Source organism: Erwinia phyllosphaerae (assembly GCF_019132875.1).
Classification (GTDB): Bacteria; Pseudomonadota; Gammaproteobacteria; order Enterobacterales; family Enterobacteriaceae; genus Erwinia; species Erwinia phyllosphaerae.
The window spans coordinates 1-52385 of sequence record NZ_JAHSPF010000017.1; the positions used below are offsets into that span (position 1 = coordinate 1).

A 52385-nucleotide genomic window follows, 5' to 3' on the forward strand; every position below is an offset into this window, starting at 1 on the left:
GAGTAGCGCAGCTTGGTAGCGCAACTGGTTTGGGACCAGTGGGTCGGAGGTTCGAATCCTCTCTCGCCGACCATATTAAGAAAAGGCCAGCTTTCGAGCTGGCCTTTTTGCGCTCAAAGCTCAAAGAGGATGAGAACCTCCGAAGGAGGTTTGAGCCGAGCGAAGCGAGACAACGTTGCTTTGGCAACGGCCCGCAGGGGAATAATCCTCTCTCGCCGACCATATTAAGAAAAGGCCAGCTTTCGAGCTGGCCTTTTTGCGTCTCTGTCGTTAAAACGCTAAAGCGTGTCGCTAAAAAGAGACATTTAACTCATTGTTATTATTCACCTTTACCTCACTATACATGGCCTGTCGCTAACAAACGACGCCTGGCCCGCTTTCCGTCGCTATATAAAGACAACCGCAGACAGGCCGTTTTAAAAAGGTCGGTGTTATAAGTGACTGTATAAAAAGAATATAAATTATCATTATCGCGTCAGCTGAAGACCTGGCACGTTAACTGCTATAATCCCCCTGTAGATGCTCATTCCACCTCTTATGTTTGCGCACGCTTCATAAACCCGGGAATGATGCAGAGCCCCCTTAGGGTACCTGTTGTCCATCTGCCGCTATCGCCGTAAGGCTTTAACGGGCGTCCAGGACACAACGTTGAGTCAGGTACCAGCCGGTCTTTTCGGCCTGTTTTTACACCCGCCAAACCGGTGGGTGTTTTTTTATGCGCAGGCGAAAAAAAACCGGGCAGGTGCCCGGTTCAGGTTATCGATAACGTGTTGCTATGGCTGGCTTCAGGGATTGTTTTTCAAGGTCAGCAGCAAACCGTCGCGGCGCATCTCTGCGGCTTCTTCCGGCTTGTTCTGGCGGTCCAGCGTATCGGCCAGCCAGGCGTAGTCGAAAGCATCAGGTCGCTGCTTCAGCGCTTCGCGGAAAGCGTCGCTCGCCTTTTCCCATTCACCGTGCTTCATCAGCAGCTGACCCAGCGTGCTGTGCAGCAGTGGCGTAGCGCCATGCTGTTTAATCTGCTGGCGCAGCGCTTTTTCCAGCTGGTCAGGATTGCCGGTTTTCAGACGCGGCATCAGCAGTACCAGGCGCTCATCGTAACCGCGCTTAAGCCCGTCCAGCACGATCGCCTGAGCGGTCTCATGGTCGTCGCAGACGATCAGATGGTCCGCCATCGCCACCTGCAGCGCCGTTTCGTGCCGCGTTTTACGGCTCTGGTCATGCCACCAGCGCTTCAGTCCTTCGCTTCCCTGATCGGCCATCGCCTGACTCATTAAGCCAAGCCATGCCTGCTGCTGTAGCGCCAGCCGGTGCGTTTCATCGGCGACGCCAGCTTTTTCCATTGCGGGCAGGATATCCAGCAACGCGCTCCACGCGCCGGTACGTACGTATGCCTGTTCTGCCAGACGCAAGACTTCAGGATGGCGCGGCGCGACCTCAAGCAGTCTGTCGACGCCGTGTCTTGCCGCATGATCCTCATTGCGCGCCAGCTGCAGGCGTACCCGCGTAATCTCTACCGGCAGCTGGTCGTTACCGGCCAGTTCGGTTGCCCGTTCCAGATGCTGATTAGCGCGCGCTTCGTCGTTGCGTTGCTGAGCCGCTTCCGCTGCCAGCAGATAGTTCACCATTGGCTGTTCGGCATGGTCGGCGTTACGCGACAGCAGCTTCTCAACCTGACGATGATCGCCTTCCGCCAGCTTAAGCAGTGCGGCGTTGGTTTGCTTACGCGCGCGGTTGCGCTTGCGGCCCTTAAACCAGCCGCGAGTACGGGCACCGGTGCGAAACAGACGACGCAATACCCACTCAACAAAAAGAATCACCAGCAGCGCCAGGATCAGAATGATCACCAGGCCGGTAACGCTGGTTTCAATATTCCAGCTATCGGTCTGGATCAGCACATAGCCCTGGTGGCCTGCCAGCATTGGACCAAGCACGACACCTGCCATCAATAACACAAAAACGATCAGTACCTTAAGCATGCTTATTCTCCCTGCTGCTGTTGGGCACCTGGCTGAGCCAGCAGGTTACGCACGCGTGTTTGCATCAGCTTATCCAGCATCGGCTGGCTTTGCAGCGCGTTCGGCACGTCCATTGATACGCTTTGCTGGCTAAGTTCGTCCAGCTGGCTGAGGAAGGCTTTTGTTGCCGCGTCGTTAGTATCAAACCAGGCGCGAACCCAGGCAGAAACCGAGTCGATGGACTGCTTATAGATTTGATCCTGGTGGCGTGGCACAGCCTGAGCAGCAATCAGCAGGCGCGAACGGATGTTCTCGCGCAGATAAACGTCCTGATTAGGCGCCAGCAGCGGTTCGGCTGTGGTGTCACGGCGACGGATGGTAATGAAATCATCCATAAAGTTATGCCAGCTTTTTACCAGATTCTGTCGCCATTCGCGCAGCGAAGAGGAAAGCTCACCGCTATCGGCATCCATTGGCGCGTCGTCGCTGTCATCATCGGCCAGGCGCAGATTATCGACGCCGTTGGAAAGCTGGTTAAGCTTGAGAATAATGCCGTCGTAATCGACCTGGCTAATCGAGGAGAGCGTACTGATATCCTGCGTTAGCGCCCGGCGCACGTCGATCAGGCTGGGATCGTTCATGTCGGCCAGGCTGGCGTCGGCGCTTTTCAGCAGCGCGGCGGCGGTGGTGACGTCCTGATCGCTCCAGAGTTTGCGACCGGCCAGCTTAACCAGATAGTCGGCCTGAGCCAGCAGCCAGGTATGCGCGTCGTTACCCGAAATCGTCGCGACTTTTTCTTTCAACTCGTCCAGCTGCTTACTGGTCGCTGCCTGCTGTGCGCGGGCGGCATCCAGCGCGCTGCCTTGCGCGGCAAGCTGACGAACCAGCGTTTGTTTCTCGCCAGCGGCATCCTGCTGCAGCGCGGCCAGCTGATCTGCCAGCGCTTTATTTGCCGCAGCCTGGTGCTGAGCCTGAGAGTGGGCATTGAAATAGAGGCCGACGCCGGAAGCCAGCGCGATGGCAATCGCCAGTACGGCCAGCGCCGTCGCCCCATTGCGCGGCTTGCGCGGTGGTTTTTGCTCTGGCGTTAAGGTTGCTTCCTCTGGGGTGGTCGCTTCAACCATGGCAGAGGCGTCTTTGTGTTCCGTCATTGTGGCACATCCCATATTTAAGTTTATTGTAACGCGCGCAGCAGCGCGTCGTTATCGGCACCTTCGGCTACCTGAACCGCTCGCCAGCCCAGTTCTCTGGCGCGGGTAGCCAGGCGTTCACTAACGACCACCAGTCGGCAGTGGAGAAGCCATTCCTCACGATCGATCTCCGGGAAGAGCGAATAAAGCTGCTGCAACATTTCGCCGCTGGTTACAACCAGCGTATCAACCTGGCGATCTCGCCAGCGTCGACCTTCCTCGGCACCCTGATAAATTTTCGCACAGCGTTGATAGCATTCAACAAACTGTACATCAGCACCGCGCTGTTGCAAGGTTTCCGCCAGTAATTCACGTCCGCCATTGCCGCGCAGAATCAGCGCGCGCTTTCCGGCAACCTGCTGTAAAGCAGGAAGCTGGATCAATATTTCACTGGTTTCGCGCTCGTGCGGCCAGACCACATCCCGGCCACTGACCGTATGCAAAGCCAGCGCGGTGGTACGGCCTATAGCATAATAGTGCAGAGAGGAAGGCCACGAAACGCCAGCGCGCGCTAAAGCGGGATGGGCGTAATGAATAGCGTGTTGGGAAAGAAGAAAAACCAGATCGCCATCCTGTAATGAAGCCAGCTGCTGCGGTAGCTGGTCCAGGCCGGTGCCCGGCGTAAATTCGATCAGCGGCATAGACCAGGCAACCCGGCCAGCGGTACGTAAACGGCTGACCAGCTCTTCAGCCGCCGGAGCCGGACGGGTTACCAGGATGCTCATTTTGGCGGATTTCCTTTATAGACTTCTGCCAGGATTTCACGTGCGCCGTTGCTCAACAGCTCTTCGGCCAGCGAGATACCCATTTTTTCTGCATCTTCACGCGGCCCACGGCGTTCGCCACGGATCATCTTACTGCCGTCCGGCGAACCAACCAGCCCGCGCAGCCAAAGTTCGTTACCTTCCAGCTCGGCAAAACTGCCGATTGGCACCTGGCAACCGCCCTCCAGCCGGGTATTCATCGCGCGCTCGGCTTTTACGCGTATTGCCGTATCTTCATCATTCAGCGCGGCCAGCAGGGTAATGGTGTCTGCATCGTCCAGGCGGCACTCAATCCCGACCGCGCCCTGGCCTACCGCAGGCAAAGATTCTTCTGCCGGCATGGCGTGGCGAATACGGTCGCCCTGTCCCAGACGCTTCAGACCCGCGACGGCAAGAATGATGGCGTCGTAATCGCCCGCATCCAGCTTGCTTAAACGAGTGCCGACGTTGCCGCGCAGCGAGCGGATAATCAGGTCCGGACGGCGGGCGCTAAGCTGACACTGGCGACGCAGGCTGCTTGTGCCGACAACGGCGCCCTGCGGGAGCGCATCAACAGAATCAAACTTGTGGGAAACGAAAGCGTCGAGCGGATCTTCACGCTCGCAGATAGTCACCAGCCCCAGCCCCTGCGGAAACTCTACCGGCACATCTTTCATCGAGTGAACGGCAATATCGGCGCGGCCGTCCAGTAAAGCCTGTTCAAGCTCTTTGACAAACAGGCCCTTGCCGCCAACCTTCGCCAGCGGCGTATCTAAAATAATGTCACCTTTGGTGACCATAGGCACCAGCTCAACGCGCAGCCCTGGATGGCTGGCCATCAAACGCTGCTGAACATAGTGCGCCTGCCACAGCGCAAGCGGACTCTGGCGGGTAGCTATTCTTAAAATTTTGTCTGACATGCTGGTTACCGTTTTTATCGTTCACTGATTATCCTATCATTGTTACGGGAAGCCTGTCAGTTTCCACGGCCTGAAACGGCGATGGCGGGGCGGGTTGCGGGATTTTGGGTCTGGCTGGTGGTAAAACGTGCTAAACTGTTTGGTAGCGCAACTTTCTTTACGGTCAACCGACCAGGTGTTAGATTGATCACGTTTCCAGCAATAATTTGCACGACTATTTTTAAAGCAAGCGGCAAATTTCGGAAACAGGGTTTTTTGCAGGCACTGGGATAATCAGGCGAGACGTCTTGTACCTCTACATTGAGACACTGAAACAGAGACTGGATGCCATCAACCAGCTGCGCGTCGATCGCGCCCTGGCGGCGATGGGACCTGAGTTCCAACAGGTTTACAGTCTGCTGCCGACCTTATTACATTATCATCATCCGCTGATGCCGGGTTACCTTGCGGGTAACGTTCCACATGGCATCAGCTTCTACACGCCTGATGAAAGCCAAAAAACTTATCTCGATGATTTAGAAGGTAAATCTGGATCTTCCGCCGCGCTGACGCCGCAGGGTGAACTGCCGATTACCGGCGTTTACTCGATGGGCAGCACCTCTTCCGTCGGCCAGAACGCCACTTCTGACCTGGATATCTGGGTTTGCCATCAATCCTGGCTGGATAACGAAGAGCGTCTGGCGCTGCAAAAGAAATGTACGCTGCTGCAAAAATGGTGTGCGGGCATGGGCGTGGATGCCAGCTTCTTCCTGATCGATGAAAACCGCTTCCGCCACAATGAAAGCGGCAGCCTGGGTGGCGAAGACTGTGGTTCCACGCAGCATATTCTACTGCTGGATGAGTTTTACCGTACCGCCGTGCGCATGGCCGGCAAGCGTATTCTGTGGAATATGGTGCCGGGCGAAGAGGAAGAGCATTACGACGACTACGTAATGTCGCTTTATCAAAAAGGCGTGCTGACGCCGAACGAATGGCTCGACCTGGGCGGCCTTGGCACGCTTTCCGCTGAAGAGTACTTCGGCGCGAGCCTGTGGCAGCTCTATAAAAGCATCGACTCTCCTTATAAAGCGGTGTTGAAAACGCTGCTGCTGGAAGCCTATTCCTGGGAATATCCGAGCACGCGCCTGCTGGCAATGGATATCAAACAGCGCCTGCACGACGGCGAAATCGTCTCCTATGGCCTCGATCCCTACTGCATGATGCTGGAACGCGTCACGCACTATCTCACCAGCATCGATGACCATGCGCGTCTCGATCTGGTGCGCCGCTGCTTCTATTTAAAAGTACGTGAAAAATTATCGGTCAGCAGCGAACCGGGCTGGCGGCGGGAAATCCTTGGCCAGCTGGTAAAAGAGTGGGGCTGGGACAAGCAGCGTCTGATCATGCTGGACAGCCGCGCCGAATGGAAAATCGGCCGCGTGCGCGAGGCGCACAATGAGCTGCTGGACGCGATGATGCAGAGCTATCGCAACCTGATCCGCTTTGCGCGCCGCAATAATCTGAGCGTCAGCGCCAGCCCGCAGGATATCGGCGTGTTAACGCGTAAGCTTTACGCCGCTTTTGAAGCGCTGCCGGGAAAAGTCACGCTGGTGAACCCGCAGATTTCTCCGGACCTTTCCGAACCGCATTTGACCTTTATCCACGTGCCGCACGGCCGCGCTAACCGTGCGGGCTGGTATCTGTATAACCAGGCACCGGATATGCAGTCGATCATCAGCCATCAGCCGCTGGAATATAACCGCTATCTTAACAAGCTGGTTGCCTGGGCGTGGTTCAACGGTTTGCTGACCAGCAAAACGCGCCTGCATATCAAGGGCAACGAGCTTTGCGATCTGGCCAGGCTGCAGGAGCTGGTGGCGGATGTGTCGCACCATTTTCCGCTGCGCCTGCCCGCGCCGACGCCAAAGGCGCTGTATAGCCCGTGTGAGATCCGCCATCTGGCGATTATTGTTAATCTGGAATATGACCCGACCGCCGCTTTCCGCAATCAGGTAGTGCATTTCGATTTCCGCAAGCTGGACGTGTTCAGCTTCGGCCAGCAGCAGCAGTGTTTAATTGGCAGCATCGATCTGCTTTACCGCAACTCGTGGAATGAAGTGCGCACGCTGCATTTCAACGGCGAGCAGGCGATGATTGAGGCGCTAAAAACCATTCTGGGCAAAATGCATCAGGATGCTGCGCCGCCGGATGCCGTAGAAGTCTTCTGCTACAGCCAGCATCTGCGCGGTTTAATCCGCACGCGCGTACAGCAGCTGGTGTCCGAATGTATTGAGCTGCGCCTTTCCAGCACGCGCCAGGAGCCGGGCCGCTTTAAGGCCGTGCGCGTGGCCGGCCAGACCTGGGGGCTGTTCTTTGAGCGCCTGAGCGTTTCGGTGCAGAAATTAGAGAACGCCGTGGAGTTTTATGGCGCTATCTCCAATAACAAGCTGCACGGCCTGTCGATAAAGGTAGAAACGGACCAGACTCGTTTGCCGTCGGTGGTAAACGGCTACGCCAGCGAAGGCATTATTCAGTTCTTCTTTGAAGATACCAAAGACGATCGCGGCTTCAATATCTATATTCTGGATGAAACCAACCGCGTCGAAATTTATCATCACTGCGAAGGCAGTAAAGAGGAGCTGGTGCGCGACGTCAGCCGCTTCTATTCTTCCTCGCACGATCGGTTTACCTACGGCTCCAGCTTTATTAACTTCAACCTGCCGCAGTTTTATCAGATTGTGCAGGTGGACGACCGTTTTCAGGTTATTCCTTTCCGCAGCCAGGCGCTGGCGCAGCTTTGCGCAGCCGTTTCGGATAACGATCCCAGCGACTACGCACAGCGCTACCAAATGCACTGACGGCGCGCGCCAGCGTTGTCAGGGCATTTATTCCACGCCGCCGCGCATTTAACCCCTTTCCTTTCTGCAAGCTTCGCCTTTTTCCTGTTGCTTTTAGCACTTCACCTGCGATGATAGTCAACCAACAGGCAGCAACAAATGAGCAGAACGAGCATGAAGAAAATGATTTGTCGGCTGGCGCTGGCGCTAGCCGTGGTGAGTCTGGCGGGATGCGGACTGAAAGGCCCTCTCTATTTTCCAAAGCAGGAACAGCCGCAAAAAACCGCAGGTAAAGCGACGCAGCCCAAAACGGCGAGCACGGCAGCGGTTAACGCGCAGCAGCAGTCAAAGACCACCGATGCGGAACAGCAATCGGCTCAGTAAAACATGACGCACTCGCTGGAGCCACACATGCAGTTCTCCAAAATGCACGGTCTGGGCAATGACTTTATGGTCGTCGATGCCGTGACGCAAAACGTCTACTTCTCTCCGGAACTGATCCGTCGGCTGGCGGATCGCCATCTGGGGATCGGCTTCGATCAGCTGCTGATCGTAGAGCCGCCTTACGATCCGGATCTGGATTTCCACTACCGCATCTTTAACGCTGACGGCAGCGAAGTGGCGCAGTGCGGCAACGGCGCCCGCTGTTTCGCCCGCTTTGTACGGCTGAAAGGCCTGACTAACAAAAGCGACATCCGCGTCAGCACGCAGACTGGCCGCATGGTACTAAGCGTTACGCCGGACGAAATGGTCTGCGTCAACATGGGCGAGCCGAACTTTGAGCCGCAGCAGGTGCCGTTTCGCGCGAACAAAGCGGAAAGCCTTTATCTGATGCGTGCCGCCGAGCAGACGGTAATGTGCGGCGTGGTATCGATGGGCAATCCGCACTGCGTGTTGCAGGTCGACAGCGTGAAAACCGCGCTGGTAGAAACCTTAGGCCCGGTGCTGGAAAGCCACGAACGTTTTCCTGAGCGCGTTAACGTTGGCTTTATGGAAGTGGTCGCGCGTGAGCATATCCGCCTGCGCGTTTACGAACGCGGCGCGGGTGAAACCCAGGCGTGCGGCAGCGGTGCCTGCGCGGCGGTTGCCGTTGGTATTCAACAGATGCTGCTGGCGGAAAAAGTGCGCGTTGACTTACCTGGCGGCAGCCTGACTATCGCCTGGAAAGGGCCTGGCCATCCGCTTTATATGACCGGCCCCGCCACTCACGTTTACGACGGATTTATTCATCTATGAAACAGGTCAGCGAGGAGCCATCTGAATTTTTGCTGGACGACGGCGCGGTCAGCGACTATCTGCGGCAAAACCCGGATTTCTTTATCCGCAATGCCCGCCAGGTAGAGCAGATGGTGGTGCCGCATCCGGTACGGGGAACCGTCTCGCTGGTGGAATGGCAGCTTGGTCGCCAGCGTCATCAGATTGCGCAGCTGGAAGAAGAAATTACCCTGCTGATGGAACAGGCCAGCGCCAACCATCGGCTGTTCGAGAAGCTGTTGACGCTTCAGGCACGGCTTGCCGCCGCCGACAGCCTGCAGGATATGCTTAACCGGCTGCACCGCTGGGCGCGCGAGCTGGGCATAGCGGGCGCTAACGTGCGCCTGTTCAGTGAAAAATGGCGGATTGGCGCGCCATCGGACTTCACCCAGCTGGCGCTGTCAAAACCGGCTTTTGAGCCCGTACGCATTCAGCGTCTGGGCAACCAGCAGCACTATCTGGGCAGCCTGAACGGCCCGGAACTGCTGCTGCTGCTGCCGCAGGCAAAAGCGGTCGGCTCGGTGGCTATGTCGCTGCTGGGCGAGCGCGGCGATCTGGGCGTACTGATTTTCAGCAGCCGCGACAGCCAGCACTATCAGTCCGGGATGGGCACGGTGCTGTTGCAGCACCTCTCGCAGATGCTGCCGGAACTGCTACAGCGCTGGGTAGAACGGGTATGAATCCGTCTCCTCTACAGCCTGCCGTAGAGGGCTTCCTGCGCTACCTGAAGGTTGAGCGACAGCTTAGCCCGCTGACGCAGATCAACTACCAGCGCCAGCTGAGCGCCTGCATTACGCTGCTTGACGAAATGAAGCTCGCTGCCTGGGACAGGCTGGACGCGGCCCAGGTTCGTTCGCTGGCCGCGCGCAGCCGTCGTGAAGGCCTGAAGCCCGCCAGCCTGGCGCTGAGGCTTTCCGCGCTGCGCAGTTTTCTGGACTGGCAAATCAGCCAGGGCGTGCTGAAAGCCAATCCGGCAAAAGGCGTCGCCACGCCGCGCGCTTCACGCCATCTGCCTAAAAATATTGATGTGGACGAGGTCAACCGCCTGCTGGATATCGATCTAAACGATCCGCTGGCGGTACGCGATCGCGCAATGCTGGAAGTGATGTATGGCGCGGGACTGCGTCTGTCTGAACTGGTAGGGATCGATATCGGTCACCTTGATCTGGCTTCTGGCGAAGTCTGGGTATCGGGCAAAGGCAGCAAGGAGCGCCGTCTGCCGATTGGCCGTACGGCGGTCGAGTGGATAGAGCACTGGCTGGTACTGCGCGAGCTGTTTGCGCCTGAAGATAACGCGTTGTTTCTGTCAAAGCAGGGCAAGCGTATCTCAACGCGCAACGTGCAGAAACGCTTTGCAGAGTGGGGCGTCAAGCAAGGGCTTTCCAGCCATATCCATCCGCACAAGCTGCGCCACTCTTTCGCCACGCATATGCTGGAATCGAGCGGCGATCTGCGTGCGGTTCAGGAGTTGCTGGGCCACGCTAACCTCACCACCACTCAAATATATACCCACCTTGATTTTCAACATCTGGCTTCGGTTTATGATGCCGCGCATCCCCGTGCCAAACGAGGAAAAACCTGATGCATTTTTACCGTTCGCTGCGGCCGATTGCAGCCATGACGTTCGATCTGGACGATACGCTTTACGACAACCGTCCGGTTATCAGCCGTACCGCCAAAGAGTCTCATGCCTTTTTACAGGCTTATCATCCGGCGCTGAATGACTTCAGCCCGCAGCAGTATCAGCAGCTACGCGAAAGCCTGCGCGAGCAGGAGCCGGAAATTTATCATGACGTTAGCGAATGGCGGCGTCGCGCGGTTGAGCTGGCAATGCTGAATGCAGGTCTTCCGGCGGCGGAAGCGGAAAAAGGCTCGCGCGCGGTCATGGCGAATTTTGCTCACTGGCGTAGCCAGATAACGGTGTCCGAAGAAACGCACAGCACGCTGGCTGCTTTAGCCGCGCGCATGCCGCTGGTGGCCGTGACTAACGGCAATGCCGAGCCGCACCTGTTCGGGCTGGATAAATATTTTAAATTTATTCTGCGAGCCGGGCCGCACGGCCGCGCCAAGCCTTATCACGATATGTATCACCTGGCGGCGGAAAAGCTGAATTTGCCGCTGGAAAATATTCTGCACGTTGGTGACGATCTCACCACGGACGTGGCCGGGGCCGTACGCTGCGGCATGCAGGCGTGCTGGATTAATCCGCATAATGATAATCTGATGCGGGCCAGCGACAGTCGTCTGCTGCCCACGCTGGAAATTTCGCAGTTGGCATCGCTGACCGCGTTGTTATAATACGCTGGTTAAATATCCAGTGGAGCTAGCTCCCTTAACCTGACGGTGCTTATGGACGTTTCTGACCTTCTCGACGGCTTGAATGACAAACAACGCGAGGCCGTAGCCGCGCCGCGCAGCAATTTGCTGGTGCTGGCGGGCGCGGGCAGCGGCAAAACCCGCGTGCTGGTGCACCGGATTGCCTGGCTGCTGGCGGTTGAAAACTGTTCGCCATACTCGATCGTTGCCGTGACCTTTACCAATAAGGCGGCGGCAGAGATGCGCCATCGCATCGAGCAGCTAATCGGCACCAGCCAGGGCGGGATGTGGATTGGCACCTTCCACGGGCTGGCGCACCGTTTGCTGCGCGCGCACCATCTTGACGCTAACCTGCCGCAGGATTTCCAGATCCTCGACAGCGAAGACCAGATGCGCCTGTTAAAGCGCCTGATTAAGGCGATGAATCTGGATGAGAAGCAGTGGCCCGCCCGTCAGGCAATGTGGTACATCAACGGCAAAAAAGACGAAGGATTACGTCCTAAGCATATTGAAAGCTACGGCAATCCGGTTGAGCAGACGTGGTTGCGCATCTATCAGGCCTATCAGGAAGCCTGCGATCGCGCAGGGCTGGTGGACTTTGCCGAGCTGCTGCTGCGCGCGCACGAGCTGTGGCTAAACAAGCCGCACATCCTTAACCACTATCGCGAGCGCTTCACCAACATTCTGGTGGATGAATTTCAGGATACCAACAATATCCAGTACGCCTGGATCAGGATGCTGGCCGGCGACAGCGGCAAAGTGATTATCGTGGGCGATGACGACCAGTCCATTTACGGCTGGCGCGGCGCGCAGGTTGAAAACATCCAGCGCTTCCTTAACGATTTCCACGGCGCGCAGACCATTCGCCTGGAGCAGAACTACCGCTCGACCAATAATATTTTGAAAGCGGCTAACGCGCTGATCGCTAACAATAACGGGCGATTAGGCAAAGAGCTGTGGACGGACGGCAGCGACGGCGAACCCATCTCTATCTACTGCGCGTTTAACGAGCTGGACGAAGCTCGCTTTGTGGTTAACCGTATCAAAGTGTGGATGGAAAACGGCGGTGCGCTGAACGACTGCGCCATTCTCTACCGCAGTAACGCCCAGTCGCGCGTGCTGGAAGAGGCGCTGCTGCAAACCAGCATGCCTTACCGCATCTATGGCGGTATGCGCTTCTTCGAACGTCAGGAAATCAAAGACTCGCTGGCCTACCTGCGGCTGATAGCCAACCGCAACGACGATGCCGCCTTTGAGCGCGTGGTAAATACGCCGACGCGCGGCATTGGCGACCGCACGCTGGATGTGGTGCGGCAAACCGCGCGCGAACGTCAGCTCACGCTGTGGCAGACCGCGCGCGTGCTGCTGCAGGAAAAAGCGCTGGCCGGACGTGCCGCTTCGGCGCTGCAACGCTTTACCGAGCTGGTGGATTCCCTGGCGCAGGAAACCAGCGAAATGCCGCTACACGTGCAGACTGACCGGGTGATTAAAGATTCCGGGCTGTGGCTGATGTACGAGCAGGAAAAAGGCGAAAAAGGCCAGGCGCGTGTCGAAAACCTTGAGGAGCTGGTCAACGCCACGCGGCAGTACAGCTATCAGGACGAAGACGAAGATCTGATGCCGTTGCAGGCGTTCCTTTCCCATGCGGCGCTGGAAGCGGGAGAAGGCCAGGCGGATAAATGGCAGGATGCGGTACAGCTAATGACCATGCATGCCGCAAAAGGGCTGGAGTTCCGCCAGGTGTTTATCGTCGGTATGGAAGAAGGCATGTTTCCAAGCCAGATGTCGCTGGAAGAGGGCGGCAGGCTAGAAGAGGAGCGTCGTCTGGCCTATGTTGGCGTGACGCGCGCCATGCAGAAGCTGACGCTGACCTATGCGGAAACGCGTCGGCTCTACGGCAAAGAAGTTTATCACCGGCCTTCGCGCTTTGTCGGCGAATTGCCGGAAGAGTGTGTCGAAGAAGTGCGTCTGCGTGCCAGCGTCAGCCGTCCGGTCAGCCACCAGCGCATGGGAACGCCAGTCGCGCAAAACGACAGCGGCTTTTCGCTTGGCCAGCGCGTGCGCCACGCTAAATTTGGCGAAGGCACAATTGTGAATCTGGAAGGCAGCGGCGATCACAGCCGTTTGCAGGTCGCTTTCCAGGGCCAGGGGATCAAGTGGCTGGTAGCCGCTTACGCGAAGCTGGAAACCGTCTAGCCCTGTACCGGATAACAGAGTCGGCGGGGGCGCTTTGCTCCTGTCGTATATCAGACATGCCCTAACCTGGTCAGCAGTCTTAACGAAGCCGACCAGGGTCGCCTTGCTCCTGTCGTATATCAGGCATGCCCTGGCCTGGTCAGCAATCTTAACGAAGCCGACCAGGGTCGGCTCCGCTTTTATTACCTAACGTGAATAGCGATCGCCCGGCTGGGCTTTGGCATACCAGGCCATAACGTCTGCCGTTCCTTCGCCGCCTTCTTGCGGCGCCCAGTGCATACAGTCATCCTCCGTTAGCGCCTGATAAGGGCCATGCTTAACTTCAAAAATTACGCCGCCCTCGTCCAGCGACAGGACCGCGTGCCAGGTAAAAGCCGGCATTTCCTGTAACAAAATGTCTTCGCCCAATAGCGTACGATGCGTCACTTCGCCTTCGTCATTAAATTGCAGCACCACGAAACGTCCCTTCAGCGGCGTCAGTAGCTCCCAGGTCTGCGGGTGGCGGTGCGGACGGATATAGGTACCCGGCTCCATGGCGATAGCCAGACGCTGCACCGGATCCGTTAACTCTTCATGGAAAGTTCGGTGTGAACGCAGGCGAGCGACGCTGGCAGCCTGTTTGCTCATGTCGCTTAAATCGGCATGGGAAAGCTGTTTCATTCTGAATCCTTATTCTCTGGGGTTGCTGTTGACGTCATTTTCAGCACAGCGTAACATGCGCGCACCATTACCCAGAGAGGACATTTGCCTTGGACACACCCAGTAGATACTGGCTCACTGACCTGCACCGCAGGTACAACTCCTAAGGCTATCCTCCTCTGCCGATAGCCTTCGTGGTTGTCGGCGATCCGCATTACCGCATCGCTCCGAGTCAGACTGACCTACCTGTTCCGTGTTCAGGCGCGTCCCATGTTATGAAGAATTGGGAGTACCAGCTATGCTGAGCGCATTTAAACTTGATCAGAACCGCCTTGCTCGTCTGGAGCTGGAAGAAGCCAGCGACGAGCTGACCAGCTCTGTCTGGGTGGATCTGATTGAGCCTGAGGAAAACGAACGCGACCGCGTGCAAAACGAACTGGGCCAGAGCCTGGCAACGCGTCCCGAACTGGAAGATATCGAAGCCTCCGCGCGCTTTTTTGAAGACGAAGATGGCCTGCATATTCACTCCTTCTTCTTCTATGAAGATGCGGAAGACCATGCCGGAAACTCAACGGTCGCTTTTACCATTCGCGACGGGCGTCTTTACACGCTGCGCGAGCGTGAGCTGCCTGCGTTTCGCCTTTACCGCATGCGCGCGCGCAACCAGGTGCTGATTGACGGCAACGCTTATGAGCTGCTGCTGGATCTGTTTGAAACAAAAATCGAGCAGCTTGCTGACGAGATAGAAAACATCTATAGCGATCTGGAAAAGCTCAGCCGCGTTATTATGGAAGGCCAGCAGGGCGACGAATTTGATGCCGCGCTTTCTACGCTGGCGGAGCTGGAAGATATCGGCTGGAAAGTGCGTTTGTGCCTGATGGATACGCAGCGCGCGCTCAATTTCCTGGTGCGTAAAGCCCGTCTGCCTGGCAACCAGCTGGAGCAGGCGCGTGAAATCCTGCGCGATATCGAATCGCTGCTGCCGCATAACGAATCGCTGTTCCAAAAGGTCAACTTCCTGATGCAGGCGGCGATGGGTTTTATCAACATCGAGCAGAACCGCATTATTAAAATCTTCTCGGTTGTCTCCGTGGTGTTCCTGCCGCCGACGCTGGTTGCTTCCAGCTACGGCATGAACTTTGAGTTTATGCCTGAACTGAAGTGGAGCTTTGGCTATCCTGGCGCTATCTGCCTGATGATCCTGGCGGGGCTCGCGCCTTACGCCTACTTCAAGCGTAAGAACTGGCTGTAACCCATATCAGGGAAGCCGTCCGCAAACGGCTGACCGATACGGCGCAGTCGCGCTATGCCACGGACGGCTGCGCCAATGTTTTCGCGGTAAAGCTTTATCGCGCGTCAGGCAAATTTAATCAGCACCATACCCACCAGCAGCACGCCAATACCAGTCCAGCCCCGAGCGTTAAGACGCTGCCCAAATAAAATCCAGCCGGCCGCCGCCGTTGCGACAATGCCGAAACCTCCCCATAAAGCGTAAGCTACAGAAAGGTCGATGCTTTTTACGGCCTGTGCCAGCGCGGTAAAAGCGGCCAGTACGGCAGCGAGAGATGACAAACCGTAAAGCGGCCGACGAAAACCGTGCGAATATTTTAAAAAAATGTTGGCGAGGATCTCCAGGACGACCGCCAGCGCCAGCCAGGCGAGATGTAATCCGTTAAGCGATGACATGCTTTTTCTCCTCGCGGCCCGTCGTGCCGGACTTTACCAGCACAATACCCGCGACCAGCATCGCCAGACCGGCAACTTTCATCGGCGTCAGGAACTCGTCGAAAAGCATAACGCTAAACAGCGTAATAAACAGAATGCCAATTCCTTCCCAGATAGCATAGGCCACGCCCAGCGCAATTTTCTTAACGGCAAAGCTTAAAAAAATATAGGAAAGGGCGATCATCGCCAGCATAAAAATATAGCCGGCGGCATGGCCGTTAAGGCTGGCCCATTTCATGGTCAGCGTACCGATGATTTCACAGGAAATCGCCAGCGCTAATAAAAACCAGTACAGCATTTTCTCTCTCCAGAAAATAAAATAGCGGACGCGCACGCCGCGCAGTAATAAAAAAACTTCGGAAGAGGGCTACAGCGCAAAGCGCCAGTGCGTATCGCTGCAAGGGCAGAAGAGAACCGGCCTGATGGCAAAAGAAGGGGGCATGACGGAAATGAACAGACTGTCCATGAATTTACAACTCATCCACGCTATTGCTTCTCATCCTGGTGGAGTGAATATTGTCCTCGGTAGTTAAACACGCCGCTATTCTGCCATTACCTGTCTTGCTATGGCTAAAACCTTTTCACTGATTTACGAAGGCTGTCGTGGCGCTTTAATTAAACTTCGCCGAACGGACATTATTCGGCGAAGTGAAAATTTAAACCTCGGAAGCTTTTTTACGTTTAAGCGTTTTTAGTGCATCAAAGATAAATATCGCCAGCGCCGCCCAGATAAAAGAGAATGTTACCGCTTTATCCTGCGTCATCTTTTCGCCATAAAATGAAACGGCCAGCAGAAACATCAGCGTCGGGCCAAGGTACTGGAAAAACCCTACCGTAGAGAGGCGCAGGCGGGAACAGGCAGCGGTAAACAGCATCAGCGGGATAGTGGTAACAATGCCGGCCGCAATCAACAATAAATTCAGCGAAAGTGGGTTCTGCGTCAGATGGCTGGTCGAACTGTCCGCTATGCCGAAGAGATAGATAGCGGCGACCGGCAGCAGCCAGCTGGTTTCAATCAGCATGCCGGTTTGCGCGTCTACGCCGATTTTTTTGCGCATCAGGCCGTAGAGCGAAAAAGTCACCGCCAGGCCCAGTGCAATCACCGGCACTGAGCCAAATTTCCACAGCTGGATAAGCACGCCGCAGGCGGCCAGCGCCACCGCCAGCCACTGCAGGCGACGAAAGCGTTCGCCGAGAAACAGCATACCCACCAGCACGTTTAGCAGCGGATTAATAAAGTATCCCAGGCTCGCTTCCAGAATATGATGATTATTCACTGCCCAGATGAATATCAGCCAGTTACTGCACACCAGCGTGGCGGAAACCGCCAGCAGCAGCACCTTTTTTGGCTCTTTAAAGATTGCCCTGACTTTACCCCAGTTGCGGCTGACGCTCAGCAACAGCAGCATAAAAAAGAACGACCAGATTACCCGGTGCGTCATAATCTCGCCCGGTGCCACCTGCTGGATGAGCTTAAAATAGGCGGGCGCGATGCCCCAGATAAAATAAGCGCCCAGCGCATAAAAGATGCCCTGGCGAGTTTGTTGCGCATCCATGTAACGTTACTCCATAAAGGTTTGCAATCAGCCTACAAGATAGGTTGCCGTGGTGCTGGCGATATAAAGCCCGGCGTCATTATGCAGCTCAACTCGCGCCACGGCGACCTTATTGCCGCCGCGCAGCAGGCTGCTGGTCGCGATAAAACGCTCGCCGCGACCGGGCCGTAAATAGTCAACGCGCAAATCGATAGTGCCCATACGCGACAGACGCTGGCGTAGCTCTTCTTCCGTAATCGCTTCCTGCCGCGTCAATGCGCTGCTGACGCAAACCAAACCGGCCGCCACGTCCAGCACCGCAGCAATCACGCCGCCATGCAATATTTTCTGCGCAACGTTGCCGACCAGCTGCGTCTGATTCGCAAAGCTCAGTTCCGCATAGTCAGGCTCCAGCCGCTCCAGCGTCAGGCCAAGCGTGCGGTTGAACGGCATATCATAAACAAAAATTTCGCCAATCAGGCGGCGGGCGGCGTCCCGATCGAGCAAAGCAGGTGAGGTCATAAAAAATTCCTTTGTAGCGTAAGTCGCTTACCGAACTGGCTATTTTTGCCGGTCGTTAACAGGCCTTACACTTTACAAAAACAGCACTAATGTCGGCCACCAATTCTGTGTAGAATGGCGTGCTTTTTACACACACGTATAACAATTCCGTTTTGTTCTGGAGAACAACACTATGTCTATGCTGAAAGGCCTGCTGGCCGCAGCGCTTCTGTTCCCCACGCTGGTTCTGGCGCAGGAAGCGACGGTCACAGAGGTGCACGATCAGCCCGCCGTTCGTGGCAGTATTATTGCTAACCTGTTGGAAAAGCATGACAACCCTTTTGTGCTTTTTCCTTACGAAAGCAACTACGTACTGTACACCGACACCAGCAATATCAATAAAGACGCAATCAGCTCCTACAACTGGGCCAACAAAGCCAAGCACGATGAAGTCAAATTTCAGCTGAGCCTGGCGTTTCCGCTATGGCGGGGCATTTTAGGTGACAACTCGGTGCTCGCGGCCTCTTATACTCAGGGATCCTGGTGGCAGCTCTCTAACCGTGGCGCCTCTTCGCCGTTTCGCGAAACGAACTATGAGCCGCAAATTTTCCTGGGCTGGGCTACCGACTACAGCTTTGCAGGCTGGACGCTGCGTGATGTGGAGATGGGCCTGAACCATCAGTCGAACGGCCGATCGGATCCGACCTCGCGCAGCTGGAACCGCGTTTACGCTCGTTTGATGGCGCAAAACGGCAACTGGCTGGTTGAGGCAAAACCCTGGTACCGTCTTCCAGAAAGCGAAAATAATGACGATAACCCTGATATCACCAAATACATGGGGTATTATCGCCTGACTGTCGGTTACCAGCTGGGCGAGAGCGTTTTCAGCCTGCAGGGCAACTACAACTGGAACAGCGGCTACGGCGGCGCGCAGGCGGGCTGGAGCTATCCACTTACCGAACACGTTCGGTTCTATACGCAAGTCTTTAGCGGCTATGGCGAATCGTTGATTGACTATAACCACCGCCAGACCAGGGTCGGCGTCGGCGTCATGCTGAACGACCTGTTTTAACGCTTTTTGGGCAGCCGCCGCGCTGCCCGCCATCAATTGGAGTACACGTGTCTACGGCTGCAGTGATTAATCAGGAAGCGCTGGCGCAGCAGGTTTTGCAGGAAACCTTCGGCTACCAGCAGTTTCGTCCCGGGCAGCAAACCATCATTCAGGCTTCATTGCAGGGACGCGACTGTCTGGTCGTCATGCCAACCGGCGGCGGAAAATCGCTTTGCTACCAGATTCCGGCTCTGGTGCGTGACGGCCTGACGCTGGTGGTTTCGCCGCTGATCTCATTGATGAAGGATCAGGTCGATCAGCTGTTGGCTAACGGCGTGGCCGCCGCCTGCCTGAATTCCACGCAGAATCGCGAGCAGCAGCAGGACGTTTTAGCCGGCTGCCGTACGGGCCGCATCAAGCTACTGTATATTGCGCCCGAACGTCTGATGATGGACAACTTCCTGGATAATCTGGCGCACTGGAATCCGGCGATGCTGGCGGTGGATGAAGCGCACTGCATTTCGCAATGGGGACACGATTTCCGGCCTGAATATGGCGCGCTGGGCCAGCTGCGTCAGCGGCTACCGGACGTTCCGGTGATGGCGCTGACCGCTACCGCCGACGAAACCACGCGCAACGATATTGCACGGCTGCTACAGCTTAACGATCCCCTGATTCAGGTCAGCAGTTTTGACCGTCCTAATATTCGTTATACGCTGGTAGATAAATTTAAGCCGACGGAGCAGCTGCTGCGTTATGTGCAGGATCAGCGCGGCAAGTGCGGCATTATTTACTGCAACAGCCGGGCGAAAGTAGAAGATACCGCCGCGCGTTTGCAAAGCCGTGGAATGAGCGTGGGCGCCTATCATGCCGGAATGGACAACGAGCATCGCGCCCGCGTGCAGGAAGCCTTTCAGCGTGACGATTTGCAAATCGTTGTCGCTACGGTCGCTTTTGGCATGGGCATCAACAAGCCCAACGTGCGTTTCGTGGTGCACTTTGATATTCCGCGCAATATCGAATCCTACTATCAGGAAACCGGTCGCGCCGGTCGCGATGGCCTGCCTGCCGAAGCGCTGATGCTTTACGATCCGGCAGATATGGCGTGGCTGCGCAAATGCCTGGAAGAGAAAGCCCCCGGTCCGCTGCAGGATATTGAACGCCATAAGCTCAACGCCATGGGTGCCTTCGCCGAGGCGCAGACCTGTCGCCGTCTGGTGCTGCTGAACTATTTCGGCGAAGGACGCCAGCAGCCGTGCGATAACTGCGATATCTGCCTGGACCCGCCAAAACGTTACGACGGTACGGTTGAAGCGCAGAAGGCGCTCTCCTGCATTTATCGCGTCGGCCAGCGCTTCGGTATGGGTTACGTGGTGGAGGTTATTCGTGGCGCAAACAATCAGCGCATCCGCGATATGCAGCACGACAAGCTGCCGGTTTACGGCATCGGCCGCGATCAGAGCCATGAGCACTGGGTCAGCGTGATCCGCCAGCTTATCCATCTGGGGCTGGCGACGCAGAATATCGCTATGCACTCTGCGCTACAGCTGACGGAAGCCGCACGCCCTGTGCTACGTGGCGAAGCGCCGCTGCTGCTGGCCGTGCCGCGTATGGTTACCGTCAAGCCGCGTAACAGCAGCCAGAAGTCGTTTGGTGGCAATTACGATCGCAAGCTGTTCGCCAAGCTACGCAAGCTGCGTAAGGCGATTGCCGATGAAGAGAATATTCCGCCTTACGTAGTGTTTAACGACGCGACGTTGATAGAGATGGCCGAGCAAATGCCGTTAACCGCTTCGGAAATGCTGAGCGTCAACGGCGTGGGCCAGCGCAAGCTGGAACGCTTCGGCAAGCCGTTTATGGTAATGATCCGCGAGCACGTTGACGGCGAGGAATAAAAACCCCTGCTGTGCTCTGGCTTAAAAACGGCCTGATGAAAGTTTAGCAACAACCTCAGGCCAGTTTGTTCGCCCGTGCTCAGGCAATCCGGCGGGCCGAGGCCAGCAGCGCGCCTACCGCAATAAACATTCCGCCAAACAGCCGGTTGAGCAGCTTCATCTGCTTTGGCCCTCTGATCCACACGGCAATACGCTGAGCCAGCGTGGCGTAGCCAATCATCACGATAATATCGACCACCACGGTCGTTACGCCCAACACCAGATACTGCATCGCCTGCGGTTGGCCAGGGATAATAAACTGTGGGAAAAGCGCCGCCAGAAAAACGATGCTTTTCGGGTTAGTCAGATTGACCAGCACCGCACGTTTAAATAGCTTACGGCGCGGCATCGCTCTGGCGACCGCCTGCAAGTCTATTGCCCCAGCGGAGCGCCACTGCTGAATACCGAGCCAGACCAGATAGCCAGCGCCCGCCCATTTCAAAACCTCAAAAGCCAGCACGGACTGGGAAAACAGCGCGCCAAGGCCAATACCGACCAGCAAGATATGCGCTGCCAGGCCCACCTGTAAGCCAGAAATGGATGCCGCCGCGCCGCGATAGCCGTGGCTGATACCGGTACTCATCGTGTTAATCGCCCCCGAACCTGGCGAAAGACTTAAAATGCTGGTGGTTAAAAGGTAGGCCAGCCACCATTGGATGGTCATTGGGTAAGGCTCCCTGAGAATGCAGAAGTATGACACAATACGCCTTTGTGACAGCGCGAGCCAGAAAGGTCATGCCGGATAAGCAAAAAGCGGAGATGAGGTGAATGAACAAGGCTGCCAAAAGCTGGTTAAATCGTGAAAAAGCCTTTGCCGCTTTTGCTACTGGCCCGCTGCTGGATTTCTGGCAGCAGCGGGAAGAGGACGAGTTCATCGGCGTAGAAAACGTTGCCATTCGCTATGTCCGCTTCACTTCTCCGCAACACAACAAGGTTATCCTTGTCTGCCCAGGCAGGATCGAAAGCTACGTAAAATATCCTGAGCTGGCCTACGATTTGTTTCACTGCGGTTACGACGTGATTATTGTCGATCATCGCGGCCAGGGGCGATCCGGCCGGTTATTGCAGGATTCCCATCGCGGTCATGTAGAGCTATTCGATCACTATGTTGACGATCTGGAAACGCTTTATCTGAAAGAGATCCTCAGCCAGCACTATCTGCATCGCTACGCGCTGGCTCATTCGATGGGGGGCGCAATTTTAACGCTGATGCTGGCCAGACAGCCAAAAGCTTTTGACGCCGTGGTGCTGGCCTCGCCGATGTTCGGTATCTTTTTGCCAATGCCGCTGTGGATGACGCACTGTATTTTGACATGGGCGGAAAAACGCCCGGCGGTGCGCGACGGCTATGCCATAGGTACCGGAAGATGGCAGCCGAGGCCGTTTGGCATCAATCAGCTGACGCACAGCCGTGAACGCTACCGGCGCAACCTGCGCTTTTATGCTGACGATCCGGGACTGCGCGTCGGCGGCCCCACCTACCACTGGGTTAAAGAAGGCATTCTGGCCGGGAAAAATATTCTGGCTCAGGCAAAAGAGATCGTCACGCCGCTGCTGCTGTTGCAGGCCGAGGCGGATAAAGTGGTGGATAACCGCGCGCAGGATCTTTTTTGCCAGACCATGAAGGCGGCGGGCAATCCGTGCGAAGGCCCGCAGACTATCGCTGGCGCGCGTCATGAGATCTTGTTTGAAAAAGACAGTATGCGCGCCGAAGCACTGGAGGCCATCGTGGCGTTTTTCGCCCGGCATCCTTGATTCACTACTCAGATATGGCTACGGCAACCGACAACCATTAACCAGAGGTTTTATGTACCCTATTGTTGCTTCCGATCTTGACGGCACGCTGCTGTCACCGGATCACCGTCTCTCCGCTTTTGCCCGCGAAACGCTTCAGCTGCTGACGCAGAAAGGCGTCCACTTTATTTTTGCCACCGGTCGTCATCACATTGATGTGGGCCAGATGCGCGATAGCCTGGGCATTGACGCTTTTATGATCACTTCAAACGGCGCGCGCGTGCATAATACCGCCGGCGAGCTGGTATTTAGCCACAACCTGGAAGAGGATATCGCTCGTGAGCTGTTTGCTCTGCATCACAGCCATGAGGATATTTATACCAACGTCTATCGCGATGAAGAGTGGTTTCTTAACCGCCATCGTCCTGAAGAGATGGACTTTTTCCGTGAATCCGATTTCAACTATCAGGTGTACCAGCCGGACTCTTTGCCTACTGACGGCATCAGCAAAGTCTTTTTTACCTGTGCTAAACCAGAGCTGCTGATCCCGCTGGAAGAGGCGCTGATTGCGCGTTGGGGCGATCGCGTTAACGTGAGCTTCTCGCTGCCGACCTGTCTGGAAGTCATGGCGGGGGGCGTTTCCAAAGGTCACGCGCTGGATGCGGTCTCCCGCACGCTTGGCTTTACGCTACAGGACTGCATCTCCTTCGGCGACGGCATGAATGATAAAGAGATGCTGACCATGGCGGGCAAAGGCTGCATCATGAGCAACTCGCATCAGCGCCTGAAAGATCTGTTGCCCGATCTGGAAGTTATCGGCAGCAACGTGGATAACGCTGTGCCGAACTATCTGCGCAAGCTGTATAACGTCTGAGAAATTCGCCTCCGTGACGGAGGCGAAAAATCAGCGCTGTAAAAAATGTACGGCCTTATCCGGAAAATCGGTAAACAGGCCGTCCACTCCCGCCTGGTTATAAAGCACATCGTAAAGCTGGTCGACGTTATCAACCCAGTCGGGAAGGCTGTCGGCGCGCACCGTATAAGGGTGCACCACCAGCTTGTTCTGATGCGCCTCTTTGACCATCTCCGTCAGGCGAATATGGCCTCTGGTGGAGCCGCTGGCGATCAGCATATGATAATCGGGGCCGATGCCGTCAACAAAACGGGCCAGGTTTTTCATCGCGCCCGGCTGCAACATCCAGTCATAGCTATAGTTCACCCACCTGCCGTTTTGCAGCTCCTGCGTTTCCTTTGCATCCGTTTCGGTAATCAGCTGTACCAGCTTCAGGTTCATATTGCGCTGGGGTTCCAGCTCCGTTTTAATGCGTTTAAGTTCGTTATAATCAAAGCACTGCAAATAGACGTTATCGCTTTTACTGCTGTAGCCGTACTGTTTCAGCACATCCAGCACCTTCGCTGAAATATCTTTCCCTTCCTGACGATGAAACCAGGGCGCTTTAATCTCCGTATAAATTCCCACATTTTTGCCGGTTGAATGGTTCAACCCCTGAATAAATTCAATCTCTTCCTCAAAAGTATGAATATGGAAATCCGACTTATTCATGGGGAAACGCTGCGGGAATGTCTGTACTTTTTTACCGTCTTTTAGCGTAAAGCCTTCGGTAAAATTCAGGCCCTTAATTTCGGCCAGCGTAAAGTCGATGGCGTAGTAGCGGCCATCTTTTCTGGCGCGCTGTGGATAACGTTCGGCGACATCCGTCACGCGGTCCAGATAATGATCGTGCAGCACGACCAGCCGATCGTCTTTGGTCATCACCAGATCCTGCTCAAGGAAATCGGATCCCTGGGCGTAGGCCATCGCTTTGGCGGGCAGCGTGTGCTCCGGCAAATAGCCGCTGGCACCCCGATGGGCAATAACAATCTTACTCTCTCCGGCGGCCGTGACGCTGAGCGAAACGCTCAGCAGCAGCGTGGCTAACAGTTTTTTCATCGTAGTGCTCCTCGTTTTCTTTCGCTCAGCATAGTGACAACCAGCAGGATAACCGCCAGTACGCCGCCGCCGATCATCACGATAAAACCGCCGTCCCAGCCAAAGTAGTCCACGGTATAACCCACAATGGCGCTGGCGGCTACGGAGCCGCCAAGGTAGCCAAACAGGCCGGTAAAGCCCGCCGCCGTACCCGCCGCTTTTTTTGGGGCCAGCTCCAGCGCATGTAAGCCAATCAGCATCACCGGGCCATAAATCAAAAAGCCGATAACGATCATACAGCTAATATCTACGCCTGGATTGCCCGGCGGATTTAGCCAGTAAATAACGGTAGCCAGCGTGACCAGCACCATAAAGAACACGCCGGTTGCGCCACGGTTGCCTTTAAATACTTTATCGGACATCCAGCCGCACAGCAGCGTGCCGGGAATACCGGCATATTCGTAAAGAAAGTAGGCCCAGGAAGATTTATCCAGCGTGAAGTGTTTGACCTCTTTTAAATAGGTCGGCGACCAGTCCAGAATGCCGTAGCGCAGCAGGTAAACAAAAACATTGGCCAGCGCGATATACCAGAGCAGCCTGTTGGGCAAAACGTACTGCATAAAGATCTGCCTGGCGGTTAGCTCCTTCTCCTGATCTTGATCGTAGTCGGGCGGGTAATCGTTTTTATATTCTTCGATGGGCGGCAGGCCGCAGGATTGCGGCGTATCCCGCATTAACACGCAGGCTACGACGGCGATCAGAATGGCAGCGAAGGCGGGCATATAGAACGACGCTTTCCAGTCGTTAAACCAGTACATCCCTAATAAAAAAAGCAGGGGGGGAATACCGCCGCCGACGTTATGCGCGCAGTTCCACACGGAAACAATACCGCCACGCTCTTTTTGCGACCACCAGTGCACCATAGTGCGGCCACACGGCGGCCAGCCCATGCCCTGAAACCAGCCGCAAAGAAACAGCAGTACAAACATCACCATAATACTGGAGGTGGCCCAGGGGACGAATCCCATAAAAAGCATTACCAGGGCGGCCAGAATTAATCCGGCCGGGAGAAAGAATCGGGGATTAGAGCGGTCGGAAACGGAACCCATAATAAATTTTGAAAAACCATAGGCGATAGAAATCCCCGAAAGGGCAAAACCTAAATCGCCGCGAGAAAAGCCTTGTTCAATCAGTGAGGGCATGGCCAGCGCAAAGTTTTTTCGCACCAGATAATAGGCGGCGTAGCCGAAAAAAATCCCGAAAAATATTTGCCAGCGCAAACGGCGATAAAGTGGGTCAGTTTGCGCGTCATCAACGCGCGGTCGGTGAGGTGCCGGTCTGAACAGCGATAACATATTTGCCTCCAATGGCGCACTATCTTCTCTTTAGACTTAGCCTGATTCAGGGTGGCGCGAGCGTAAAAGAAAACGGGCCGGCATGCTGTGAAGGAGGGCGCAAAGTATTCTCTTTTATGAGAATCAAAGCGAATTATGTGGCGCGCTTCTCTGAATCTGTTTTTAAAGCGTAAACAGCCTGGCAAATTCAAATACATCGGAAATAACAATTTAAAGCGTGCGTAAAAGATGTTCGTTAGCTTGCTAATCGCTCAGATGTAAACCAGATATTTTCCTGCCGTTGGACGAACTTCGCTACACTACGCCCACTTTTCATTGCAGAGTTTTTATCGTGATTTTACTGATTATCACCACCGTACTGTGGGCCTTTTCATTTAGCCTGATAGGTGAATACCTTGCAGGCCAGGTAGATAGCGTGTTTTCGGTGCTGATTCGCCTGCTGCTTGCCGCCGTAGTATTTTTACCTTTCCTGCGCTGGCGCGGTTATCGACTTTCTACGCTGTTGCTCTATATGGCAGTAGGCGCCCTGCAACTGGGCATTATGTACCTTATTAGCTTCCAGGCTTATCTGTATCTTAGCGTTTCAGAACTGCTGCTGTTTACGGTAATGACGCCGCTCTATATCACTCTGATTTACGATCTGATGAGCGGTCGTGGCGTACGGCCTGGCTATGCCCTGAGCGCACTGCTGGCTGTAGCGGGTGCCGCTATTATTCGCTATGACAAAGTCAGCGATCATTTTTGGTTTGGTTTGCTGCTGGTGCAGCTGGCCAATATCTGCTTTGCCGTTGGCATGGTCGGCTATAAGCGCCTGCAGGAAACGCGGCCTATGCCGCAGCACGCTGCTTTTTCATGGTTTTATCTTGGCGCGGCCATCGTAGCGGTTATTGCCTGGTTCCTGTGGGGAAATCCGCAAAAATTACCCACCACCACGCTTCAGTGGGGAATTTTGATCTGGCTGGGCGTAGTAGCTTCCGGGCTGGGTTATTTTATGTGGAACTATGGCGCTACGCAGGTTGATGCCGGCACGCTGGGAATAATGAACAATATGCATGTTCCTGCCGGACTGTTGGTCAACCTGGCGATATGGCAGCAGCAGCCGCACTGGCCAAGTTTTATTATTGGGGCAGCGGTAATTTTTGCCTCGTTATGGGTGCACAAGCGCTGGGTATTACACAAACCTTCCCGGTAAGAAGGTAATAAAAGCCCCTCAGGTCTGATTTAATGACGTACGGTAAAGACTGGCTGGGCATTTCTGCTCAGCCAGTACATCATTTAGCGCACCGCAGCGGTCAACGTCTTTAATTGCGAAGTCTCTACCCAGCCAATCGTGCTTTTGCCGTTATCGTTTACGAACTGCACCTGCGACCAGTTCTCTTTTTTGGCGATAATACCAACTACATCATTTTTAATGATCCAGACTTTCTTCCCACCATCAGCAGCAGGCGATTTATGCAGATAGACTTTTTCTGCTGCGGCCTGTGCCAGTGTTTGCCACTGGGTTTCCAGACCGCGCGTAAATTCAATACCTGTTGCTACATCAGGCGGTAGCAGATTCATGCAGCCCGGCTGTTGCTGACCCTGAGGCAGAGTTAGCATAACACCGCTATCGGTTCCACTAAGCTTGCCCGGATAATCCTGTGCGGAATGTGCACTGATGGTTGCTTCGCCTACGGACTGCCTGCTGCCGTGTAGTGTAAAAATACAGGTCTGACTAGCGTTATCGCCCATTGAGTCAGCATAGTAGCCAGTCACTTCACCAGATGAGGAGACGGCCAGCTTCAGTTGTTCATAGACGCCTGACTTTAACGCGTGGTCTTCAGCGTAGGCATTGAGGCTAATTAAAAGAGTAGTAACAACAAAAAATGGAAAATTGAATTTCATGCGTGACCTCTGTTCAGGCTTTCATACATATGTTTCATTTGCTGGTCATAGTTCCCAAAATCACTTCCATTGTAGTGATATACTCCGGCAGACAGCTCGTCTGGCTGCACTAGTCCCAGGCGCCCGCTAAAGCATTTTACGATGAACGCCGCTCTCTGTTATTTTTTCGCGATTCTGCCTGTGCTTTTTTCCTTATAGCAATAAGGAAGTGCTGAGTGGGGAAGCATATTTTATTCAGGTGGGATTTCGAAATCAGTGTCTTTCAAAAGCAATTTCAAGCAAATTCATTTTATTGCTGGGAAGGTGATTTTACTGCCGCAGCAATTAATCTTTTGAAGATTTTTCCGCCTGTTTATATCCTTTGTGTAATTATTTTCAGTTGATATTAAACTTATAGAATCATGTTCCCGGCATGGTGCATAATCCCATACCGAAAACATTCTTTCTAACTATACCTTGCCAGGTGCCGGACGCAGTTTCATCGTCAGACCCTTCAGAAAGTTTCTTAAAATCTGGTCGCCGCATTCGCGATAGTTTTTATGTCCCGGCTTGCGGAAAATCGCGCCAATTTCAGACTGCCCAACGGCAAAATCGGCCAGCTTTAGAATATCCAGAATATCGGTAGTTTTTAAATCAAAAGCGATACGCAGCTTTTTAATAATAATATTGTTGGTCATTTTGCGCTCGATAGAGGGTTCTGGCGCATCCTCGCTCTTACCACGACGTTTAAAAATCAGGCCGTTCAAAAAGTAGCCCATAATCACGTCCGGACAGGCGCGAAAGCCTGCTTCATCTTCCTTTTTCAGAAAGGTTTGCATCTCGGCCTCAGTGACTTCGCTTTCTGCCAGCGCAAGGATGGCAACCATCTGGGCATCGCTCAGGTTCAGCATGTAGCGCACGCTGCGCAGTACGTCGTTATTGGTCATAAAAATCTCATCAGGTCAGAATCGTTGCGCGCATTATAGAGACAAATGACTTTGGATACAGGAATACCGCCAGCAGAAGCTGACGGACGGGTTAGCAAACGATTGGCTACAAGGCTATGAGCGTCGACAGGTAAGCCTGTTCAGGAGTGGGCCAGAGAAACCAGCGGCGGCGTACCGGGTGCCGAAGCATCTTTAACGCGCGGCAGATGTTCGCAGGCGTGCTGGCAAGCAGAGCGGATAAAGGCTTCCGTTACCGGCTGGCGCTGTTCGCCATCGCGCACGGCGGCGTATAAGCGGCTCCATAATCCCTTGCCAAGCGTTTTTGTTACCACCAGCCCCTGATGTTCAAAGCTTTCTACTACCCAGTGCGGCAGAGCGGCAATGCCCATTCCTGCAGAGACCATCTGAATAAGCAGCAGCGTATTGTCCACGCTTTTCAGCGCCGGGCTGACGTTAGCAGGCTGCAAAAAGTGCCGCCAGATATCAAGCCGCTGCCGCTGCACCGGATAAATCATCAGCACCTCATGCGCTAAGTCTTCCGGTGAAATATGCTCCACCTTTGCCAGCGGATGATCGGGAGCCAGCACCAGGCGCACTTCAAAATCGAACATGGGCGAATAGAACAGTCCGCTACGCGGCAGGATATCGGAAGTCAGTACCACGTCCAGCTCACCTTGCTGCAGCGCAGGCTGCGGATCGAACGTCACGCCGGATTTAAAATCCATCATCACCTGCGGCCAGACCTGGCGAAAATTATTCAGTGCGGGCGTCAGCCACTGAATGCAGCTGTGGCATTCAATCGCGATACGCAACGTGGTCTGGTGCGGCTCATGGCAAGCCTGCAGCGCATGCTGAATTTGCGGCAATATCTGCTCGGCCAGCTGTAACAGGATTTCTCCCTGCGGCGTAAAACGCAGCGGCTGGCTTTTTCGCACGAACAGACGGAAGCCCAGACGCTGTTCCAGGTCGCTGAACTGGTGGGATAACGCCGACTGCGTCTGATGCAGCTGCGCGGCGGCGGCGGCCAGCGAACCGGTGTTGCGCAGCGCTTGCAGCGTCCGCAGGTGTTTGAGTTCGATCATGAGAGTCCTTCACATCGACAATGAACAATTTGCGCTTGTGGTCACTACAGTACCTGCGGATTATAGATGTGTAAACATCTGGACGGCTAAAAGCCCGATTACCAGGGCAACGGCCGGTAACTGAGGAAAGCACTGATGACTATTTTAAACCATACGCTCGGTTTCCCACGCGTCGGCCTGCGCCGCGAACTGAAAAAAGCTCAGGAGAGCTACTGGGCAGGCAACAGTACGCAGGAAGAGCTGCTGAAAGTTGGCCGCGAGCTGCGTGCCCGCCACTGGGAACAGCAGAAACAGGCGGGCGTGGACTACGTGCCGGCTGGTGATTTCGCCTGGTACGATCATGTTCTGGCAACCAGCCTGCTGCTCGGCAACGTGCCTGCGCGACATCAAAATAAAGATGGCGTTGTCGATCTGGATACCTTGTTCCGCCTGGGCCGAGGCCGTGCGCCAACCGGCGAGCCTGCAGCCGCCGCCGAAATGACCAAGTGGTTTAACACTAACTATCACTACATGGTGCCGGAATTCGTTAAAGGCCAGCAGTTTAAGCTGAGCTGGACGCAGATTCTGGATGAGGTAGACGAAGCGCTGGCGCTGGGCCATAAAGTAAAACCCGTCCTGCTTGGCCCGGTGACTTATCTGTGGCTGGGCAAAGTAAAAGGCGAACAGTTTGACCGCCTTAGCCTGTTAAAAGAAATCCTGCCGGTTTATCAGCAGGTGCTGGCCGAGCTGGCAAAGCGCGATATTGAATGGGTGCAGATTGATGAACCTGCGCTGGTGCTGGAGCTTCCGCAGGAATGGCTGGATGCGTATAAACCGGCTTACGACGCGTTACAGGGACAGAGCAAACTGTTGCTGACGACCTATTTTGACAGCGTCGGTACCAGCCTCGAAACTATCGTAAAGCTGCCGGTGCAGGGTTTGCACGTCGACCTGGTGCACGGTAAAGATGATATCGCCGCGCTGAACGCCAAAGTGCCTGCCAGCTGGCTGCTGTCGGTAGGCGTTATCAATGGTCGTAACGTCTGGCGTGCCGATCTGAACAGCTGGTTTACCCGCCTGCAGCCGTTGGTGGGCAAGCGTCAGCAGCTATGGATCGGCTCTTCCTGCTCGCTGCTGCATAGCCCAATCGATCTCAACGCCGAAACCCGTCTGGATGAGGAAGTAAAAAGCTGGTTCGCCTTTGCGCTGCAAAAATGTCAGGAGCTGGCGCTGCTGAGTACGGCGCTGAACAATAACGATCCGCAAGCGCTGGAAGCCTGGAGCGCGCCAGTCCGTGCCCGTCGTGAATCGACCCGCGTTCATAATCCAGCGGTCAGTAAGCGTCTGGCTGCGATTACGGCAAAAGACAGCGAGCGCAGCAGCAGCTATAGAGTGCGTGCCGAAGCCCAGCGTCAGCGCTTCCAACTGCCTGCCTGGCCCACCACGACCATTGGCTCTTTCCCGCAGACCACTGAAATTCGCGGCCTGCGGCTGGACTTCAGGCAGGGCCGTCTGGACAGCAGCAATTATCGCACCGGCATCGCTGGACATATCAAACAGGCGATCGTCGAACAGGAGCGTCTGGGCCTGGACGTGCTGGTGCACGGCGAAGCTGAACGTAACGACATGGTGGAATATTTTGGTGAAAACCTGGACGGCTTTGCCTTTACCCAAAACGGCTGGGTGCAGAGCTATGGCTCCCGCTGCGTCAAGCCGCCGGTTATCATTGGCGACGTCAGCCGTCCGCAGCCCATTACCGTTGAATGGGCGAAATATGCACAATCACTGACCGACAAACCTGTTAAAGGCATGTTGACCGGCCCGGTCACTATTCTTTGCTGGTCTTTCCCTCGTGAAGACGTTTCCCGCGAAACTATCGCGAAGCAAATTGCCCTGGCGCTGCGTGATGAAGTCGAGGATCTGGAAAAAGCGGGCATCGGCATTATCCAGATTGATGAGCCAGCGCTGCGCGAAGGGCTACCGCTGCGCCAATCTGACTGGGCCGACTATCTGCAATGGGCCGTGGAGGCGTTCCGCCTGAACGCTGCCGTAGCGCGGGACGATACCCAGATTCATACGCATATGTGTTACTGCGAGTTCAACGACATTATGGACTCGATCGCCGCGCTGGATGCCGATGTGATCACCATCGAGACTTCGCGTTCGGATATGGAGCTGCTGGAATCGTTTGAAGATTTTGACTATCCCAACGAAATTGGGCCGGGCGTTTACGATATTCACTCGCCGAACGTTCCGAGCGTGGAATGGATAGAGGCGCTGCTGCTGAAAGCAGCGAAGCGTATTCCGGTAGAGCGTTTATGGGTCAATCCGGATTGCGGTCTGAAAACGCGCGGCTGGACGGAAACGCGGCAGGCGCTGGCAAACATGGTGGAAGCCGCCCGTCAGCTGCGTAAAACCATCGCCTGAGCTTAATCTTGCGGTGGTATCGGGGCGCGCTGCGCCCCTTAAACTGCTGACAAATTTACACGGTCAGTGCGTTGCGGCATTTTTTGCAGGGACACCGTAGCCTCCGCAGCTGTTCACTGGCCTGAATGCGACCTGATGTTTGCACATGGGTTTGTCAACATTCCCCTGGGCGTGCTGCGCCTCTTATTTAACCTCGTGCTGCCGGAACCAGGCCAGCATGCGCTGCCAGCCATCTTTGGCGGACTCTTCATGATAGCTGGGGCGATAGTCGGCGTTAAAAGCGTGTCCGGCATCCGGGTAAACGATAATTTCCGCCGTTGAGTTCGCCGCACGCAGCGACTGGCGCATCGTCTCAATACTTTCCTGCGGGATACTTTCATCCAGGCCGCCGTAAAGCCCCAATACCGGCGCGTTCAGTTCGGTAGCAATATCCACCGGGTGCTTTTGCTGCTGCATGGTTTTGTCGCCCACCAGCTTGCCATACCAGGCAACGCCCGCTTTCAGCTGTGGATTATGGGCGGCATATAGCCAGGTAATCCGGCCGCCCCAGCAGAAACCGGTGATGCCCATATTGCGCATATCGCCGCCGTGGCGCGACGCCCAGTTTGCTACGTGATCGAGATCGGCCAGCACCTGCGTATCCGGAACTTTGCTGACTAACTCTGTAAACAGGGTAGGAATATCGTTGTAGTCGTTGGGATCGCCCTGACGGAAATAAAGCTCCGGCGCAACGGCCAGATAGCCTTCCGTAGCCAGACGGCGGCAGATATCGCGAATATGCTCGTGCACGCCAAAAATTTCCTGTACTACCAGAATGACCGGCAGCGGGCCGCTGGCATTACGCGGTTTGGCATGAAAAGCGGGCATATTTTCGCCCTGAGTCGGGATGGAGGTTTCTCCGGAAATAATATCAACGCTGTCGGTAACGATGGTGGTTGCGGCGGCAGGTGAAACCGCAGGAGCGAATCCACCACGGCTTTGAGTCTGATTATCGTCGGTTTTCATGGTCTCTCCGTGCATGCAGTAGCGCAATCAGCTAACTATAGCCAGGATTACGTTGCGGGCAGATGAAGTCTGTTTGCCATTCTTAAACGGCGGCGCAGCGCTAACCGCCTGAAAAAGGCTTTTGTGTGATCAAACTCACTATTTAATAAGTTCCAAATGTAATTTTCATTGTTCGTGGTGAAGCTACTCACACAATTGTGGGCCGATTTACGCTACTGTAGACGTTTTTCCCCTATCGATTTTCCGTCACAGGAGTTTGCCATGGCACAGTCAGACGTTTTTCACCTGGGTTTAACCCGAGCCGATCTTCAGGGCGCGACCCTCGCCATCGTGCCGGGCGATCCGGAACGAGTAAAAAAAATCGCCGCGTTGATGGATAATGCGGTACATCTGGCTTCACATCGCGAATTCACCACCTGGCGCGCTGAAATTGACGGCAAAGCGGTAATCGTTTGCTCAACCGGCATCGGTGGCCCTTCTACTTCTATCGCTGTTGAAGAGCTGGCGCAGCTGGGCGTACGTACCTTTCTGCGCGTAGGCACCACGGGCGCAATCCAGCCGGGAATCAACGTTGGTGACGTGCTGGTGACCACAGGCTCCGTACGCCTGGACGGCGCAAGCCTGCACTTTGCGCCGCTGGAGTTCCCGGCCGTAGCTGATTTCACCTGCACCACCGCGCTGGTAGAAGCGGCTAAAGCTGCAGGCGCCACCACGCATATTGGCGTAACGGCCTCTTCCGATACCTTCTATCCGGGACAGGAACGTTACGACACCTATTCGGGTCGCGTTGTCAGCCGTTTCCAGAACTCCATGAAAGAGTGGCAGCAGATGGGCGTGCTCAATTATGAGATGGAATCCGCCACCCTGCTGACGATGTGCGCCAGCCAGGGACTGCGTGCCGGTATGGTTGCTGGCGTTATCGTTAACCGTACCCAGCAAGAGATTCCGGATGCGGAAACCATGAAGAAAACGGAAAGCGATGCGGTACGTATCGTGGTTGATGCCGCGCGTCGCCTGATCTAGCCCACCCAAACGTGGAGCATCACGCTTTTTAGCTCGACATTCCCCTGGCGCGACCTTACCTTTTCAGCCAGTGAAGGTTGTGCAGGAGAAAGCGAGTGGATGCAACAATAGGTTACGGCATCATCACCGGTCTGGCAGGTTTGCTGACTGGCTGGGGTGTCGCCTGGTATCAGAGTCAGCAGCGTGCGGCGCGTCAGGAAACGGAGCGCCGGCTGCTGCTGCAATCCACTGAACAGCTTCGTCAGGATCGCGACAGGCTGGCGCAACAGCTCACAAGCCAGCAGCAGACGCAGCAACAGCAGGAGCGGGAACTGCGCCAGCTGCATGGTGTCTCTGCCGCCGCGCAGGAAAAACTCACCCAGCTTGACCACTGGCGTAGCGAAGCCACCCAGCTCAACAACGAACTGCGTAACCAGCTGGAGATCAACAGCGCTCAGGAAGCCGAACTGCGCGAGGTCACTATTCGGCTGGAAGAGAGCAGGCTGGCGGCGGAAGAGAAGCAGCGTCTGCTGATCAACAGCGAGCAGCGCCTTAACGCGCAGTTTGAAAATCTTGCCAACCGTATCTTCGAAAACAGCAACCGTCGTGTTGATGAACAGAACCGTCAGAGCCTGGACGGTCTGCTTTCCCCGCTGCGTGAACAGCTGGATGGTTTTCGCCGCCAGGTGCAGGAAGGCTTTGGCCAGGAAGCGCGGGAGCGCCACACGCTATCGCATGAAATCCGCAGTTTACAGCAGCTCAATGCCCAGATGGCGCAGGAAGCGATCAACCTGACCAAAGCGCTGAAAGGCGACAATAAAATGCAGGGCAACTGGGGCGAAGTGGTGCTCAGCCGCGTGCTGGAAGCCTCCGGCCTGCGCGAAGGCCATGAGTACGAAACCCAGGTCAATATTCAGCTGGAGCAAAACGGCCGCATGCAGCCGGACGTTATCGTGCGCTTGCCGCAGGGAAAAGATGTGGTGATCGACGCTAAAATGACGCTGGTGGCCTACGAGCGCTATTTCAACGGCGAAGATGAGGTCACGCGCGAAGCGGCGGTTAGCGAACATATCGCCTCCGTTCGCAGCCACATTCGCCTGCTGAGCCGTAAAGATTATCAACAATTGCCGGGTTTACGCTCGCTGGATTATGTGTTGATGTTTATCCCGGTGGAACCCGCTTTCCTGGTGGCTATCGACAGGCAGCCGGAGCTGATTAACGAGGCGCTAAGCCAGAATATCATGCTGGTTAGCCCCACGACGCTGCTGGTCGCGTTGCGCACCATTAACAATCTGTGGCGCTACGAGCACCAGAGCCGCCATGCACAGCGCATCGCTGACCGGGCGGCCAGGCTGTATGACAAAATGCGCCTGTTTGTCGACGATATGTCGGCGATGGGACAAAACCTGGATAAAGCGCAGGAAAGCTATCGCCAGGCGATGAAAAAGCTGGCGGAAGGGCGGGGCAACCTGATAGCGCAGGCCGAAGGCTTCCGTCAGATGGGCGTGCCCATCAAGCGGCCAATCAATCCCCATCTGGTAGAGCAGGCGCTGCCGGATACGCCAGAGGCGGAAGAAGAAGCGCTGGCGGCGGCGAATATCCATCGCGTTAATGAATAACCCGCAAGGCAGTGCCTGGCCTGCGGGACTCTGATACACTTGGCAGATAACTGATTGCAGAGCAGGCAAAACAAATGGCAGATGAATCAAAGGACACCACCCATTTTGGCTTTCGCACCGTAGCGAAAAGCGACAAGGCTGAAATGGTGGCTGATGTTTTCCATTCCGTTGCGGCCAAATATGACCTGATGAACGACCTGATGTCGTTCGGCATCCACCGTGTCTGGAAACGTTTTACTATCGACTGTAGCGGCGTACGTCGCGGGCAGCGCGTACTGGATCTGGCTGGTGGTACCGGCGATCTGACCGCAAAATTTTCCCGCCTGGTTGGCGAAACCGGCGAAGTGGTGCTGGCCGACATCAACAGCTCAATGCTGAAAGTGGGCCGCGAAAAACTGCGCAACAACGGTATTATCGGCAACGTGAATTACGTGCAGGCGAATGCAGAAGCCCTGCCGTTCCCCGATAACCACTTCGACTGCATCACCATTGCTTTCGGCCTGCGTAACGTCACCGAAAAAGAGAAGGCGCTGGCCTCCATGTTCCGCGTACTGAAGCCGGGCGGACGTTTGCTGGTGCTGGAGTTTTCTAAACCGCTGCTGGAACCGTTAAGCAAAGCCTACGACGCTTACTCTTTCCACATTCTGCCGCGTATTGGTGAGCTGGTGGCGAAAGATTCCGAAAGCTATCGCTATCTGGCCGAGTCGATTCGTATGCATCCGGATCAGGATACGCTGAAGCAGATGATGGAAGATGTCGGTTTTGAAAACACTACCTATCACAATCTTACCGGTGGCATCGTTGCGCTACACCGCGGATTCAAGTTTTAAACAGGATAGCGAATGACCTTAACGCCGCTGTTAACCGCAGGGCTGGAAACGGCGCTCAACCAGATTCTCTATCGCGATCGCGGTCTGAAAGCGGCGCGTCAGCGTCTGAACGGCAAAAGCCTTACCGTTGAGCTGGCCGAGCTAAAACAGCCGCTGATTTTTATCTTCAGCGACACGCAGGTCGACGTGTTGGGCGACTGGAACGATACGCCGGACTGCAAAGTAAAAACCCGCGTGGGGACGCTGCGTAAACTGCGCGATCGCCAGCAGTTGACCAGCTTGATCCGCAGCGGCGAGCTGGAAGTTGAAGGCGATTTGCAGGTTGTGCAGCAGTTTTCCGCGCTTCTTGACCTGGCCGAACTCGATCCCGCTGAGTATCTCGCGCCCTGGACTGGCGATATTGCCGCCCAGGGCATTAGCCAGGCGGCACGTCGCGGCCTGCAGTTTTTCCGCGGCGACTTCAGCCGCAAGCAAAGCTATCTGAGCCAGGCATTAACGGAAGAGTGGCGTCTGGCCCCTGGCGGCCTGGAGCTGGCCTGGTTCAGTGAAGAAGTTGATGCCGCCGCGCGCGAACTGGATGCGCTGGAAACCCGTCTTAACCAACTGGAGGGCAAATGACCCTCGGAGAAATACGTCGTCTCTACTTCATTATCCGCATCTTTCTTAGCTACGGTCTTGATGAGCTCATCCCCAAAACCCGGCTGGCGTTGCCGCTGCGGCTATGGCGTAAGTCACTGTTCTGGATGCCCAACCTGCATAAAGATCGCCCGCTGGGCGAGCGCATCCGTCTGGCGATGGAGCAGCTGGGCCCGGTGTGGATTAAATTTGGCCAGATGATGTCCACGCGCCGCGACCTTTTTCCGCCGCATATCGCCGATCAGCTGGCGATGCTGCAGGACAAAGTGGCGCCTTTCGATGGCGTTCTGGCAAAACAGCAAATTGAGCTGTCGCTTGGCCGCAAGGTTGAAACGCTGTTTGATGATTTTATGATTAAGCCGCTCGCTTCCGCTTCTATCGCTCAGGTTCATACCGCGACGCTGAAAGAGAACGGCAAGGAAGTGGTGATCAAAGTTATTCGCCCGGATATTTTGCCGGTCATAAAAGCGGATATGAAGCTGATCAACCGCATGGCGGCCTGGGTACCGCGCCTGTTGCCTGATGGTCGCCGTTTGCGCCCGCAGGAAGTCGTCGCTGACTATGAAAAAACGCTGATTGACGAGCTTAATCTGCTGCGCGAAGCGGCCAATGCTATACAGCTGCGCCGCAACTTTGACAGCAGCAAGATGCTCTACGTACCGGAAATCTATTCGGACTACTGTAGCGAAACCATGCTGGTCATGGAGCGCATTTACGGTATTCCTATTTCCGACGTGGTGCAGCTTGAACAGCATGGCGTCAATATGAAGCTGCTGGCCGAGCGTGGCGTACAGGTATTCTTTACCCAGGTTTTTCGCGACAGTTTCTTCCATGCCGATATGCATCCCGGCAATATTTTTGTCAGCTATGACCATCCGGAAGATCCGCAATATATCGGCATCGACTGCGGTATCGTCGGTTCACTGAACAAAGAAGATAAGCGCTATCTGGCAGAGAACTTTATCGCCTTTTTTAATCGCGATTACCGCAGGGTAGCGGAGCTGCACGTCGATTCCGGCTGGGTGCCGCCGGATACCAACGTGGAAGATTTTGAGTTCGCTATCCGTACCGTATGTGAACCTATCTTTGAGAAACCGCTGGCGGAAATCTCTTTCGGGCACGTCTTGCTGAATCTGTTTAACACCGCGCGCCGCTTCAATATGGAAGTGCAGCCGCAGCTGGTGCTGCTGCAAAAAACGCTGCTGTATGTAGAGGGCGTAGGGCGGCAGCTCTATCCACAGCTCGATTTGTGGAAAACCGCCAAGCCGTTCCTGGAAGACTGGATTAAAGACCAGATCGGTATTCCTGCTATCGTCCGCGCGCTGAAAGAGAAAGCGCCGTTCTGGGCGGAAAAACTGCCGGAGCTGCCGGAGCTGTTTTATGAAAGCATGAAACACCACAAGCATTTGAAGCACAGCGTCGATAAGCTTGCGCATGACCTGAGAAGCGATCGGACGCGGCATCATCAGTCACACTATCTGTTTGGCATTGGTGCCACGCTGCTGTTAAGCGGCACGGCTATTTTGCTGAGCAGGCCGCAGTGGGATTTGCTGTCGGCCGTTATGGTCGCTGGCGGACTGGTGAGCTGGCTGGTGGGCTGGCGTAAAACTGGCTAACCGTCATAAAAGGTAAAGAAGGCTGGCGAGGCTTTGCGCGGCGCCAGCCCGCTTATATACTGCGAAATCCGCATTAACCGATTACAGAGGCAATAACATGGGCGGTATAAGTATCTGGAAGTTATTGATTATTGTCGTACTTGTTTTTTTGATCTTCGGCTCTAAAAAATTGCGCCACCTTGGCTCCGACCTGGGCGCATCGCTCAAGGGCTTCAAGAAAGCGATGAGCGACGATGACGAGAAAGAAAAAAATCACGCTAATGATGCTGACTTCCACGCCACTCTGGCCGAAAAACAGCAGGCAGAAGCTAAGAAAGAAGACATTAAGAACGACAAGGTGTAAGCCGTGTTCGACATAGGTTTTAGTGAACTGATTCTGGTGTTTGTGATCGGGCTGGTGGTATTAGGCCCGCAGCGTTTGCCCGTGGCGGTAAAAACGGTCGTTGGCTGGATGCGCGCGCTGCGTTCGCTGGCGGCTAACGTGCAAAACGAGCTGGCGCAGGAACTGAAGCTGCAGGAGCTGCAGGACAGCCTGAAGAAGGTGGAAGAGGCGAGCAAAAACAGCCTGACCCCTGAACTGAAAGCTTCCATGGAAGAGCTGAAGCAGTCTGCCGAATCGATGAAGCGCTCTTATCTGGGCGATCATGAGAAAGCCGACGACGAAGCAAACACCATTCATAACCCGCTGGTAAAAAACGCGCAGGATTCTCACGAAGGCGTGACGCCTGCGGCTGCCGATCATCTGGCAACCGCACCGGCGCAGGCGCCTTCTGGCGAGGCTGATAAAGCAGCGGCTGTTTCAGCAGCAGAGACGCCGGTGGTGCACGTCTCTCCGGCAGCCAGTGAACCCGCTGCGGCTCCGGCATCTGATGCCAGCAAGCAGACTCCAGCGGCTGCTGGCGGTGCACAGACTCCAGTGGGCGAAACATCGGCATCTGATGCCAGCAAGCAGACTCCAGCGGCCGCTGGTGGTACGCAGGCTCCAGTGAGCGCAACACCGGCATCTGATGCCAGCAAGCCGATTCCAGCGGCCGCAACGCCAGCCTCTGTTGCCAGCACATCCGCTCCTGCTACCGCAGCACCCGCTGATGGCGCACGGGCCGCAACGCCAACACCTGCTACCGCAACGCAGGCTCCAGCCGCCGCACAGGATGACGCGCCGCTTTCCAGCCGTGCGCCAGTTTCCACTCAGCAACAGGATGAACGCTAAACATGGCTGTTGAAGATACCCAACCACTGATCAGCCACTTAATTGAGCTTCGCAAACGGCTGCTGAACTGCATTATTGCCGTGCTGGCTATCTTTCTGTGCCTGGCCTTTTTCGCTAACGACATCTATCAGATGGTTTCTGCGCCGCTGATTAAACAGATGCCGGCCGGAGCCAGCATGATTGCCACCGACGTGGCTTCGCCCTTCTTTGCGCCGGTCAAGCTGACCATGATCGTTTCGGTGTTTCTTGCCGTGCCGGTCATCCTCTACCAGATTTGGGCCTTTGTCGCGCCAGCGCTCTATCGGCACGAACGCAGGCTGGTCGTACCGCTGCTGATTTCCAGTTCATTCCTATTCTATATAGGCATGGCTTTCGCCTACTTTGTTGTCTTTCCGTTGGCCTTTGGCTTCTTTGCCAAAACCGCACCGCAAGGCGTACAGATCGCTACCGATATCAACAACTATCTCGATTTTGTGATGACGTTGTTTATGGCTTTCGGTATCTCTTTTGAAGTGCCGATCGCTATCGTGCTGCTGTGCTGGACGGGCGTAACGACACCGGAAGAGCTGAAAAAGAAGCGCCCTTACGTGCTGGTCGGTGCTTTTATCGTCGGCATGCTGCTGACGCCACCGGATGTGCTTTCGCAGACGCTGCTGGCTATTCCGATGTACTGCCTGTTTGAAGTCGGCGTCTTCTTCTCGCGCTTCTATACGGGACTGCGCCGTGAGGACAACGAACACGAAGAAACCGAATCGGAGTAGTCGCGAGCGCGTGCCGCTGTCGGTTTCCAGTTTAATAATAACCGCCCGAAAGGGCGGTTACTGTTTGGAACAAGCTATGTTTGATATTGGGGTTAACCTGACCAGCACGCAATTCGCAAAAGATCGCGATCGGGTAGTAAAACATGCCGTTGACGCTGGCGTTACCGGCATTCTGATTACCGGCACAAACGCGCTTGAAAGCCAGCAGGCGCAAAGCCTGGCGAAACGTCGGCCGGGCTACTGCTGGTCTACCGCAGGCGTACATCCGCATCATGCCAGCGAATGGTCAGCGGAGACCTCAGCCACTTTAAAAAGGCTGGCGGAAAGCCCGGAAGTCGTCGCGATTGGTGAATGCGGGCTGGATTTTAATCGTAATATCTGCGGGCCTGAGCAGCAGGCTTATGCATTTAACGCGCAGCTGGCGCTGGCTGCCGATCTTCAGCTTCCCGTCTTTCTTCACTGCCGCGAGGCGCACGACCGTTTTCTGGAAATATTACAGCCGTGGCTGCCAAAGCTGCCCGGCGCGGTAGTGCACTGCTTTACCGGTAATAAAGCAGAACTGGAAGCCTGTCTGGCGGCCGGACTCTATATCGGCATTACGGGATGGGTGTGCGACGAGCGTCGCGGGACAGAACTGCGGGAACTGATGCCGCTGATTCCGGCTAACCGGCTTTTAGTGGAAACCGATGCGCCTTACCTGATACCGCGCGACATGCGGCCACGGCCAGCTTCCCGACGCAACGAGCCGTGCTTTTTACCGCACATTATTGAACAGGTTGCGCTGTTACGCGGTGAGGAAGCTACGACGCTGGCGCAACAGTGCGATAGCAACGCCCGCGAACTGTTCCGCCTGAATTAACCAATGACGGGCAGCGTCAAAGCTTTTGAAACTGCCTGTTGTCCAGACTGCGAACAATCTGCTTGTTTAGCAGATTCAGCAGCAGCATAGAGCGCGCTTCGCCATCCGGCTCGGTAAAAATCGCCTTTAACCCCTCAAAAGCGCCATCGGTAATCAACACTCTGTCGCCAGGCTGAGGCAGCTCAGGGTCGGGCAGCGTCGCGGTCGGCTGCGACTGCAAAGCCTCAATCACATCCTGCGGCACGGTGGCCGGCAGGTTGCCAAAGCGAACAAAATGACTGACGCCGCGCGTTGCGCTGATGGTCGTGGTATGAATCGCTTCCGGATCGAACTCAATAAACAGATAGTTCGGGAACAGCGGCTCATTCACCTGAGTACGCTTGCCGCGTACCAGTTTCTCTAAGGCAATCATGGGGCTGAGGCAATGTACCGCCTGACGCTCAAGATGCTCTTTTGCGCGAATAAGCTGGCCACGTTTGCAATAAAGTAAATACCAGGATTCCATAACGTCACTTTGCAATTACAGGGTCGTTAAGAATAGCAAAAATCATGTGAGAGTTATAGCGACACGGGGGCGTGATGCGCGTTGGAAGGATTAGACGTAATATAAAGCGGTAACAGGCAATTTTTAATGACTGTAGTTATCAGCGGACCGATCGGGAATTTTCATCACCTTGTCCGGAGCCTGCCGCGAAAAACTAAGCACGCGCCTTTAATCCTCCCTATAATGGCCGATTCACTGACCGTACTGATGAGAAGTCATGAAATACCACGATCTACGCGACTTCCTTTCCCTGCTGGAGCAGCGTGGGGAATTAAAACGCATTACGCAAGAGATCGATCCCGATCTTGAAATGACCGAAATTGCCGACCGCACCCTGCGCGCTGGCGGCCCGGCGCTGCTGTTTGAAAATCCGAAAGGCTACAGCATGCCGGTACTTTGCAACCTGTTCGGCACGCCGGATCGCGTCGCGCTGGGCATGGGCCAGGAAGATGTTAAGGCGCTGCGTGAAGTAGGCCGCCTGCTGGCTTTTCTGAAAGAGCCGGAACCGCCGCGCGGCTTTCGCGACTTTTTTGACAAAATGCCGCAGTGGAAGCAGGTGCTTAACATGCCGACCAAACGTCTGCGTGATGCGCCGTGCCAGCAACAGATCTGGCAGGGAGATGAGGTCGACCTGACGCGTATTCCGGTAATGAAGTGCTGGCCGGAAGATGCCGCGCCGCTCATTACCTGGGGTTTGACGGTCACGCGCGGGCCGCACAAAGAGCGGCAGAATCTGGGCATCTATCGCCAGCAGGTAATTGGTAAAAACAAGCTGATTATGCGCTGGCTGTCGCATCGCGGCGGCGCGCTGGATTTCCAGGAGTGGTCGCAGCAGCATCCGGGTGAACGCTTCCCGGTTTCCGTTGCGCTGGGTGCCGATCCCGCTACCATCCTTGGTGCCGTAACGCCGGTGCCGGATACGCTTTCTGAATATGCCTTTGCGGGTCTGCTGCGCGGCACGAAATCGGAAGTCGTGAAATGTATCTCTAACGATCTGGAAGTGCCGGCCAGCGCGGAAATCGTGCTGGAAGGCTATATCGAAGCGGGCGAGGTCGCGCCGGAAGGGCCGTATGGCGATCACACCGGCTACTATAATGAAATAGACAACTTCCCGGTCTTTACCGTGACGCACATTACGCAGCGTCGCGACGCTATTTATCATTCCACCTATACCGGGCGGCCGCCGGATGAACCCGCGGTACTGGGCGTGGCGCTGAACGAAGTCTTTGTGCCGATCCTGCAAAAGCAATTCCCGGAAATTGTCGATTTTTACCTGCCGCCGGAAGGTTGCTCCTATCGTTTAGCGGTTGTGACCATGAAAAAACAGTATGCGGGTCACGCGAAACGGGTAATGATGGGCGTTTGGTCTTTTTTACGGCAGTTTATGTATACCAAATTTGTTATTGTCTGTGACGACGACGTTAACGCACGTGACTGGAACGACGTCATCTGGGCAATCACGACGCGAATGGATCCGGCCAGAGATACCGTGCTGGTTGAGAACACGCCAATTGACTATCTGGACTTCGCGTCACCGGTTTCCGGGCTGGGTTCCAAAATGGGCCTGGACGCAACCAATAAGTGGCCGGGAGAAACCCAACGTGAGTGGGGCCGTCCCATCCGCAAAGATCCGGCCGTTACCGCGCGTATAGACGCGTTATGGGATGAGCTGGATATCTTCAGCGAGACGCGTAAAAACGCGGGCAAATAATCGATCCGACAGAGGGAACGCATGACAACGTTAAGCTGTAAAGTGATCTCGGTAGAAGCGATAACCGATACCGTATACCGGGTTCGTATGGTACCTGAAGCCGATTTCAGTTTCCGCGCCGGTCAGTATCTGATGGTGGTGATGGACGAGCGCGACAAGCGTCCGTTCTCGCTGGCTTCCACGCCGATGGAAAAAGATATTATTGAGCTGCATATCGGTGCTTCAGAACTCAACCTCTATGCGATGGCGGTAATGGAGCGGATTCAGGAACAGCGCACGATTAGCGTTGATATCCCGCATGGCGACGCCTGGCTGCGTGAAGAGAGCGATCGTCCGCTGATTTTAATCGCGGGCGGTACCGGCTTCTCCTACGCGCGTTCAATTTTGCTGACGGCGCTGGCGCAGCAGCCGGATCGCCATATCGAACTGTACTGGGGCGGACGCGAGCTGAAGCACCTTTACGATATGCCCGAGCTGGAAGCGCTGGCGGTTAAGCATCCTAACCTGCACATCATTCCCGTGGTGGAACAGCCTGAACCAGGCTGGGAAGGGCGCAGTGGGACGGTGTTGACGGCCGTTATGAATGACCACAGCGATCTGAGCGGACATGAAATCTATATCGCAGGCCGTTTTGAAATGGCTAAAATCGCGCGCGAGCGTTTTTGCGCCGAGCGTAATGCGAAAGAAGACCAGATGTTTGGCGACGCCTTCGCCTTTATCTGATCTTGCTACGGGGCAGCCTGTGCTGCCCCGGTCAGTATCAAACCCGTTCAAAAATGGTTGCGATGCCCTGTCCCAGACCAATACACATGGTCGCCAGACCGAACTGCGCATCGCGTCTTTCCATCAGGTTTAGCAGCGTAGTGCTGATTCGCGCGCCGGAACAGCCGAGCGGGTGACCCAACGCAATCGCGCCGCCGTTAAGATTCACTTTATTATCCAGCTCGTCCATCAAGCCCAGATCTTTAATGCACGGCAGTACCTGTGCGGCGAAGGCTTCGTTCATTTCAAACAAATCGATATCGCTGACGGCAAGTCCGGCTTTTTTTAGCGCAAGCCGTGATGCCGGCACCGGGCCGTAGCCCATAATGGAAGGATCGCAGCCAACCACCGCCATCGACTTAACGCGTGCCCGAATCTTCAGGCCCAGCTCGCGCGCGCGTGATTCGCTCATCAGCAGCATCGCCGCTGCGCCATCGGAAAGTGCCGAGGAGCTGCCTGCCGTCACCGTGCCGTTGACCGGGTCGAAGGCTGGTTTCAACGCTGCCAGAGCCGCAACGGTGGTTTCAGGCCGAATGACTTCATCAATATCATAGCGTTTCAGCACGCCGTCGCTGTCGTGTCCGCTGGTCGCCACAATCTCTGCAGCAAAGTGGCCAGCCTGCGTGGCGGCCCAGGCACGTTGATGCGAGCGGGCGGCAAACTCATCCTGCATTTCCCGGCTAATCTGATGCATGCGCGCCAGCATCTCTGCGGTCAGGCCCATCATGCCTGCGGCTCTGGCGACGGTTTTGCCCAGCCCCTGATGAAAATCCACGCCGTGATTCATTGGCACATGGCCCATGTGCTCAACGCCGCCGATCAGGCAGGCGCTGGCATCGCCAACCATAATCATGCGTGCGGCATCGTGCAGTGCCTGCATAGAAGACCCACACAGGCGATTCACGGTGGTGGCCGGAACCCGGTGAGGGATCTCCGCCAGCAAAGCCGCGTTGCGCGCAATATTAAAACCCTGCTCCAGCGTTTGCTGCACGCAGCCCCAGTAAATATCATCCAGATTTTCTGCCGCCAGCGCGGGGTTACGGCTCAACAGCGAACGCATCAAATGCGCCGAGAGATCTTCGGCCCGAACATGGCGAAACGCGCCGCCTTTGGAGCGGCCCATCGGCGTGCGGATGGCATCAACGACAACAACTTTTTCCATTTCTCTTCTCCTCACGCCGTTTTCAGCACGGCATCGGCTGGTTTTGCCAGGGGATACCAGCTTTCACTACGCTGCGCTTTTTCCTGCAGGCTGTCGGGAAGCTGGTAAAGTGGGCCGAGCGCGACAAAGGGCTCCGCCTGGCTGGCAAAGCGGGCGCTGCCAAGGGTGTCCAGATGGCGAAAAACGCCGCCGCGAAACGGTGGGAAACCCAGTCCGTAGACCAGCGCCATATCCGCTTCGGCCGGCGAGGCGATAATTTTCTCTTCCAGGCAAAGTACGACCTCGTTCACCATTGGGATCATCATGCGGGCAATAATCTCTTCATCGCTGAAGGCACGCGGCGGCTTGCTTACGCTCTGCAACAGTTTTTCTGTTTCCGGGTCGACAGTTTTCTTCGGCTTGCCTTTCGCATCCTTTTCCCAGCGGTAGAAACCGAGCTGGTTTTTCTGCCCGAACCGTTTCGCTTCAAACAACACATCAATAGCGTCGCGGTAATCTTTCTTCATTCTTTCCGGGAAACCGTCGGCCATCACGCTTTGTGCATGATGCGCGGTATCGATGCCGACAACGTCCAGCAGCCAGGCCGGGCCCATCGGCCAGCCAAAAGTTTTCTCCATAACCTTATCGATCTGGCGATAGTCTGCGCCGTCTCGCAGCAGCAAACTAAATCCGGCAAAGTAGGGGAAGAGCACGCGGTTGACGAAGAAACCGGGGCAGTCGTTGACTACGATAGGCGTTTTACCCATTTTGCTGGCCCAGGCCACGACTTTTGCCAGCGTGGCGTCCGAGGTTTTTTCACCACGGATCACCTCGACCAACGGCATGCGATGAACCGGGTTAAAAAAGTGCATGCCGCAGAAGTTTTCCGGGCGCTGCAATGCATGAGCAAGCTGGCTGATAGGGATGGTTGAGGTATTGGAAGCCAGGATGGCATCCTGATGAAGATGTTGCTCAGTCTCGGCCAGCACGGCCGCTTTAACGGTTGGGTTCTCTACCACGGCTTCGACCACGATATCGGCGCGTTCAAAACCTTCGTAGCTCAGCGAAGGATGAATAGCGGCGATAACGCCTGCCAGCTGCATAGCGTCAATTTTTCCGCGCTCCAGCTGTTTATTAAGAAGAGTCGCCGCTTCGGTCATCCCCAGATCCAGTGAATTCTGCTGGATATCCTTCATTAATACCGGCACGCCTTTGCTGGCCGCCTGGTAAGCGATTCCGCCCCCCATAATGCCTGCGCCCAGTACGCCAGCCTGCTGTGGCGGCGTTACGTTCTGCGCCAGCTTTTTCGCTTTTGCTTTGATCGCCTGATCGTTAAGGAAAATGCCGACCAGTGCACGAGCTTCAGCAGAACGAGCCAGCGGAACAAAAGCGGCCGTCTCCAGTTTTAACGCTTCATCACGGCCCAGACCGGCGGCGGCCTCAACGGTTTTTACCGCCGTCAGCGGCGCAGGATAATGTTTTCCGGCCGTTTGCAGAACCACCCCTTTGGCGGTGGTGAAGCTCATCATCGCTTCGATTTTACTGAGCTTCAGCGGGGCCAGCTTAGGCTGACGGCGTTCGCGCCACGGCTGTTTGCCGCTGATGGCCTCATGCAGGATAGCTATGCCCGCAGCGCGAAGCTTATCGGCAGTAACCACGGCATCCACCAGGCCAAGCGCCAGCGCTTTCTGTGCGTCAACATCTTTGCCCGCGGCGATAATTTCCAGCGCGCTGTCGGCACCTAACAGGCGAGGCAGGCGAACGGAACCGCCAAAGCCCGGCATAATGCCCAGCTTCGTTTCCGGCAGGCCGATGCGCGCGTCCGGCGTGGCAATCCGAAAATCCGTTGCCAGAATACATTCGCAGCCGCCGCCCAGCGCGTAGCCCTGGACCGCAGAGAGCGTGGGAACAGGTAAATCTTCAAGCCGGTTAAATATGCCGTTGGCGTAGTTGAGCCATTCCGTCAGTTTTTCTTCTGGCGCGGCAAACAATGATAAAAATTCGGTGATGTCCGCCCCGACGATAAAGGCGGGTTTACGCGAGCTGATAAGCACCGCTTTCAAATCAGGGAGCTGTTCAAGCACGGCAATTGCTTCGCCGAGGCTGGCCACGGTTTGCGTATCCAGCTTGTTGACTGAACCAGGCGCATCGAAAACCAGTTCGGCAATGTCGTTTTCCAGCCAGTTCAGAGTCAGGGTGTCGCTTTGGTAAAGCATTCTTTTCTCCTGCTGCCGCGCTAAAGGGATCTGGTCATACCAGATGATCGAGAGTGTGGAGTTGATGTTAATTATTTGCAAACGAGAGTTTGATTATTTGCAAACAAGATCACAGGCGCGGCAAAAGAGGATGGCCGTGATAAGATGCGCTCAATTTCGTGATTAACGGAGGCAAAGTGATGGACTCGTTGAGCGCCCTTTATCAGCAGCATCTCAGCACGCTACAGACGCGCGCGCAGCAGGTGCTGGCCCGCTTCAAGCTGGATGCCATGCTGATCCATTCCGGCGAACTGTTGACGGTTTTCCTGGATGACCACGACTACCCGTTCAAAGTAAATCCGCAGTTTAAAGCCTGGCTACCGGTAACCAGCGTGCCTAACTGCTGGCTATGGGTGGATGGCGTTAATAAGCCGAAACTCTGGTTCTATTCGCCGGTGGATTACTGGCACAACGTCGAGCCACTGCCGCAAAGTTTCTGGACAGAGCATATCGACATCGTAGCGCTGAAAAATGCCGACGATATTGGTCAGCTGTTGCCGCAAGACCGACAAAACGTCGCCTACATCGGACCCGTTGCCGAGCGCGCCGCCAGCCTTTGCATCAAAGCCTCTGCCATTAATCCACAAGGGGTAATCGATTTTCTGCATTACCACCGCTCTTATAAAACCGATTACGAACTTTATTGCATGCGCGAAGCGCAAAAAACGGCGGTGATCGGTCATCGCGCGGCGAAAGAAGCGTTTCTGTCCGGCATGAGCGAGTTCGATATCAACATCGCTTACCTTGCTGCAACCGGCCATCGGGATATCGATGTGCCTTATGGCAATATCGTTGCGCTGAACGAACATGCGGCGGTGCTGCACTACACTAAGCTTGATTACCAGCCGCCAGCGCAGCTGCGCAGCTTCTTACTTGATGCCGGTACGGAATACAACGGCTATGCGGCAGACCTGACGCGCAGCTATGCGGCCGAGGCGGGCAGCGATTACGCGACGCTCATTCAGGATATGAATGAAGAAGAGCTGGCGCTGATCGCCACGCTGAAAGCGGGCGTGCGCTATACCGACTATCATCAACAAATGCATCAGCGGCTGGCTAAGCTGTTGCTGAAGCACCAGCTGGTGAAAGGGCTGAGCGAAGAGGCGATGGTAGCGGAAAACATCACCGGGCCGTTTATGCCGCACGGCGTCGGCCATCCGCTTGGTTTGCAGGTGCATGACGTCGCCGGATTTATGCAGGACGATAGCGGTACACATCTGGCCGCGCCGCAGCAGTATCCTTTTTTACGCTGCACGCGCATTCTGGAGCCGCGTATGGTGGTGACTATCGAGCCTGGCATCTACTTTATTGAGTCACTGCTTGCCCCGTGGCGCGAAGGCAAGTACAGCCAGCATTTTGACTGGTCGCGCATTGAGGCGCTGAAACCCTATGGCGGTATTCGCATTGAAGATAACGTGATTATCCGTGAACAGGGTGTAGAGAACATGACCAGGGATTTGAAGCTGGCCTGATGGACGCATACGACATTCCCGCCGGGCCATTCAGCTTCAGCGAGGAGATCAAGAAAAGCCGCTTTATTACGCTGTTGGCGCACACCGATGGCGTTGCGGCGGCACGCGCTTTTGTACAGCAGGTGAAAAACGAACATCCCGCAGCCAGGCATCACTGCTGGGCGTGGGTTGCAGGCGCGCCTGATGATTCTCAGCAGCTGGGCTTCTCGGATGACGGCGAGCCTTCCGGCACCGCAGGCAAGCCAATGCTGGCGCAGCTAATGGGCAGCCACGTTGGTGAAATAACGGCGGTAGTGGTTCGCTATTACGGCGGCATCCAGCTGGGCACCGGCGGACTGGTTAAAGCTTACGGCGGTGGCGTACAGCAGGCGTTAAAAGCGTTACCCAGGCTGCAAAAAGTGCCGATGCTGACCTTCACGCTTGCCGTGGACTATGCGCAGCTGGCGGAAACGGAAAGAATGGTTAGCCGCTTTCACGGCCAGCTTTTACACAGCGAGTATTTGCAGTCTGTCTCACTGACTCTGGCTCTGCCGCACGCGGAGGTAGAGGGCTTTACGCAAAATCTTACCGATTTCAGCAAAGGGGCGCTGCAGCTGACCCCGCTCGACTAACTTTTATCTTGTCAGGAAAGGAACGGCTCCATGCATTTTCGTGCCATTACCCGCATCGTGGGTTTACTGGTCATTTTATTCTCGGGAACCATGATCGTTCCGGGACTGGTGGCTTTGATCTACCGTGACGGCGCCGGAAGGGCATTTACCCAGACCTTTTTTATGGCGTTACTGATTGGTTCACTGCTGTGGTGGCCAAACCGCAAACAGAAAAGCGAGCTGAAGCCGCGCGAAGGTTTTCTGATTGTGGTGCTGTTCTGGACGGTGTTGGGCAGCGTGGGGGCAATGCCGTTTATCTTTGCTGAGCATCCTAACCTTTCACTAACCGATGCCTTCTTTGAATCGTTTTCCGGTCTGACCACGACGGGCGCAACCACGCTGGTGGGTCTGGATTCGTTACCCAAAGCGATTCTGTTCTATCGTCAAATGCTGCAATGGCTTGGCGGTATGGGGATCATCGTGCTGGCGGTGGCTATCCTGCCAATCCTCGGCGTAGGTGGGATGCAGCTTTACCGCGCGGAAATGCCAGGCCCACTGAAAGATAATAAAATGCGGCCGAGGATTGCCGAAACGGCAAAAACGCTCTGGCTGATTTATGTATTGCTGACGGTCATCTGCGCACTGGCGCTATGGCTGGCGGGTATGCCGCTGTTCGACGCAATCGGGCATAGCTTCTCTACTATAGCGATTGGCGGCTTCTCCACGCATGACGCCAGCATCGGCTATTTCAACAGCCCGACGATTAACACCATCATCGCTATTTTCCTGCTTATCTCCGGCTGTAACTACGGTTTGCACTTCTCGCTGCTTAGCGGGCGCAACCTTCGCGTCTACTGGCGCGATCCGGAATTTCGCATGTTTATTGGCGTGCAGTTCACGCTGGTTATTATCTGTACGCTGGTGCTGTGGTTTCACAATGTCTATCACAGCGGAATGCAGACGCTGAACCAGGCGTTCTTCCAGGTTGTCTCTATGGCGACGACCGCAGGCTTTACCACGGACAGTATTGCGCGCTGGCCGCTCTTTTTGCCGGTGCTGCTGCTATGCTCTGCTTTTATTGGCGGCTGCGCGGGATCGACGGGCGGTGGCCTGAAGGTGATCCGCATTCTGCTGCTGTTTAAACAAGGTTCGCGCGAGCTAAAGCGTCTGGTGCATCCCAATGCGGTTTACACCATTAAGCTGGGACAGCGAGCGCTGCCGGAGCGGATACTTGAGGCGGTATGGGGATTCTTCTCCGCTTATGCACTGGTGTTTCTGTTGAGCATGCTGGCCATCATCGCCACGGGCGTGGATGACTTCTCGGCCTTTGCTGCCGTTGCCGCAACGCTGAACAATCTGGGGCCGGGCTTAGGGGTAGTAGCGGACAACTTCACTACTATGAATGATACGGCGAAATGGATTTTGATTTTGACGATGCTGTTTGGGCGTCTTGAGGTCTTCACGCTGTTAGTCCTGTTTACGCCGACTTTCTGGCGTGAATAACAAAAGTTGAATCTTATGAAAGCACTTATTCTTTTTTCCAGCCGCGACGGGCAGACTCGTGAAATTGCGGCTTATATAGCTAACCAGCTTAAAGAGCAGCAGGAGTGCGATACGCTTAACATCCTGCATGCCGATAATATTGACTGGGCGAAGTACGATCGCGTGCTGATTGGCGCTTCTATTCGCTATGGTCATTTCCATCCAAAGGTAGATAAGTTCATCAAGCTTCATTTGGATGAATTGCGCAAACGTCCGTCGGGGTTCTTCTCGGTGAACCTGACCGCGCGCAAGCCAGAAAAACGTACGCCGCAAACTAATGCCTATACGCGCAAGTTTCTGCTGACCTCTCCGTGGCAGCCTGACTGCTGCGCCGTCTTTGCCGGTGCGCTGCGTTATCCGCGCTATGGCTTCTTCGATCGCATTATGATCCAGCTTATTATGCGTATGACCGGTGGAGAGACGGATGCCAGCAAGGAAGTGGAGTACACAGATTGGGAACAGGTCGCGCGTTTTGCCCATGAATTTGCTGCATTATCACGCGGTTTGCAGTAAAAACGGACGCTTTGTTGAAAAATACGGCTGTCGGTAATTTATTTGCAATAAACGCTTGTCAGCCGTCGAGAACTCCCTATAATGCGCCTCCATCGACACGGAACAACGGCTTACGAGTCGCCGGATTGAGAGGTTCAGGAAGCTGAACCGCCGGAGAAAAACTTCTCAAAAAGAAGTTGACTCTGAAGGAGGAAAGCGTAAGATACGCCACCTCGCAGTAAGTCG

48 protein-coding genes, 1 other RNA gene and 1 pseudogene are annotated in these 52385 nt (G+C 55.3%); 31 read left to right on the forward strand and 19 right to left on the reverse strand.

From position 1 onward, the window contains the following. Nucleotides 1-108 precede the first annotated feature (108 nt). Nucleotides 109-222: non-coding RNA, RtT sRNA (locus KUE00_RS20780), on the forward strand. Between the two features lie 563 nt (nt 223-785). Here the strand turns inward: KUE00_RS20780 and hemY are convergent. The 4 genes from hemY to hemC are packed head-to-tail and all read right to left on the reverse strand — an operon-like array spanning nt 786 to nt 4808. Next, nucleotides 786-1976 carry a protoheme IX biogenesis protein HemY gene (gene hemY, locus KUE00_RS20785; protein ID WP_246762160.1) on the reverse strand — a complete coding sequence of 397 codons (1191 nt, stop codon included), beginning with the start codon at nt 1974-1976 and terminating at the stop codon, nt 786-788. A gap of 2 nt (nt 1977-1978) precedes the next feature. After that, nucleotides 1979-3106 (reverse strand): uroporphyrinogen-III C-methyltransferase, encoded by a 1128-nt coding sequence (hemX, locus tag KUE00_RS20790; RefSeq protein ID WP_246762162.1) that lies wholly within the window; start codon nt 3104-3106, stop codon nt 1979-1981. Nucleotides 3107-3129: 23 nt separating this feature from the next. Beyond that, the gene (gene hemD, locus KUE00_RS20795) at nt 3130-3870 is read right to left on the reverse strand and encodes a uroporphyrinogen-III synthase (RefSeq protein WP_246762164.1); all 741 of its coding nucleotides are present in this window, start codon (nt 3868-3870) and stop codon (nt 3130-3132) included. Beyond that, nucleotides 3867-4808 (reverse strand): hydroxymethylbilane synthase, encoded by a 942-nt coding sequence (hemC, locus tag KUE00_RS20800; RefSeq protein ID WP_246762166.1) that lies wholly within the window; start codon nt 4806-4808, stop codon nt 3867-3869. Before hemC ends, hemD begins: the two co-directional genes overlap by 4 nt. Nucleotides 4809-5095: 287 nt before the next feature. On the opposite strand from hemC, the gene KUE00_RS20805 reads away from it, so the two are divergent. From KUE00_RS20805 to uvrD, 7 genes are all read left to right on the forward strand, one after another. Further along, nucleotides 5096-7645, forward strand: coding sequence for a class I adenylate cyclase (locus KUE00_RS20805; RefSeq protein WP_246762168.1), 2550 nt, complete (start codon nt 5096-5098; stop codon nt 7643-7645). A 153-nt stretch (nt 7646-7798) separates the two neighbouring features. Further along, nucleotides 7799-8008 carry an LPS translocon maturation chaperone LptM gene (lptM, locus tag KUE00_RS20810; RefSeq protein WP_246762280.1) on the forward strand — a complete coding sequence of 70 codons (210 nt, stop codon included), beginning with the start codon at nt 7799-7801 and terminating at the stop codon, nt 8006-8008. A gap of 27 nt (nt 8009-8035) precedes the next feature. After that, nucleotides 8036-8860, forward strand: a complete 825-nt coding sequence (dapF, locus tag KUE00_RS20815; protein WP_246762170.1) for a diaminopimelate epimerase — start codon at nt 8036-8038, stop codon at nt 8858-8860. Continuing rightward, nucleotides 8857-9558, forward strand: coding sequence for a DUF484 domain-containing protein (locus KUE00_RS20820; RefSeq protein WP_246762171.1), 702 nt, complete (start codon nt 8857-8859; stop codon nt 9556-9558). Before dapF ends, KUE00_RS20820 begins: the two co-directional genes overlap by 4 nt. Continuing rightward, nucleotides 9555-10460, forward strand: coding sequence for a tyrosine recombinase XerC (gene xerC, locus KUE00_RS20825; protein ID WP_246762173.1), 906 nt, complete (start codon nt 9555-9557; stop codon nt 10458-10460). Before KUE00_RS20820 ends, xerC begins: the two co-directional genes overlap by 4 nt. Then, entirely contained in the window at nt 10460-11176 is a 717-nt protein-coding gene (yigB, locus tag KUE00_RS20830; protein ID WP_246762174.1) for a 5-amino-6-(5-phospho-D-ribitylamino)uracil phosphatase YigB, read from the forward strand. Before xerC ends, yigB begins: the two co-directional genes overlap by 1 nt. 51 nt (nt 11177-11227) lie before the next feature. Continuing rightward, nucleotides 11228-13390: a DNA helicase II gene (gene uvrD, locus KUE00_RS20835; RefSeq protein ID WP_246762176.1), complete on the forward strand. Its 2163-nt coding sequence runs from the start codon at nt 11228-11230 to the stop codon at nt 13388-13390. A 186-nt stretch (nt 13391-13576) separates the two neighbouring features. On the opposite strand, the gene KUE00_RS20840 is transcribed toward uvrD, so the two are convergent. Continuing rightward, complete coding sequence (locus tag KUE00_RS20840; protein WP_246762178.1) at nt 13577-14050, reverse strand: WbuC family cupin fold metalloprotein; 474 nt, start codon at nt 14048-14050, stop codon at nt 13577-13579. An 89-nt stretch (nt 14051-14139) separates the two neighbouring features. On the opposite strand from KUE00_RS20840, the gene ysgD reads away from it, so the two are divergent. Together ysgD and corA are read left to right on the forward strand one after the other, a co-directional pair. After that, a complete protein-coding gene (gene ysgD / locus KUE00_RS22025) occupies nt 14140-14196 on the forward strand; it encodes a YsgD/CorL family protein (RefSeq protein ID WP_414148888.1) in 57 nt (18 codons plus the stop codon). 131 nt (nt 14197-14327) lie between these two features. Next, a complete protein-coding gene (corA, locus tag KUE00_RS20845; RefSeq protein WP_246762180.1) occupies nt 14328-15281 on the forward strand; it encodes a magnesium/cobalt transporter CorA in 954 nt (317 codons plus the stop codon). A 104-nt stretch (nt 15282-15385) separates the two neighbouring features. Here the strand turns inward: corA and mdtI are convergent, their stop codons facing one another. The 4 genes from mdtI to KUE00_RS20865 all read right to left on the reverse strand — a co-directional run bounded on the left by mdtI (nt 15386) and on the right by KUE00_RS20865 (nt 17811). Beyond that, the gene (mdtI, locus tag KUE00_RS20850; protein WP_246762181.1) at nt 15386-15715 is read right to left on the reverse strand and encodes a multidrug/spermidine efflux SMR transporter subunit MdtI; all 330 of its coding nucleotides are present in this window, start codon (nt 15713-15715) and stop codon (nt 15386-15388) included. Continuing rightward, entirely contained in the window at nt 15702-16052 is a 351-nt protein-coding gene (mdtJ, locus tag KUE00_RS20855; protein WP_246762183.1) for a multidrug/spermidine efflux SMR transporter subunit MdtJ, read from the reverse strand. Before mdtJ ends, mdtI begins: the two co-directional genes overlap by 14 nt. Nucleotides 16053-16410: 358 nt before the next feature. Then, nucleotides 16411-17310: an EamA family transporter RarD gene (rarD, locus tag KUE00_RS20860; RefSeq protein WP_246762185.1), complete on the reverse strand. Its 900-nt coding sequence runs from the start codon at nt 17308-17310 to the stop codon at nt 16411-16413. Between the two features lie 27 nt (nt 17311-17337). Continuing rightward, nucleotides 17338-17811 (reverse strand): thioesterase family protein, encoded by a 474-nt coding sequence (locus tag KUE00_RS20865; RefSeq protein WP_246762186.1) that lies wholly within the window; start codon nt 17809-17811, stop codon nt 17338-17340. A 172-nt stretch (nt 17812-17983) separates the two neighbouring features. Between KUE00_RS20865 and pldA the strand changes: the two genes are divergently transcribed. Both pldA and recQ read left to right on the forward strand, forming a co-directional pair. After that, complete coding sequence (gene pldA, locus KUE00_RS20870; RefSeq protein WP_246762188.1) at nt 17984-18862, forward strand: phospholipase A; 879 nt, start codon at nt 17984-17986, stop codon at nt 18860-18862. 47 nt (nt 18863-18909) lie between these two features. Continuing rightward, the gene (gene recQ, locus KUE00_RS20875) at nt 18910-20736 is read left to right on the forward strand and encodes an ATP-dependent DNA helicase RecQ (protein ID WP_246762190.1); all 1827 of its coding nucleotides are present in this window, start codon (nt 18910-18912) and stop codon (nt 20734-20736) included. Nucleotides 20737-20815: 79 nt separating this feature from the next. Here recQ and rhtB read toward each other — a convergent pair whose 3' ends face one another. After that, nucleotides 20816-21439, reverse strand: a complete 624-nt coding sequence (rhtB, locus tag KUE00_RS20880) for a homoserine/homoserine lactone efflux protein (RefSeq protein WP_246762192.1) — start codon at nt 21437-21439, stop codon at nt 20816-20818. Between the two features lie 104 nt (nt 21440-21543). On the opposite strand from rhtB, the gene pldB reads away from it, so the two are divergent. Next, entirely contained in the window at nt 21544-22530 is a 987-nt protein-coding gene (pldB, locus tag KUE00_RS20885; protein WP_246762194.1) for a lysophospholipase L2, read from the forward strand. 52 nt (nt 22531-22582) lie between these two features. Beyond that, a complete protein-coding gene (yigL, locus tag KUE00_RS20890; RefSeq protein ID WP_246762196.1) occupies nt 22583-23383 on the forward strand; it encodes a sugar/pyridoxal phosphate phosphatase YigL in 801 nt (266 codons plus the stop codon). Nucleotides 23384-23413: 30 nt separating this feature from the next. On the opposite strand, the gene glpQ is transcribed toward yigL, so the two are convergent. Both glpQ and glpT read right to left on the reverse strand, forming a co-directional pair. Then, complete coding sequence (gene glpQ, locus KUE00_RS20895; protein WP_246762198.1) at nt 23414-24460, reverse strand: glycerophosphodiester phosphodiesterase; 1047 nt, start codon at nt 24458-24460, stop codon at nt 23414-23416. Next, complete coding sequence (glpT, locus tag KUE00_RS20900) at nt 24457-25794, reverse strand: glycerol-3-phosphate transporter (protein ID WP_246762200.1); 1338 nt, start codon at nt 25792-25794, stop codon at nt 24457-24459. The genes glpQ and glpT overlap by 4 nt, the downstream gene beginning before the upstream one ends. Nucleotides 25795-26125: 331 nt before the next feature. Here glpT and KUE00_RS20905 point away from each other — a divergent pair, with 331 nt between their 5' ends. Further along, nucleotides 26126-26986 (forward strand): carboxylate/amino acid/amine transporter, encoded by an 861-nt coding sequence (locus KUE00_RS20905; RefSeq protein ID WP_246762202.1) that lies wholly within the window; start codon nt 26126-26128, stop codon nt 26984-26986. An 83-nt stretch (nt 26987-27069) separates the two neighbouring features. Here the strand turns inward: KUE00_RS20905 and KUE00_RS20910 are convergent, their stop codons facing one another. The 3 genes from KUE00_RS20910 to metR form a co-directional block, all read right to left on the reverse strand. Next, the gene (locus KUE00_RS20910) at nt 27070-27678 is read right to left on the reverse strand and encodes a hypothetical protein (protein ID WP_246762204.1); all 609 of its coding nucleotides are present in this window, start codon (nt 27676-27678) and stop codon (nt 27070-27072) included. Nucleotides 27679-28127: 449 nt separating this feature from the next. Next, the gene (locus KUE00_RS20915) at nt 28128-28604 is read right to left on the reverse strand and encodes a YehS family protein (RefSeq protein ID WP_246762206.1); all 477 of its coding nucleotides are present in this window, start codon (nt 28602-28604) and stop codon (nt 28128-28130) included. A 140-nt stretch (nt 28605-28744) separates the two neighbouring features. After that, nucleotides 28745-29686 (reverse strand): HTH-type transcriptional regulator MetR, encoded by a 942-nt coding sequence (gene metR, locus KUE00_RS20920; RefSeq protein ID WP_246762207.1) that lies wholly within the window; start codon nt 29684-29686, stop codon nt 28745-28747. A 135-nt stretch (nt 29687-29821) separates the two neighbouring features. Here metR and metE point away from each other — a divergent pair, with 135 nt between their 5' ends. After that, a complete protein-coding gene (gene metE, locus KUE00_RS20925) occupies nt 29822-32092 on the forward strand; it encodes a 5-methyltetrahydropteroyltriglutamate--homocysteine S-methyltransferase (protein WP_246762209.1) in 2271 nt (756 codons plus the stop codon). A gap of 183 nt (nt 32093-32275) precedes the next feature. Here the strand turns inward: metE and KUE00_RS20930 are convergent, their stop codons facing one another. Beyond that, nucleotides 32276-33097, reverse strand: a complete 822-nt coding sequence (locus KUE00_RS20930; protein WP_246762211.1) for a dienelactone hydrolase family protein — start codon at nt 33095-33097, stop codon at nt 32276-32278. A gap of 261 nt (nt 33098-33358) precedes the next feature. Here KUE00_RS20930 and udp point away from each other — a divergent pair, with 261 nt between their 5' ends. The 9 genes and pseudogenes from udp (at nt 33359) to tatD (ending at nt 41630) form a co-directional block, all read left to right on the forward strand. After that, a complete protein-coding gene (udp, locus tag KUE00_RS20935) occupies nt 33359-34120 on the forward strand; it encodes a uridine phosphorylase (protein WP_246762212.1) in 762 nt (253 codons plus the stop codon). A 95-nt stretch (nt 34121-34215) separates the two neighbouring features. Further along, entirely contained in the window at nt 34216-35718 is a 1503-nt protein-coding gene (gene rmuC, locus KUE00_RS20940) for a DNA recombination protein RmuC (protein WP_246762214.1), read from the forward strand. Between the two features lie 74 nt (nt 35719-35792). Next, complete coding sequence (gene ubiE, locus KUE00_RS20945; RefSeq protein ID WP_246762216.1) at nt 35793-36548, forward strand: bifunctional demethylmenaquinone methyltransferase/2-methoxy-6-polyprenyl-1,4-benzoquinol methylase UbiE; 756 nt, start codon at nt 35793-35795, stop codon at nt 36546-36548. Nucleotides 36549-36560: 12 nt separating this feature from the next. After that, nucleotides 36561-37166: a ubiquinone biosynthesis protein UbiJ gene (gene ubiJ / locus KUE00_RS20950; protein ID WP_246762218.1), complete on the forward strand. Its 606-nt coding sequence runs from the start codon at nt 36561-36563 to the stop codon at nt 37164-37166. Further along, nucleotides 37163-38800, forward strand: a complete 1638-nt coding sequence (gene ubiB, locus KUE00_RS20955; protein ID WP_246762220.1) for a ubiquinone biosynthesis regulatory protein kinase UbiB — start codon at nt 37163-37165, stop codon at nt 38798-38800. The genes ubiJ and ubiB overlap by 4 nt, the downstream gene beginning before the upstream one ends. A gap of 97 nt (nt 38801-38897) precedes the next feature. Next, nucleotides 38898-39143 carry a twin-arginine translocase TatA/TatE family subunit gene (gene tatA / locus KUE00_RS20960; RefSeq protein WP_246762221.1) on the forward strand — a complete coding sequence of 82 codons (246 nt, stop codon included), beginning with the start codon at nt 38898-38900 and terminating at the stop codon, nt 39141-39143. 3 nt (nt 39144-39146) lie between these two features. Further along, nucleotides 39147-39749 (forward strand): annotated as a pseudogene (gene tatB, locus KUE00_RS20965) (Sec-independent protein translocase protein TatB); the annotation flags it as partial. Nucleotides 39750-40012: 263 nt separating this feature from the next. Further along, the gene (gene tatC, locus KUE00_RS20970) at nt 40013-40771 is read left to right on the forward strand and encodes a Sec-independent protein translocase subunit TatC (RefSeq protein WP_246762223.1); all 759 of its coding nucleotides are present in this window, start codon (nt 40013-40015) and stop codon (nt 40769-40771) included. Nucleotides 40772-40847: 76 nt separating this feature from the next. Then, the gene (gene tatD / locus KUE00_RS20975) at nt 40848-41630 is read left to right on the forward strand and encodes a 3'-5' ssDNA/RNA exonuclease TatD (RefSeq protein ID WP_246762225.1); all 783 of its coding nucleotides are present in this window, start codon (nt 40848-40850) and stop codon (nt 41628-41630) included. A gap of 16 nt (nt 41631-41646) precedes the next feature. On the opposite strand, the gene rfaH is transcribed toward tatD, so the two are convergent. Further along, nucleotides 41647-42135, reverse strand: a complete 489-nt coding sequence (gene rfaH, locus KUE00_RS20980) for a transcription/translation regulatory transformer protein RfaH (protein WP_246762262.1) — start codon at nt 42133-42135, stop codon at nt 41647-41649. A 256-nt stretch (nt 42136-42391) separates the two neighbouring features. Here rfaH and ubiD point away from each other — a divergent pair, with 256 nt between their 5' ends. Further along, nucleotides 42392-43885, forward strand: a complete 1494-nt coding sequence (gene ubiD / locus KUE00_RS20985) for a 4-hydroxy-3-polyprenylbenzoate decarboxylase (protein WP_246762264.1) — start codon at nt 42392-42394, stop codon at nt 43883-43885. Nucleotides 43886-43906: 21 nt separating this feature from the next. After that, complete coding sequence (fre, locus tag KUE00_RS20990; protein ID WP_246762266.1) at nt 43907-44608, forward strand: NAD(P)H-flavin reductase; 702 nt, start codon at nt 43907-43909, stop codon at nt 44606-44608. Nucleotides 44609-44645: 37 nt separating this feature from the next. On the opposite strand, the gene fadA is transcribed toward fre, so the two are convergent. Continuing rightward, on the reverse strand, nt 44646-45809 hold the full coding sequence (gene fadA, locus KUE00_RS20995; RefSeq protein WP_246762268.1) for an acetyl-CoA C-acyltransferase FadA: 1164 nt from the start codon (nt 45807-45809) through the stop codon (nt 44646-44648). Between the two features lie 11 nt (nt 45810-45820). Next, entirely contained in the window at nt 45821-48004 is a 2184-nt protein-coding gene (fadB, locus tag KUE00_RS21000) for a fatty acid oxidation complex subunit alpha FadB (protein ID WP_246762272.1), read from the reverse strand. 179 nt (nt 48005-48183) lie between these two features. On the opposite strand from fadB, the gene pepQ reads away from it, so the two are divergent. Genes pepQ through hemG form a run of 4 tightly spaced genes read left to right on the forward strand, consistent with a single transcriptional unit; the run spans nt 48184 to nt 52160 of the window. Beyond that, nucleotides 48184-49515 (forward strand): Xaa-Pro dipeptidase, encoded by a 1332-nt coding sequence (gene pepQ, locus KUE00_RS21005; protein ID WP_246762282.1) that lies wholly within the window; start codon nt 48184-48186, stop codon nt 49513-49515. After that, nucleotides 49515-50126, forward strand: coding sequence for an IMPACT family protein (locus KUE00_RS21010; protein ID WP_246762274.1), 612 nt, complete (start codon nt 49515-49517; stop codon nt 50124-50126). The genes pepQ and KUE00_RS21010 overlap by 1 nt, the downstream gene beginning before the upstream one ends. 30 nt (nt 50127-50156) lie before the next feature. Beyond that, nucleotides 50157-51608, forward strand: a complete 1452-nt coding sequence (gene trkH / locus KUE00_RS21015) for a Trk system potassium transporter TrkH (protein WP_246762276.1) — start codon at nt 50157-50159, stop codon at nt 51606-51608. Between the two features lie 15 nt (nt 51609-51623). Beyond that, entirely contained in the window at nt 51624-52160 is a 537-nt protein-coding gene (gene hemG / locus KUE00_RS21020) for a menaquinone-dependent protoporphyrinogen IX dehydrogenase (RefSeq protein WP_246762278.1), read from the forward strand. The last annotated feature ends 225 nt before the right edge of the window (nt 52161-52385 follow it).

Excerpts from the sequence above, each read along its gene's own strand:
- corA (WP_246762180.1), top strand. The coding sequence starts at position 14,328 with ATGCTGAGCGCATTTAAACTTGATCAGAACCGCCTTGCTCGTCTGGAG.
- rfaH (WP_246762262.1), bottom strand. The coding sequence starts at position 42,135 with ATGGAATCCTGGTATTTACTTTATTGCAAACGTGGCCAGCTTATTCGC.
- ubiD (WP_246762264.1), top strand. The coding sequence starts at position 42,392 with ATGAAATACCACGATCTACGCGACTTCCTTTCCCTGCTGGAGCAGCGT.
- tatD (WP_246762225.1), top strand. The coding sequence starts at position 40,848 with ATGTTTGATATTGGGGTTAACCTGACCAGCACGCAATTCGCAAAAGAT.
- tatA (WP_246762221.1), top strand. The coding sequence starts at position 38,898 with ATGGGCGGTATAAGTATCTGGAAGTTATTGATTATTGTCGTACTTGTT.
- glpT (WP_246762200.1), bottom strand. The coding sequence starts at position 25,794 with ATGTTATCGCTGTTCAGACCGGCACCTCACCGACCGCGCGTTGATGAC.
- tatC (WP_246762223.1), top strand. The coding sequence starts at position 40,013 with ATGGCTGTTGAAGATACCCAACCACTGATCAGCCACTTAATTGAGCTT.
- uvrD (WP_246762176.1), top strand. The coding sequence starts at position 11,228 with ATGGACGTTTCTGACCTTCTCGACGGCTTGAATGACAAACAACGCGAG.
- hemX (WP_246762162.1), bottom strand. The coding sequence starts at position 3,106 with ATGACGGAACACAAAGACGCCTCTGCCATGGTTGAAGCGACCACCCCA.
- KUE00_RS20910 (WP_246762204.1), bottom strand. The coding sequence starts at position 27,678 with ATGAAATTCAATTTTCCATTTTTTGTTGTTACTACTCTTTTAATTAGC.
- mdtI (WP_246762181.1), bottom strand. The coding sequence starts at position 15,715 with ATGTCATCGCTTAACGGATTACATCTCGCCTGGCTGGCGCTGGCGGTC.
- ubiJ (WP_246762218.1), top strand. The coding sequence starts at position 36,561 with ATGACCTTAACGCCGCTGTTAACCGCAGGGCTGGAAACGGCGCTCAAC.
- pldB (WP_246762194.1), top strand. The coding sequence starts at position 21,544 with ATGAACAAGGCTGCCAAAAGCTGGTTAAATCGTGAAAAAGCCTTTGCC.
- yigB (WP_246762174.1), top strand. The coding sequence starts at position 10,460 with ATGCATTTTTACCGTTCGCTGCGGCCGATTGCAGCCATGACGTTCGAT.
- KUE00_RS20840 (WP_246762178.1), bottom strand. The coding sequence starts at position 14,050 with ATGAAACAGCTTTCCCATGCCGATTTAAGCGACATGAGCAAACAGGCT.
- hemG (WP_246762278.1), top strand. The coding sequence starts at position 51,624 with ATGAAAGCACTTATTCTTTTTTCCAGCCGCGACGGGCAGACTCGTGAA.
- KUE00_RS20930 (WP_246762211.1), bottom strand. The coding sequence starts at position 33,097 with ATGAAAACCGACGATAATCAGACTCAAAGCCGTGGTGGATTCGCTCCT.
- fadB (WP_246762272.1), bottom strand. The coding sequence starts at position 48,004 with ATGCTTTACCAAAGCGACACCCTGACTCTGAACTGGCTGGAAAACGAC.
- mdtJ (WP_246762183.1), bottom strand. The coding sequence starts at position 16,052 with ATGCTGTACTGGTTTTTATTAGCGCTGGCGATTTCCTGTGAAATCATC.
- ubiE (WP_246762216.1), top strand. The coding sequence starts at position 35,793 with ATGGCAGATGAATCAAAGGACACCACCCATTTTGGCTTTCGCACCGTA.
- pldA (WP_246762188.1), top strand. The coding sequence starts at position 17,984 with ATGTCTATGCTGAAAGGCCTGCTGGCCGCAGCGCTTCTGTTCCCCACG.
- xerC (WP_246762173.1), top strand. The coding sequence starts at position 9,555 with ATGAATCCGTCTCCTCTACAGCCTGCCGTAGAGGGCTTCCTGCGCTAC.
- udp (WP_246762212.1), top strand. The coding sequence starts at position 33,359 with ATGGCACAGTCAGACGTTTTTCACCTGGGTTTAACCCGAGCCGATCTT.
- dapF (WP_246762170.1), top strand. The coding sequence starts at position 8,036 with ATGCAGTTCTCCAAAATGCACGGTCTGGGCAATGACTTTATGGTCGTC.
- KUE00_RS20865 (WP_246762186.1), bottom strand. The coding sequence starts at position 17,811 with ATGACCTCACCTGCTTTGCTCGATCGGGACGCCGCCCGCCGCCTGATT.
- metR (WP_246762207.1), bottom strand. The coding sequence starts at position 29,686 with ATGATCGAACTCAAACACCTGCGGACGCTGCAAGCGCTGCGCAACACC.
- hemY (WP_246762160.1), bottom strand. The coding sequence starts at position 1,976 with ATGCTTAAGGTACTGATCGTTTTTGTGTTATTGATGGCAGGTGTCGTG.
- lptM (WP_246762280.1), top strand. The coding sequence starts at position 7,799 with ATGAAGAAAATGATTTGTCGGCTGGCGCTGGCGCTAGCCGTGGTGAGT.
- KUE00_RS20915 (WP_246762206.1), bottom strand. The coding sequence starts at position 28,604 with ATGACCAATAACGACGTACTGCGCAGCGTGCGCTACATGCTGAACCTG.
- yigL (WP_246762196.1), top strand. The coding sequence starts at position 22,583 with ATGTACCCTATTGTTGCTTCCGATCTTGACGGCACGCTGCTGTCACCG.
- pepQ (WP_246762282.1), top strand. The coding sequence starts at position 48,184 with ATGGACTCGTTGAGCGCCCTTTATCAGCAGCATCTCAGCACGCTACAG.
- hemC (WP_246762166.1), bottom strand. The coding sequence starts at position 4,808 with ATGTCAGACAAAATTTTAAGAATAGCTACCCGCCAGAGTCCGCTTGCG.
- rarD (WP_246762185.1), bottom strand. The coding sequence starts at position 17,310 with ATGGATGCGCAACAAACTCGCCAGGGCATCTTTTATGCGCTGGGCGCT.
- hemD (WP_246762164.1), bottom strand. The coding sequence starts at position 3,870 with ATGAGCATCCTGGTAACCCGTCCGGCTCCGGCGGCTGAAGAGCTGGTC.
- glpQ (WP_246762198.1), bottom strand. The coding sequence starts at position 24,460 with ATGAAAAAACTGTTAGCCACGCTGCTGCTGAGCGTTTCGCTCAGCGTC.
- ubiB (WP_246762220.1), top strand. The coding sequence starts at position 37,163 with ATGACCCTCGGAGAAATACGTCGTCTCTACTTCATTATCCGCATCTTT.
- metE (WP_246762209.1), top strand. The coding sequence starts at position 29,822 with ATGACTATTTTAAACCATACGCTCGGTTTCCCACGCGTCGGCCTGCGC.
- KUE00_RS21010 (WP_246762274.1), top strand. The coding sequence starts at position 49,515 with ATGGACGCATACGACATTCCCGCCGGGCCATTCAGCTTCAGCGAGGAG.
- fre (WP_246762266.1), top strand. The coding sequence starts at position 43,907 with ATGACAACGTTAAGCTGTAAAGTGATCTCGGTAGAAGCGATAACCGAT.
- rhtB (WP_246762192.1), bottom strand. The coding sequence starts at position 21,439 with ATGACCATCCAATGGTGGCTGGCCTACCTTTTAACCACCAGCATTTTA.
- trkH (WP_246762276.1), top strand. The coding sequence starts at position 50,157 with ATGCATTTTCGTGCCATTACCCGCATCGTGGGTTTACTGGTCATTTTA.
- KUE00_RS20820 (WP_246762171.1), top strand. The coding sequence starts at position 8,857 with ATGAAACAGGTCAGCGAGGAGCCATCTGAATTTTTGCTGGACGACGGC.
- fadA (WP_246762268.1), bottom strand. The coding sequence starts at position 45,809 with ATGGAAAAAGTTGTTGTCGTTGATGCCATCCGCACGCCGATGGGCCGC.